This window comes from Streptomyces sp. NPDC006174 (genome assembly GCF_040614075.1).
In the GTDB taxonomy this organism is placed as follows: domain Bacteria; phylum Actinomycetota; class Actinomycetes; order Streptomycetales; family Streptomycetaceae; genus Streptomyces.
In genome coordinates this window covers 333,597-389,648 of the sequence record NZ_JBEXTJ010000007.1, presented here as the reverse complement: position 1 = coordinate 389,648, position 56,052 = coordinate 333,597, and the positions used below count along the sequence as shown (strand labels likewise).

62 protein-coding genes and 1 pseudogene (2 of these 63 running past the window's edge) are annotated in these 56,052 nt (G+C 71.3%); 52 read left to right on the top strand and 11 right to left on the bottom strand.

Going from position 1 to position 56,052, the window contains the following annotated elements; genetic code table 11:
- The 4 genes from ABZ267_RS18930 to ABZ267_RS18915 all read left to right on the top strand — a co-directional run.
- On the top strand, positions 1-427 hold the 3' portion of the coding sequence (locus tag ABZ267_RS18930; protein WP_356746645.1) for an LLM class F420-dependent oxidoreductase. Its footprint begins 419 nt before the window's first position; 427 of the gene's 846 nt are visible here — the last part of the coding sequence; the start codon falls outside the window, past its left edge; the stop codon is at positions 425-427.
- Between the two features lie 136 nt (positions 428-563).
- Complete coding sequence (locus ABZ267_RS18925) at positions 564-2,048, top strand: penicillin-binding protein 2 (RefSeq protein ID WP_356746644.1); 1,485 nt, start codon at positions 564-566, stop codon at positions 2,046-2,048.
- A gap of 185 nt (positions 2,049-2,233) precedes the next feature.
- Complete coding sequence (locus tag ABZ267_RS18920) at positions 2,234-3,373, top strand: PQQ-dependent sugar dehydrogenase (RefSeq protein ID WP_356746643.1); 1,140 nt, start codon at positions 2,234-2,236, stop codon at positions 3,371-3,373.
- 336 nt (positions 3,374-3,709) lie between these two features.
- Positions 3,710-7,189 carry a hypothetical protein gene (locus ABZ267_RS18915; RefSeq protein ID WP_356746642.1) on the top strand — a complete coding sequence of 1,160 codons (3,480 nt, stop codon included), beginning with the start codon at positions 3,710-3,712 and terminating at the stop codon, positions 7,187-7,189.
- Positions 7,190-7,268: 79 nt separating this feature from the next.
- On the opposite strand, the gene ABZ267_RS18910 is transcribed toward ABZ267_RS18915, so the two are convergent.
- The gene (locus tag ABZ267_RS18910) at positions 7,269-7,982 is read right to left on the bottom strand and encodes an HAD family hydrolase (protein WP_356746641.1); all 714 of its coding nucleotides are present in this window, start codon (positions 7,980-7,982) and stop codon (positions 7,269-7,271) included.
- Between the two features lie 150 nt (positions 7,983-8,132).
- Here ABZ267_RS18910 and ABZ267_RS18905 point away from each other — a divergent pair, with 150 nt between their 5' ends.
- Entirely contained in the window at positions 8,133-10,727 is a 2,595-nt protein-coding gene (locus ABZ267_RS18905) for a bifunctional FO biosynthesis protein CofGH (RefSeq protein ID WP_356746640.1), read from the top strand.
- A gap of 44 nt (positions 10,728-10,771) precedes the next feature.
- Here the strand turns inward: ABZ267_RS18905 and ABZ267_RS18900 are convergent, their stop codons facing one another.
- Positions 10,772-10,936 carry a hypothetical protein gene (locus ABZ267_RS18900; protein ID WP_356746639.1) on the bottom strand — a complete coding sequence of 55 codons (165 nt, stop codon included), beginning with the start codon at positions 10,934-10,936 and terminating at the stop codon, positions 10,772-10,774.
- 168 nt (positions 10,937-11,104) lie between these two features.
- On the opposite strand from ABZ267_RS18900, the gene ABZ267_RS18895 reads away from it, so the two are divergent.
- The gene (locus ABZ267_RS18895) at positions 11,105-11,962 is read left to right on the top strand and encodes an NPP1 family protein (RefSeq protein WP_356746638.1); all 858 of its coding nucleotides are present in this window, start codon (positions 11,105-11,107) and stop codon (positions 11,960-11,962) included.
- A 15-nt stretch (positions 11,963-11,977) separates the two neighbouring features.
- On the opposite strand, the pseudogene ABZ267_RS18890 reads toward ABZ267_RS18895, so the two are convergent.
- Positions 11,978-12,211, bottom strand: a pseudogene (locus ABZ267_RS18890) (helix-turn-helix domain-containing protein); the annotation flags it as partial.
- Positions 12,212-12,344: 133 nt separating this feature from the next.
- Between ABZ267_RS18890 and ABZ267_RS18885 the strand changes: the two are divergent.
- Complete coding sequence (locus tag ABZ267_RS18885; protein WP_356746637.1) at positions 12,345-14,204, top strand: tetratricopeptide repeat protein; 1,860 nt, start codon at positions 12,345-12,347, stop codon at positions 14,202-14,204.
- A 94-nt stretch (positions 14,205-14,298) separates the two neighbouring features.
- Here ABZ267_RS18885 and ABZ267_RS18880 read toward each other — a convergent pair whose 3' ends face one another.
- Positions 14,299-15,429: a helix-turn-helix transcriptional regulator gene (locus ABZ267_RS18880; RefSeq protein WP_356746636.1), complete on the bottom strand. Its 1,131-nt coding sequence runs from the start codon at positions 15,427-15,429 to the stop codon at positions 14,299-14,301.
- A gap of 194 nt (positions 15,430-15,623) precedes the next feature.
- Here ABZ267_RS18880 and ABZ267_RS18875 point away from each other — a divergent pair, with 194 nt between their 5' ends.
- The 3 genes from ABZ267_RS18875 (at position 15,624) to ABZ267_RS18865 (ending at position 19,754) form a co-directional block, all read left to right on the top strand.
- Entirely contained in the window at positions 15,624-17,006 is a 1,383-nt protein-coding gene (locus ABZ267_RS18875) for an FAD-binding oxidoreductase (protein WP_356746635.1), read from the top strand.
- A gap of 63 nt (positions 17,007-17,069) precedes the next feature.
- Complete coding sequence (locus ABZ267_RS18870; RefSeq protein WP_356746634.1) at positions 17,070-18,422, top strand: MFS transporter; 1,353 nt, start codon at positions 17,070-17,072, stop codon at positions 18,420-18,422.
- A 213-nt stretch (positions 18,423-18,635) separates the two neighbouring features.
- A complete protein-coding gene (locus tag ABZ267_RS18865) occupies positions 18,636-19,754 on the top strand; it encodes an ADP-ribosylglycohydrolase family protein (protein ID WP_356746633.1) in 1,119 nt (372 codons plus the stop codon).
- A gap of 9 nt (positions 19,755-19,763) precedes the next feature.
- On the opposite strand, the gene ABZ267_RS18860 is transcribed toward ABZ267_RS18865, so the two are convergent.
- Positions 19,764-20,546, bottom strand: coding sequence for an SDR family oxidoreductase (locus tag ABZ267_RS18860; RefSeq protein WP_356746632.1), 783 nt, complete (start codon positions 20,544-20,546; stop codon positions 19,764-19,766).
- A 90-nt stretch (positions 20,547-20,636) separates the two neighbouring features.
- On the opposite strand from ABZ267_RS18860, the gene ABZ267_RS18855 reads away from it, so the two are divergent.
- On the top strand, positions 20,637-21,485 hold the full coding sequence (locus tag ABZ267_RS18855; RefSeq protein ID WP_356746631.1) for a hypothetical protein: 849 nt from the start codon (positions 20,637-20,639) through the stop codon (positions 21,483-21,485).
- A 199-nt stretch (positions 21,486-21,684) separates the two neighbouring features.
- Here the strand turns inward: ABZ267_RS18855 and ABZ267_RS18850 are convergent, their stop codons facing one another.
- From ABZ267_RS18850 to ABZ267_RS18840, 3 genes are all read right to left on the bottom strand, one after another.
- Positions 21,685-21,891, bottom strand: a complete 207-nt coding sequence (locus ABZ267_RS18850; RefSeq protein ID WP_093692008.1) for a DUF397 domain-containing protein — start codon at positions 21,889-21,891, stop codon at positions 21,685-21,687.
- A 249-nt stretch (positions 21,892-22,140) separates the two neighbouring features.
- Positions 22,141-22,998, bottom strand: coding sequence for a helix-turn-helix transcriptional regulator (locus ABZ267_RS18845; protein WP_356746630.1), 858 nt, complete (start codon positions 22,996-22,998; stop codon positions 22,141-22,143).
- Between the two features lie 307 nt (positions 22,999-23,305).
- Positions 23,306-24,025, bottom strand: coding sequence for a GPP34 family phosphoprotein (locus tag ABZ267_RS18840; protein WP_356746629.1), 720 nt, complete (start codon positions 24,023-24,025; stop codon positions 23,306-23,308).
- 193 nt (positions 24,026-24,218) lie between these two features.
- On the opposite strand from ABZ267_RS18840, the gene ABZ267_RS18835 reads away from it, so the two are divergent.
- The 6 genes from ABZ267_RS18835 (at position 24,219) to ABZ267_RS18810 (ending at position 33,546) form a co-directional block, all read left to right on the top strand.
- Positions 24,219-26,807: a serine hydrolase gene (locus ABZ267_RS18835; protein ID WP_356746628.1), complete on the top strand. Its 2,589-nt coding sequence runs from the start codon at positions 24,219-24,221 to the stop codon at positions 26,805-26,807.
- Between the two features lie 227 nt (positions 26,808-27,034).
- Positions 27,035-28,933, top strand: a complete 1,899-nt coding sequence (locus ABZ267_RS18830) for an MFS transporter (RefSeq protein ID WP_356746627.1) — start codon at positions 27,035-27,037, stop codon at positions 28,931-28,933.
- A gap of 165 nt (positions 28,934-29,098) precedes the next feature.
- Entirely contained in the window at positions 29,099-30,082 is a 984-nt protein-coding gene (locus ABZ267_RS18825) for an adhesin (protein ID WP_356746626.1), read from the top strand.
- A 73-nt stretch (positions 30,083-30,155) separates the two neighbouring features.
- On the top strand, positions 30,156-31,115 hold the full coding sequence (locus ABZ267_RS18820) for an aminoglycoside phosphotransferase family protein (RefSeq protein WP_356746625.1): 960 nt from the start codon (positions 30,156-30,158) through the stop codon (positions 31,113-31,115).
- Positions 31,116-31,215: 100 nt separating this feature from the next.
- Positions 31,216-32,799 (top strand): alpha/beta hydrolase, encoded by a 1,584-nt coding sequence (locus tag ABZ267_RS18815; RefSeq protein ID WP_356746624.1) that lies wholly within the window; start codon positions 31,216-31,218, stop codon positions 32,797-32,799.
- Between the two features lie 72 nt (positions 32,800-32,871).
- The gene (locus ABZ267_RS18810) at positions 32,872-33,546 is read left to right on the top strand and encodes a hypothetical protein (protein ID WP_356746623.1); all 675 of its coding nucleotides are present in this window, start codon (positions 32,872-32,874) and stop codon (positions 33,544-33,546) included.
- An 80-nt stretch (positions 33,547-33,626) separates the two neighbouring features.
- On the opposite strand, the gene ABZ267_RS18805 is transcribed toward ABZ267_RS18810, so the two are convergent.
- From ABZ267_RS18805 to ABZ267_RS18795, 3 genes are all read right to left on the bottom strand, one after another.
- A complete protein-coding gene (locus tag ABZ267_RS18805; protein WP_356746622.1) occupies positions 33,627-33,833 on the bottom strand; it encodes a hypothetical protein in 207 nt (68 codons plus the stop codon).
- A 321-nt stretch (positions 33,834-34,154) separates the two neighbouring features.
- Complete coding sequence (locus tag ABZ267_RS18800) at positions 34,155-35,396, bottom strand: site-specific integrase (RefSeq protein ID WP_356363269.1); 1,242 nt, start codon at positions 35,394-35,396, stop codon at positions 34,155-34,157.
- Between the two features lie 395 nt (positions 35,397-35,791).
- Positions 35,792-36,172, bottom strand: a complete 381-nt coding sequence (locus ABZ267_RS18795) for a helix-turn-helix domain-containing protein (protein ID WP_356746621.1) — start codon at positions 36,170-36,172, stop codon at positions 35,792-35,794.
- Positions 36,173-36,441: 269 nt separating this feature from the next.
- Between ABZ267_RS18795 and ABZ267_RS18790 the strand changes: the two genes are divergently transcribed.
- From ABZ267_RS18790 to ABZ267_RS18620, 35 genes are all read left to right on the top strand, one after another.
- Positions 36,442-36,744, top strand: coding sequence for a helix-turn-helix transcriptional regulator (locus ABZ267_RS18790; protein ID WP_356746620.1), 303 nt, complete (start codon positions 36,442-36,444; stop codon positions 36,742-36,744).
- Positions 36,728-36,958, top strand: a complete 231-nt coding sequence (locus tag ABZ267_RS18785; protein ID WP_356363329.1) for a hypothetical protein — start codon at positions 36,728-36,730, stop codon at positions 36,956-36,958. Before ABZ267_RS18790 ends, ABZ267_RS18785 begins: the two co-directional genes overlap by 17 nt.
- Before the next feature lie 141 nt (positions 36,959-37,099).
- Complete coding sequence (locus ABZ267_RS18780; protein ID WP_356363326.1) at positions 37,100-37,315, top strand: hypothetical protein; 216 nt, start codon at positions 37,100-37,102, stop codon at positions 37,313-37,315.
- Positions 37,312-38,001, top strand: a complete 690-nt coding sequence (locus tag ABZ267_RS18775; RefSeq protein ID WP_356363323.1) for a hypothetical protein — start codon at positions 37,312-37,314, stop codon at positions 37,999-38,001. Before ABZ267_RS18780 ends, ABZ267_RS18775 begins: the two co-directional genes overlap by 4 nt.
- Positions 37,998-38,135 carry a hypothetical protein gene (locus tag ABZ267_RS18770; protein ID WP_356363321.1) on the top strand — a complete coding sequence of 46 codons (138 nt, stop codon included), beginning with the start codon at positions 37,998-38,000 and terminating at the stop codon, positions 38,133-38,135. Before ABZ267_RS18775 ends, ABZ267_RS18770 begins: the two co-directional genes overlap by 4 nt.
- Positions 38,135-38,497, top strand: a complete 363-nt coding sequence (locus ABZ267_RS18765; protein ID WP_356363318.1) for a hypothetical protein — start codon at positions 38,135-38,137, stop codon at positions 38,495-38,497. The genes ABZ267_RS18770 and ABZ267_RS18765 overlap by 1 nt, the downstream gene beginning before the upstream one ends.
- 61 nt (positions 38,498-38,558) lie before the next feature.
- Complete coding sequence (locus ABZ267_RS18760; protein WP_356363315.1) at positions 38,559-38,945, top strand: hypothetical protein; 387 nt, start codon at positions 38,559-38,561, stop codon at positions 38,943-38,945.
- On the top strand, positions 38,938-39,138 hold the full coding sequence (locus ABZ267_RS18755; protein ID WP_356746619.1) for a hypothetical protein: 201 nt from the start codon (positions 38,938-38,940) through the stop codon (positions 39,136-39,138). The genes ABZ267_RS18760 and ABZ267_RS18755 overlap by 8 nt, the downstream gene beginning before the upstream one ends.
- Positions 39,135-39,941: a hypothetical protein gene (locus ABZ267_RS18750; RefSeq protein WP_356746618.1), complete on the top strand. Its 807-nt coding sequence runs from the start codon at positions 39,135-39,137 to the stop codon at positions 39,939-39,941. Before ABZ267_RS18755 ends, ABZ267_RS18750 begins: the two co-directional genes overlap by 4 nt.
- A 71-nt stretch (positions 39,942-40,012) precedes the next feature.
- The gene (locus ABZ267_RS18745; RefSeq protein ID WP_356746617.1) at positions 40,013-40,663 is read left to right on the top strand and encodes a hypothetical protein; all 651 of its coding nucleotides are present in this window, start codon (positions 40,013-40,015) and stop codon (positions 40,661-40,663) included.
- A gap of 151 nt (positions 40,664-40,814) precedes the next feature.
- A complete protein-coding gene (locus ABZ267_RS18740) occupies positions 40,815-43,340 on the top strand; it encodes a phage/plasmid primase, P4 family (RefSeq protein ID WP_356746616.1) in 2,526 nt (841 codons plus the stop codon).
- A complete protein-coding gene (locus ABZ267_RS18735) occupies positions 43,337-43,600 on the top strand; it encodes a hypothetical protein (RefSeq protein ID WP_356746615.1) in 264 nt (87 codons plus the stop codon). Before ABZ267_RS18740 ends, ABZ267_RS18735 begins: the two co-directional genes overlap by 4 nt.
- Positions 43,601-43,749: 149 nt before the next feature.
- Entirely contained in the window at positions 43,750-43,932 is a 183-nt protein-coding gene (locus ABZ267_RS18730; protein ID WP_356746614.1) for a hypothetical protein, read from the top strand.
- The gene (locus ABZ267_RS18725; RefSeq protein WP_356746613.1) at positions 43,929-44,381 is read left to right on the top strand and encodes a hypothetical protein; all 453 of its coding nucleotides are present in this window, start codon (positions 43,929-43,931) and stop codon (positions 44,379-44,381) included. Before ABZ267_RS18730 ends, ABZ267_RS18725 begins: the two co-directional genes overlap by 4 nt.
- Positions 44,378-44,623, top strand: a complete 246-nt coding sequence (locus ABZ267_RS18720; RefSeq protein WP_356746612.1) for a WhiB family transcriptional regulator — start codon at positions 44,378-44,380, stop codon at positions 44,621-44,623. Before ABZ267_RS18725 ends, ABZ267_RS18720 begins: the two co-directional genes overlap by 4 nt.
- On the top strand, positions 44,620-45,981 hold the full coding sequence (locus ABZ267_RS18715; RefSeq protein WP_356746611.1) for a hypothetical protein: 1,362 nt from the start codon (positions 44,620-44,622) through the stop codon (positions 45,979-45,981). Before ABZ267_RS18720 ends, ABZ267_RS18715 begins: the two co-directional genes overlap by 4 nt.
- The gene (locus ABZ267_RS18710; protein WP_356746610.1) at positions 45,978-46,565 is read left to right on the top strand and encodes an MT-A70 family methyltransferase; all 588 of its coding nucleotides are present in this window, start codon (positions 45,978-45,980) and stop codon (positions 46,563-46,565) included. Before ABZ267_RS18715 ends, ABZ267_RS18710 begins: the two co-directional genes overlap by 4 nt.
- A 25-nt stretch (positions 46,566-46,590) precedes the next feature.
- On the top strand, positions 46,591-47,067 hold the full coding sequence (locus ABZ267_RS18705) for a hypothetical protein (protein WP_356363706.1): 477 nt from the start codon (positions 46,591-46,593) through the stop codon (positions 47,065-47,067).
- Between the two features lie 66 nt (positions 47,068-47,133).
- Entirely contained in the window at positions 47,134-47,382 is a 249-nt protein-coding gene (locus tag ABZ267_RS18700; RefSeq protein ID WP_356363709.1) for a DUF6085 family protein, read from the top strand.
- Positions 47,379-47,975 carry a hypothetical protein gene (locus ABZ267_RS18695; RefSeq protein ID WP_356746609.1) on the top strand — a complete coding sequence of 199 codons (597 nt, stop codon included), beginning with the start codon at positions 47,379-47,381 and terminating at the stop codon, positions 47,973-47,975. Before ABZ267_RS18700 ends, ABZ267_RS18695 begins: the two co-directional genes overlap by 4 nt.
- A gap of 46 nt (positions 47,976-48,021) precedes the next feature.
- On the top strand, positions 48,022-48,648 hold the full coding sequence (locus ABZ267_RS18690; RefSeq protein WP_356746608.1) for a hypothetical protein: 627 nt from the start codon (positions 48,022-48,024) through the stop codon (positions 48,646-48,648).
- Between the two features lie 40 nt (positions 48,649-48,688).
- A complete protein-coding gene (locus ABZ267_RS18685) occupies positions 48,689-48,907 on the top strand; it encodes a hypothetical protein (protein ID WP_356746607.1) in 219 nt (72 codons plus the stop codon).
- Between the two features lie 213 nt (positions 48,908-49,120).
- Positions 49,121-49,981 carry a protein transporter Sec31 gene (locus ABZ267_RS18680; protein WP_356746606.1) on the top strand — a complete coding sequence of 287 codons (861 nt, stop codon included), beginning with the start codon at positions 49,121-49,123 and terminating at the stop codon, positions 49,979-49,981.
- A complete protein-coding gene (locus ABZ267_RS18675; protein ID WP_356363785.1) occupies positions 49,978-50,127 on the top strand; it encodes a hypothetical protein in 150 nt (49 codons plus the stop codon). The genes ABZ267_RS18680 and ABZ267_RS18675 overlap by 4 nt, the downstream gene beginning before the upstream one ends.
- An 8-nt stretch (positions 50,128-50,135) precedes the next feature.
- The gene (locus ABZ267_RS18670; protein ID WP_356363788.1) at positions 50,136-50,645 is read left to right on the top strand and encodes a hypothetical protein; all 510 of its coding nucleotides are present in this window, start codon (positions 50,136-50,138) and stop codon (positions 50,643-50,645) included.
- Positions 50,642-50,962 (top strand): hypothetical protein, encoded by a 321-nt coding sequence (locus tag ABZ267_RS18665; RefSeq protein ID WP_356363791.1) that lies wholly within the window; start codon positions 50,642-50,644, stop codon positions 50,960-50,962. Before ABZ267_RS18670 ends, ABZ267_RS18665 begins: the two co-directional genes overlap by 4 nt.
- Before the next feature lie 190 nt (positions 50,963-51,152).
- Complete coding sequence (locus ABZ267_RS18660; protein WP_356364162.1) at positions 51,153-51,335, top strand: hypothetical protein; 183 nt, start codon at positions 51,153-51,155, stop codon at positions 51,333-51,335.
- A gap of 107 nt (positions 51,336-51,442) precedes the next feature.
- Entirely contained in the window at positions 51,443-52,324 is an 882-nt protein-coding gene (locus ABZ267_RS18655; protein ID WP_356746605.1) for a hypothetical protein, read from the top strand.
- Between the two features lie 57 nt (positions 52,325-52,381).
- The gene (locus tag ABZ267_RS18650; protein WP_356746604.1) at positions 52,382-52,603 is read left to right on the top strand and encodes a hypothetical protein; all 222 of its coding nucleotides are present in this window, start codon (positions 52,382-52,384) and stop codon (positions 52,601-52,603) included.
- Positions 52,604-52,623: 20 nt separating this feature from the next.
- Positions 52,624-52,911 carry an HNH endonuclease gene (locus ABZ267_RS18645; protein WP_356746603.1) on the top strand — a complete coding sequence of 96 codons (288 nt, stop codon included), beginning with the start codon at positions 52,624-52,626 and terminating at the stop codon, positions 52,909-52,911.
- Between the two features lie 216 nt (positions 52,912-53,127).
- Entirely contained in the window at positions 53,128-53,568 is a 441-nt protein-coding gene (locus tag ABZ267_RS18640) for an AAA family ATPase (RefSeq protein WP_356746602.1), read from the top strand.
- A 199-nt stretch (positions 53,569-53,767) separates the two neighbouring features.
- Entirely contained in the window at positions 53,768-54,025 is a 258-nt protein-coding gene (locus ABZ267_RS18635) for a hypothetical protein (protein ID WP_356363347.1), read from the top strand.
- Between the two features lie 37 nt (positions 54,026-54,062).
- Complete coding sequence (locus ABZ267_RS18630) at positions 54,063-55,523, top strand: terminase (RefSeq protein ID WP_356746601.1); 1,461 nt, start codon at positions 54,063-54,065, stop codon at positions 55,521-55,523.
- Positions 55,517-55,675 carry a hypothetical protein gene (locus ABZ267_RS18625; RefSeq protein WP_356746600.1) on the top strand — a complete coding sequence of 53 codons (159 nt, stop codon included), beginning with the start codon at positions 55,517-55,519 and terminating at the stop codon, positions 55,673-55,675. Before ABZ267_RS18630 ends, ABZ267_RS18625 begins: the two co-directional genes overlap by 7 nt.
- On the top strand, positions 55,672-56,052 hold the 5' end (the start) of the coding sequence (locus tag ABZ267_RS18620; protein ID WP_356746599.1) for a phage portal protein. It continues 951 nt past the right edge of the window; only the first 381 of its 1,332 coding nucleotides appear in the window; its start codon is at positions 55,672-55,674; the stop codon falls past the right edge of the window. Before ABZ267_RS18625 ends, ABZ267_RS18620 begins: the two co-directional genes overlap by 4 nt.

Genomic DNA, 56,052 nt, shown 5'->3' with positions numbered 1-56,052 from the left:
GGCGCTGATGCGGGCGCTGTGGTCGGCGGAACCGACGGCGTACGACGGCGAGTTCGGGTCGGTCCAGGCGAGCTTCGCGTTCCCGAAGCCGGTGCGGGCGCCGCGCGGTCCGGTGGTCGGCCCGCGCACGCTGATCGGCGGCGGAGCGGGCCCGAAGCTGTTCGCGGCGATCGCGGAGCACGCGGACGGCTGGCTGCCGATCGGCGGCCGCGGCCTGACGGAGTCCGTCCCGAAGCTGCGGGCGGCCTGGGAGGAGGCCGGGCGCGATCCGAAGGACCTCCAGGTGGTGCCGTACGCCGTCCTCCCGGACGCCGGGAAGCTCGCCCACTACGCGGAGCTGGGCATCGAGGAGGTCGTGCTCCAGCTGCCTCCGGCCGGTGAGCGGGAGGTGCTGCGGGTCCTGGACGGGTACGCGGCGTACCTCTGACGGCGCTCGTGGATACTGCCCCTGCAACCGGGGGCGCCGACAAGGCATCCTTACCCTCGGGGGATCGAAGACGTGGGCACGGCCCGTACACGCTTTCGTGCGTGCGGGCGGTCGGCCCGCCTGGGTGGGGAGTGGAATGAACAGGCCGTTGCGGCACATAGCCATCTTCTGCGGGCTCCTGATGCTGGGGCTGCTGCTGCGGGCGAACTGGCTGCAGCAGGTCGACCGCGTGGAGCTGTCCCAGCACGAGAACAACCACCGGGTCCGGTACGAGCGGTTCGCCACGCCGCGCGGCGACATCATCGTCGGCGGCAAGGCGATCACCGGCTCGAAGGAGACGGAGAGCAGGGACTACACCTTCCGGCGCACCTGGAAGGAGGGCCCGATGTACGCGCCCGTCACCGGTTACGCCTCGCAGGCACAGGGCACCTCGCTGCTGGAGCGGACGTACGACAGCGTCCTCAGCGGCCAGGACGACCGCTTCGCCTTCCGCCACGCCAAGGACGTCCTCACCGGTCAGCCGAGGCGCGGCGGCAGCGTGATCACCACGATCGACCCGAAGGCGCAGAAGGCCGGCTACAAGGGCCTGACCGACCTGGGCGCGCGCGGCGCGGTCGTCGCCCTGGAGCCGAGCACCGGCAAGGTGCTGGCGCTGGTCTCGACGCCTTCGTACGACCCCGGGGTCTTCGCCGGGATCTCGTTCAAGGAGAGCGACCGGTTCAAGGCGCTCCTCGACGACAAGGCCAAGCCGCTGGCCAACCGCCCGCTGCGCGAGACCTTCCCGCCCGGCTCGACCTTCAAGATCCTGACCGCCGCGGCGGCGCTGGAGCACGGCGTGGTCTCGGACGTGGACGCGCCGACGAAGGCGGTCTCGCCGTATCCGCTGCCGCTGTCCCAGAGCAAGATCGGCAGCGAGGCCGGCGACGCGCTCTGCAACAAGGCGTCCATGAAGACCGCCATGCAGTACTCCTGCAACAACGTCTTCCTCGACGCGGCGGCCGAGCTCGGCGAGGACCGGATGCGGGAGACGGCGGAGAAGTTCGGCTTCAACGAGGACGTGTACGCGGAGGAGTTCGGCGACATGCTCGCCACGAAGAGCCTCTACCCGCCGAAGCTCGACAAGCCCGGCACGGCGCTCACCGGCATGGGCCAGGGCAGCCTGACGAGCACGCCGATGCAGATGGCGATGGTGACGGCGGCGCTCGCCAACGACGGCAAGCTGATGCAGCCGTACATCGTGGAGGAGCTGAGGGGCCCGGATCTGTCCACGCTGGAGACGAACAATCCGGCGGAGATACGCCAGGCCGTCTCGCCGGAGACGGCGAAGAAGGTCCAGGAGATGATGGAGCACACGGCGAAGGAGGGCAGCGCGCAGCGTGCGCTGATCGACGGTGTGAGGGTCGGCGGCAAGACGGGCACGGCTCAGCGTGGTGTGAATGTGCGCGACGAGGTGCCGTACGGCTGGTTCGTCAGCTACGGCAAGACGGACGACGGCCGCTCGGTCGCCGTCGCCGTCTTCATCGACCCGACGGACATGGACATCTCGCGCTCGGACATCTCCGGTGGCCGCCTCGGCGCTCCGATCGCGAAGAAGGTGATGGAGGCGGTGCTGGGCAAGTAGCCTGCCTGGCACCGGAATTGGTCGGTGCATTGGCCTAGGCCAATGCGCTCCCGTCCCCGTACCCTCATCCGTAGCCAGTAGCACACGCCCCCACCCCGGTTGCATGCTGGCGCGGGCACCCCCACCGAACTCTGCCCCGAGCAGCCAGGGTGAACTCCCCCACTCGCCGCCTCCAGGAGGCCACGGTGAAAGTTCACACCAGAAGCTCGGCGATCATCGGCGCTCTGTTCCTCGCCGCATCCCTGACGTTGACCACGGCATCGACGTCGGCCTCGGCGTCGGCCGACGGGCCTTCGGCGCAGGTCGTGCTGACGGAAGTGGCCCGCGCACAGGGCCCGTCGGCCGGCGCGGCCGGACCGGACGGCAAGGTCTGGATAGCCGAACGGGCCGGAACAGTGCGCGTATTGGGCGACTACGGCCTCGGTGACCCGGTCCTCGACATCTCCGCCGAGACCACGACCGACGGCGAACGCGGCCTGCTGGGCGTGGCGTTCGACCCGGAGTTCGCGCACTTCTACATCTCGTACACGGATCTCGAAGGCACCAGCACCATCGACGAGTTCGCGGTGGAGGACGGCCAACTCCAGCCGGACACCCGGCGTACGGTCCTCACGCAGGAGCAGCCGTACCCGAACCACAACGGCGGCGACATCAAGTTCGGCCCCGACGGCTACCTCTACATCGCGTTCGGCGACGGCGGCTCCGGCGGCGACCCGCACGGCAACGGCCAGAACCTCGACACGCTGCTCGGCAAGATCCTCCGGATCGACCCGACCGGCGGTGAGCCGTACGCGATCCCGGCGGACAACCCGTTCGTGGCGGAGGAAGGCGCGAAGGACGAGATCTGGGCGTACGGGCTCCGCAACCCGTGGCGGTTCTCGTTCGACGCGGACACCGGCGACCTGCTCATCGGTGACGTCGGCCAGAGCGAGTGGGAGGAGATCGACTGGGCCCCCGCGAGCAGCAGGGGCGGCGAGAACTACGGCTGGTCCTCGATGGAGGGCAACCACCCGTTCCGCGGCGGCACGGAACCGGCCAACCATGTGCCGCCGGTCCACGAGTACGACCGCAGCGGCCTGGGCTGCTCGGTGACGGGCGGCTTCGTCTACCGGGGCGAGGCGATCGCGGACCTGGCCGGCCGCTATGTCTTCAGCGACTACTGCGACGGCACGCTGCGTACGTTGCGCATCGAGGACGGCGCGGTGACGGAGGAGGGTGACCTGGGGGTGCAGGGCGGCGAGGTGATCTCGTTCGTGGAGGCGGGTGACGGGGAGCTGTACGTGCTGGCGATAGGCGGCGCGGTGTCGCGGCTGGACCCGGCGTAGGGACGCGGGCCCACCCCTTCAGCCCGTCCGGCGTTTGAGGACGGAAGCCTTGCTGGGGTGGGCCCGGTACTGCTCCAGGCTCCTCGTGCGCGAGACCCTCGTGGGTGTCCGGCCCCCCTACGGTCACGGTTCCGTCCTCAAACGCCGGACGGGCTGGGTGGGGCGGCCTGGAATTGTCATGACCCCGGCCCCCCGCCTTGTGCGATCATCATGTGCGCCCTTCACGCGGCGCCCACAACTCACCGCACAACTCGCCGTGCCCACCGCCCCGCTGCCCGCAAAGGGCCCGCGGAGCCCACGCGCACACCTGCTCACCGCTCCGGGGGGAACGGACCCATGCCACGCCACCTCTGTACGGCCGCGAGATCCGCGACGTACACCGCGCTCCTGCTCGCGCTCACTGTCCTGCTCTCACTCCTCGCCCCCATGGGAACGGCCCAGGCGGACACCCCGGCCGCGCCCGCACCCGCCGCCGAGGACTGCCCCTCCTTCCCGCTCTCCGCGTTCGGCGAGGCCGCGCCCGCAGGCAACACGCTCACCCTCCCCGCCGAAGGCACCGCCTGCTTCACCTTCACGGTCGAGACGCCCGGCATGCACCGGCTCCTGGAGTCCGGCCCCGGAACCGGCAACGTCCACCTGACCATCCGCGACGGCGAGGAGCAGGTCGACTGCTACGAGGGGACCTGGGGCGGCGGCTGGTGCCGACTGGACCGTACGGGCGAGTTCAGGCTGGATGTGCTGAACCGCTGGGCGGACACCAGCACCCTCACCTTCGCCCTCACCCCGCTCGCCACGGACGAGGGCTGCACGACGCAGGTCTCCACCGACTGGACCAGCCCGCCCTCGGTCGCCCAGGCCGCCGGCCCGACGGCCGTGCAGTGCGCGCGGCTGGACGCGCAGCCGGGCGAGCGGTACACCGACCGCGTCACGACCACCCGGTACGGCCACGGCATCTCCTGGATCACCGACGGGACCGGCGCCCGGATCTGCCCGCGCTTCAACGAGGACGACAGCGACGGCTGCGTACTTCCCGGTGACGGCCCCTACCGCGTACTGACCAGCATCATCGAGGCGGAAGGCGGCTTCCCGGCCGAGTACACGCTGAAGGTCCGCCGGACCTCCGACCCGGTCGGCTGCGCCCGCGTTCCGCTCAACACCTACAACTCCGCACCCGTCAAGGCGACTCCGGCGACCGGCTGCAAGACCTTCACCGCCCCGCACGCGGGCCAGTACGAGGTGTACGGCGTCCACTCCTCCCGTACGAAGCTCACCGTGTACGACCGCGCCGGCAAGACGGTCTGCGTCCCCTGGAACGGCTGCGAACTCCCCGCCGCCGGTGACTACACGGTCCACACCGACGACGCCACGCTGATCCTCGACCGCTCCTCGACCGCCGGCTGCGAGAGCGCCGAGCTCGGAATGTACCGGTCCGCCTTCGCCTCGGCCGGTGAGATCGACTGCGTCCTGCTGCCGCTCCCCGCCGGAGCCCGGCTGGCCGCGCTGACGCCGCTCTCCGGCCCCGGATCGCGCGCTGATCTGACGCTGTTCGACGCCCGAGGCGCGTACGTGTGCGGCAGCAGCGGCCTGTCGGCCGGCACCTGCGCGCTGACCGGCACCGCGCCGTTCCGGCTCCAGGTCTCCACCGACGACACCGACCCGGCCACCGGCCCCTACGCCATCGCACTGCACCGCACCGACGCCGCGAGCGGCTGCCCGGCCCTCCCGGCCGGCGACTTCACCGAGCAGAGCGCGTCGGCCCGGATCGCCACCGGCGGCGGTGTCTTCTCGCAGTGCCTGAGCATCCCGGCCGACGAGCACAGCGCGGCGGAGCTCCTCCAGCTCAAGGCGGCTCCCGGTACGACGGCCATGGCCGGGTTCTCCGTGCTGGACAAGGCCGGCCAGCAGGTCTGCTCCGTCCACCCCTCGCTCAACACCTGGACGGGCTGCGATCTGGCCCCCGGAGTCGCCCACACGGTGCTCGTCACCGGCCGCGACGCCACCGCCACGTACTCCCTGACCCGCCGCGACGTCACCGCCACGGCGAAGGGCTGCACACCGAACCCCGCCACCAAGGTCGGCGGCCCGTCCTCGGGCGGCGCCACCGGCGCTCCGGGCGAGGTGCGGTGCCGCCAGGTGACCACGGCCGACACCAAGGACACCCTGCACATCGACGTCCGCGATGCCCTGGGCACGGCGAACATCGTGCCCTTCGGCGCGGACGGCACCGCCCTGTGCCAGTCCAACCAGGCCTGCGCGGTCACCGGCTCCACCCGCTACCAGGTCCTGGTCACCGTACCGAGCGGGCTGAAGGCGGCCCCCGACCACCGCTTCGACGCCGTACGCGTCGGCACCGCGACCGGCCCGGCCGAGGGCTGCGTGCGGGTCCCGAACGTGAGTTACGGATACGGTCCCGTCACCGGCACGCTCGACGAGACCCGCAGCACCTTCTGCGCGGTGCTGCCCACCGCCTACCGCGACCGCTTCGACATGGAGATCAGCGACACGACGGGCGCCGGGACGACCGCCGTGCCCGCGCTGTACGACGCGAGCCTCGGCAACGGCTGTATGAGGTTCATCCCCAGCGGCTACCAGTGCGCCGTGAACGAGCCCTCCACGAAGGAGGTCACGCCGAGCACCCTGGTCCTCTCGCTGCCGGAGACCGCGCCGAAGACCTCGTACCGGGCCAAGGCCGTCTGCACCTTCTTCCGCTGCGGCACCGAGCAGATCACCGTCGGCACGGTGGGCCCGGAGACCGGCGCGACCGGCAGCAAGGCCACGGTCACGGTGACGGGCACGGCGCTGCACGAGGAGGACTACGTCCGCCTCTACGCCGACGGCCGGCAGATCGAGTCGAAGGCCACCGCCGTCTCCGCCGACCGCAGGACGCTCACGGCGGTCCTCGACCTGACCGGCGTCCCGACGGGCACCTGGTCCCTCAGCGTCATGACCCACAACGGCTGGGAGCACCAGCGGAGTCCGTTCACGGTCACCGCCGCCCGGCTGACGAACACCGAGCCGCCGGTGATCAGCGGCTCGGCGAAGGTCGGCGCGAAGCTGACGGCCGGCACCGGGTCCTGGTCGGCGGTGCCGACGTCGTACGCGTACCAGTGGAAGGCGGACGGTACGGCGATCGCGGGCGCGACGGGTTCGACGTACACCGTTCCGGCGAAGCTGCTCGCCAAGAAGGTCACGGTCACCGTCACCGCCCGCCGCGCCGGTCACCTGGACGGCCAGAGCACGTCGGCGGCGGTCACGGTCGCCAAGGGCGACGCACCGAAGGCGTCGGCGAGGCCGGTGATCTCGGGCAAGGCGAAGGTGGGCGCCAGGCTCACGGCCGGTACGGGGACGTGGTCGCCGAAGCCGACGTCGTACACGTACCAGTGGAAGGCGAACGGTACGGCGATCGCGGGCGCGAGGGGTGCGACGTACACGGTCCCGGCGCAGCTGCTCGGCAAGACGGTGACGGTCACCGTCACGGCCGCGCTGACCGGCCACAGCAGCGCGAGCGCCACCAGCGCGGCGGTGAAGGTCGCGAAGGGCGACGCACCGAAGGCGACGGCGAGGCCGGTGATCTCGGGCAAGGCGAAGGTGGGCGCCAAGCTGACGGCCGGTGCGGGCAAGTGGTCGCTGAAGCCGACGTCGTACAGCTATCAGTGGTACGCGAACGGCAAGGCGATCTCGAAGGCGACGGGCGTGACGCTGACGCTGAAGGCGGCGCAGCGGGGCAAGAAGATCACGGTGAAGGTCACGGCCCACCGCACGGGCCACACGAGCGGCGCGTCGACGAGCACCGCGACCAAGGCGGTCGCCCGCTGACGTAAAGCCGACCCGGGCCCACCCTTGCAGCCCGTCCGGCGTTTGAGGACGGAACCCTTGCTGGGGTGGGGCCCGGCGCTCAGAGGCCCCTCAGGTACGAGACCCTCGCAGCCCGCCCGGCCCCCACCGCCCCGCTTCCGTCCTCGAACGCCGGACGGGCTGAGTGGAGCCCCACCAGCTCCGTCAACGCGTTGACCCGGAAGTCCGCCACGCCGACCACATCCGGATGCTCCGCCCACCAGTACCCGCACACCCCCCGCCGCAGATGCGCCGTCCGCAACCCCGCCGCGGCGGCGGGAAACAGGTCGTCCGCCGGATGATCGCCCACGTACAGCGTCGCCGACGGATCGGCCTCCGCCACCTCCACCACCCGCGCGAAGAAGGCCGGATCCGGCTTCCGTACGCCCCACTCGTCCGACGTCACCACCAGATCGGCCGGCAGGTCCAGCGCCCGCAGCAACTCACCGGCCCGCACCGACCCGTTCCCCGCCACCACCACCCGTACGCCCGCCGCCCGCAGCTCCGCGAGCGCCGGCCGGACGTCCGGGTAGAGGTCCGACTCGTCGAGGTGCTCACCGCGCCCGGCCGCAGCCCGCGCGAGGTACGCCTCGTCGATGTCCATGTCCGGCCGCAGCACCCGCAGCGCGTCCGTCGCGTCGCGGCCCTGCGCGACCGCCGCGCCGACCAGCGCGCCGAGCGTGTGCGCGGGCACGCCGAGCCAGTTGGCCCAGGAGGCCCAGTGGCGGTCGTCGCGTACGAGGGTTTCACCGATGCCGAGGACGATCGTTTCCATCACCGTCCCGACCTTAGGCGTGCGGACGCCGTCAACGGGCGCTTGGCCGGGTGAGTCGGCCCGCACGAGTGACCAGGAGCACCCCGCGGCCTGCGCATACAGGCCCCAGGCCCTGGTCCGGTGCGAGTGCCTCGCTCGTATGCTCGGTTCATGACCGATCCCGATGCCGATCCCCAGAGCGGACGTCCCACCTCCAACGCCATGCGGCGCGCGCTCAAACGGGCCCGTGACGGCGTCGCCCTCGATGTCACCGAGGCCGCCGTCCTGCTCCAGGCGCGCGGCGACGACCTGAAGGATCTGGCCGCGTCCGCCGCCCGTGTCCGGAACGCGGGCCTGGAAGCGGCGGGCCGGCCGGGCGTGATCACGTACTCGCGCAAGGTCTTCATCCCGCTCACCCGCCTCTGCCGTGACAAGTGCCACTACTGCACCTTCGTCACCGTCCCCGGCAAGCTCCGCCGCGCCGGCCACGGCATGTTCCTGTCGCCGGACGAGGTGCTGACGATCGCCCGCGAAGGCGCGGCGATGGGCTGCAAGGAAGCGCTCTTCACGCTCGGCGACCGCCCGGAGGACCGCTGGCCCGAGGCGCGGGAGTGGCTGGAGGCGGAGGGGTACGACGACACGCTCGCGTACGTACGCGCCATGGCGATCCGGGTCCTGGAGGAGACGGGCCTGCTGCCGCACCTCAACCCGGGCGTGATGACCTGGACCGACCTCCAGCGGCTCAAGCCCGTGGCGCCGTCCATGGGCATGATGCTGGAGACGACGGCGACCCGCCTCTGGTCCGAGCCCGGCGGCCCGCACCACGGTTCGCCGGACAAGGAACCGGCACTGCGGCTGCGCGTCCTTGAAGACGCCGGACGCTCCAACGTGCCGTTCACCACCGGCATCCTGATCGGCATCGGCGAGTCGTACGAGGAGCGCGCCGACTCCCTCTTCGAGCTGCGCAAGACGGCCCGCGCCTACCACGGCATCCAGGAAGTCATCGTGCAGAACTTCCGCGCCAAGCCGGACACGGCGATGCGCGGGATGCCGGACGCGGAGCTGGAGGAGCTGGCCGCCGCCATCGCCGTGGCCCGGCACATCCTCGGCCCGTCGGCCCGGATCCAGGCGCCGCCGAACCTGGTGGACGCCGAGTACGCGCTGCTCATCGGCGCGGGCATCGACGACTGGGGCGGGGTCTCACCGCTGACTCCGGACCATGTGAACCCGGAACGTCCGTGGCCGCACATCGACGAACTGGCGCAGAAGACAGCGGACTCGGGCTTCACGCTCCGCGAACGCCTCACCATCTACCCGGAGTTCATCCAGCGCGGCGAACCCTGGCTCGACCCGCGCCTCCTCCCGCACGTCCGCGCCCTGGCCGACCCGGAGACGGGCCTGGCCCGCGAGGACGTGCTCCCGGTCGGCCTGCCGTGGCAGGAGCCGGACGAGGGCTTCACCTCCTCCGGCCGCACCGACCTGCACGCCACCATCGACACCGAGGGCCGCACCGGCGACCGCCGTGACGACTTCGACGAGGTGTACGGGGACTGGGAGGCGCTCCGTGAGGCGGCGGCGCCCGGCATGGTCCCGTCCCGGATCGACGCCGACGTACGCCAGGCGCTCGGCCAGGCCGCCGACGACCCGACGAAGCTCACCGACGACCAGGCCCTCGCGCTGCTCCACGCGGACGGCCCGGCGCTGGACGAGCTGTGCCGGATCGCGGACGCGCTGCGCCGGGACGTGGTCGGCGACGAGGTCACGTACATCGTCACGCGGAACATCAACTTCACCAACGTCTGCTACACCGGCTGCCGCTTCTGCGCCTTCGCCCAGCGCCGCACGGACGCCGACGCGTACACGCTCTCGCTGGACCAGGTCGCGGACCGCGCGGCGCAGGCGTGGGACGTCGGTGCGGTGGAGGTCTGCATGCAGGGCGGCATCCATCCGGACCTGCCGGGCACGGCGTACTTCGACATCGCACGCGCGGTGAAGGAGCGCGTGCCCGGCATGCACGTCCACGCCTTCTCACCCATGGAGGTCGTCAACGGCGCGACCCGCACCGGGATGTCGATCCGCGACTGGCTGACGGCCGCGAAGGAAGCGGGACTCGACTCGATCCCCGGTACGGCGGCGGAGATCCTGGACGACGAGGTCCGCTGGGTCCTCACGAAGGGCAAGCTGCCTACGGCCACCTGGCTGGAGGTCATCAGGACGGCGCACGAGGTGGGCCTGCGCTCGTCCTCGACGATGATGTACGGCCACGTCGACCAGCCCCGCCACTGGCTGGGCCATTTCCGCACGCTGGCCCAACTCCAGCAGGAGACAGGAGGCTTGACGGAGTTCGTCACGCTCCCGTTCATCCACACCAACGCTCCGGTCTACCTGGCCGGCATCGCGCGTCCCGGCCCGACGGACCGCGACAACCGCGCGGTGACGGCGATGGCGCGCCTGCTCCTGCACCCGCACATCACCAACATCCAGACGAGCTGGGTGAAGCTGGGCACGGAGGGTGCGGCGGAGATGCTCCGCTCGGGCGCGAACGACCTGGGCGGCACGCTGATGGAGGAGACCATCTCCCGTATGGCGGGCTCCAGTTACGGTTCGTACCGCTCGATCCAGGACCTGAAGGCCATCGCCGACCTCGCGGGCCGTCCGTCCCGTCCGCGTACGACGCTGTACGGAGAGGTCCCGGCCGAGCGGGTCGCGGCGGCCACGGCCTCGGACGGCCACCTGCCGGAGCTGCTGCCGGTGGTGCCGGGGTAAGGGGACGCCGGGGGGAGGGGGCGTGCCCCCTGCCCCCGGAAGGCCTATGGACGGCAGCCTTCGGCCGCCGTGGCGACGGGCAGTTGGGAGCGCAGGAACTTCTCCAGCAGGCGACGGCGTTCCGCGGTGTCCTCGGGGTTCTCCACACCGTCCATGGCCAGGACGTATTGCATCTTCTCGCCCTTGTACGTGCACGCCTGCACGGCCATCCCCCCGTGGTCCGCGATGGTGGCGCCGTCGCGCTCCTTGATCGTTTGCTGAAGGGGTGTCGGCGGGCACCTGAGGGCTGGTCTTCCGTTTCTTTCTGTCATGACCCGGGCAACTCTTGCGAGGGTCACCCCTGCCGTCACGTGCTGCTGAGACAGGAGCGAGAAATCATGCCAACCCTGCCGACACCGGTATTCGCCCGCAAAGTCCGCCGCCAGGCGCATACGGCCACGGGCGCCTGCCTTTTCGTACGCAACCGTCGCGCCACCCGCACCGCCGCCGTCCTGGCCGCCGCCGGCCTCCTCGTGCTCGGCACCGCGACGGCCGCGCACGCCGATCCGCCGCAGCACCTTCCCCAGAGCGCCGGAGGCTACGAGCAGACCTTCTCGCCCGCCTTCGACTACGACGGTGACGGCTGCTACGCCACCCCCGCCATCGGCCCCGACGGCACTCTCGCGCCCGGCCTCAAGACGACCGGCGCCATCAACGGGAGCTGCCGGGACAAGTGGGACCTGGACAACTCCCAGACGTACGCCCGCTCCAAGTGCAACAACGGCTGGTGCGGCATCGTCTACGCGAGCTACTTCGAGAAGGACCAGGCCGTCCACGGCAGCGGGCTCGGCGGGCACCGTCACGACTTCGAGCACGTCATCTCCTGGGTCAACCAGGCGTCGAACCAGGTGGATTACGTCTCGACCACCCAGCACAGCACCGTCAGGACCTACCCGCGCTCCCAGGTGCGGTTCGACGGTTCGCACCCCAAGGCCGTCTACCACAAGGACGGCCCCAGCACGCACTTCTTCCGCCTCGCCAACAACAACGACGAGCCGCCCGAGAACCACTACGGCACCTGGCGCTACCCGCCGATCGTCGACTGGAACGGCTTCCCCAGCACCGCCCTGCGCGACAAGCTCATGAACGCCGACTTCGGGTCCGCCACCATCAAGGTGACTGACAGGGACGACCGCTTCCGCAGCCTCCTCAACAACTCCAAGCCCGCGGGCATCCCCTTCGACCCCTGGGCCTGAAGGGCTCCCAGGCCTTCACGCCGGAGGGAAGGCGCGCCGGTAGTCGCTCGGCGACACCCCGAGCTGCTTGAGGAAGTGGTGGCGGAGGTTGTTCGCCGTGCCGAGGCCGCTCAGCTCCCCGATCCTGGCGATCGGCAGGTCCGTCGATTCCAGCAGGCTCTGGGCGAGCCGCAGGCGCTGGTTGAGCAGCCACTGCAGCGGGGTCACGCCGGTGGTGGCCTGGAGCCGCCGGTAGAGGGTGCGCGGACTCGGTACGTCCCCGACGAGTGACGGCCGCGCCGGTTCCGGTGGTCAGTCCGGAGTGAGCTGGGAAGTGGGCGGGTTCCCGGTAGCCGGAGAGGAGCCGATGCCGGGCGCGGACGCCTGCTGACAGACTGTGGACATGCCTCCGCCGTCCCCGCCCCGCCGCCTCTCCCTCCAGCAGATCGTCGAAGGCCGGCGGCGCGCCGCGTTCGTCGGGCGGGAGGTCGAACTCGACCTGTTCCGCGACAACTTCGCCACTCCGCCCGAGGACCCACGCCACCGGTTCGTCCTTCATGTGCGGGGCAACGCCGGGGTAGGCAAGACCTCGCTCGTACGGGAATGGCAGCAGGCGGCACGGGAGTTCGGGGCGCTCACCGCGTCCGTCGACGAAGGCGCTGACTCCGTGCCGGAGCTTCTGGCCTCCGTCGCGCGGCAGTTCGCCGAGCAGGGGCACCCGCTGCGGGCGCTGGACCGGATGCTGGCCACGTACCGGCGCGCTCTCCACGACGCGGCCGGCCGGCTCGCGGCCGACGGGGACGAGCCCTCGCCCGCCGCTCTCGTCGCCGCGCAGGCCGGGCTGGTCGCGGCCGGGGCGATACCTGTGGTCGGGGCGCTCGCCGGCGGCATCGATCCGGCGGTCGTGGCGCGGGGTGCCGGCGGGCTGCGGGCGGTGTTCGGCGGGCGGGCGCGGCAGCAGGAGGAGACGTTCCTGCTGGCCGAGCCGGTACGGGCGCTGACGCCGGTGTTCGTCGCCGAGCTCGGCCGGGTCGCGGACGCCGTGCCGTGGGTCGTGCTGTTCCTGGACACGTACGAACGCACCGCACCCCTGCTGGACCGGTGGCTGGCGGACCTGCTGCTGCGCGGCCGGTACGGAGAGCTGCCCGCCAACCTGGTCCTGACCCTGGCCGGGCAGCGGCGCCTGGATCCCGCGCACTGGGGCGATCGGGGCCGCCTGGTGGCCGACGTACCGCTGGGACCGTTCACGGAGGCCGAGTCGCGCCAACTCCTGCACGGACGCGGCGTGGTGGAGGAGCCGGTGGTACGGGAGGTACTGCGGCTCTCCGGCGGGCTGCCGGTCCTGGTGTCGACGCTCGCCGCCAATCCCGGCGCGGCCGGCGAGGCGAACGCGACCGCCGTCGAGCGCTTCCTGGCCGGCGAGAGCGACCCGGACCGCCGGGCGGCGGCCCTCGCCTGTGCGCTGCCCCGGCGGTTCGACGAGGACCTGGTGGCCGTCGCCGCGCCCGCCGCCGTCCCCGGGCTCTACGGCTGGCTGCACGAGCTGCCGTTCGTCGTCGAGCCGCACTCGGGCCGCTCCCGCTACCACGGTGTCGTCCGGGCCCCGATGCTCCGGCTCCAGCGCACCGGCTCACCGCGGCGGTGGAAGGAGACGCACGACCGGCTGGCCGAGGCATTCGCCGTACGCCGGGACGCGGCGGCGGAGGGGATCGACCCGGACCGGCTCTGGGCCGAGGAGCCGTGGCGCCGGGCCGCTCTCGACGTGCTCTACCACCGCCTCTGCGCCCGCCCGCGCACCGCGCTGCCCGACGCCTTGCGTGCCGGGATCGCGGTGTGCGGCCAGCAGCCGTCCGCCGCCCGCCACTGGGCCCGGACCCTGGTGGAGGCCGGTGAGGACGCCGACAGCGCCGTACTCCGCGACTGGGGCCGGGACTTCCTCATCGCCTGCACCGACCACGGCCCCCGGCCCACCGCCGTCCTCGGACTCCTGCTGACCCGCGTGGAGCTGACCGATACGGAGCGGGCGGCCGCTCTCGTGGCGCGCGGCTGGGACCGCTTCCGGGCCCGGGAGTTCGACGCGGCCCTCTCCGACCACGGCCGGGCCATCGCGGTCGACCCGCGCCATGAACGGGCCTACCAGGGACGGGCGGTGGTGCTGCGGGCGCTTCGCCGGCACGAGGAGGCCCGCGCGGACCTGGACCGCGCGCTGGAGCTGGACCCGGAGTACGGCTGGGCCCGGGCGCAGCGGGAGCGGCTGGGGTGAGGGGAGCGTAGGGCCGGAGGGAAGGCGTGCGGTCTGTGGGCGCTGCTTCGGTGGGCTGTCGTCAGTTCGGTCAGCCGCTCAGCAGCTCAGCCGCTCAGTCGGCTTGGACGCGCGTCATGTTCTTCTGCGCGAGCGGCGCGTAGTACTCGGTGAACAGCTTGCCGACCAGCTCGCCGCGGCTGGAGACGCCGACCTTCTCGAAGACCGCCTTGACGTGGTCGCGGACCGTGTGCGGCGACAGGTGCAGCCGCGCGGCGATCTCGCCGGTCGGCAGGCCGCGCGCGATGTACTGGGTGACCTCGGTCTCGCGGTCGGTGAGCTCGTAGGCGTCCACGACCAGCGGCACGATCTCCGAGGTCTTCGCCGGCTCGATCACCACCGCCGACGCGCCGAGTCGGCCGTTCGCCTCGCGCAGACAGGAGGCGTGGCAGACCAGCCAGCGGCCCGCACGGTTCCGTACGCGTGCGCGCGCCTGGCCGCCGTCCCGCTCCCGCGCGACGGCGCGCGCCTTCATCGCCGTCGCCTGGACCCAGGCCGGTACGCGGATGCCGAGCGGCGACGGCACGGCGGGGCCTTCGGGAAGCGTGTCGAGGTAGGCCGACGCGTCGTCGTTCACCGACATCAGCGCACCGCTCGCGTCGAACAGGAGGAGTCCGGGACCGTGCGGAGCGTCCGACAGCGGCTGCGGTGACGGCTCCGCGAACGAGCGCAGCCGCTTGGCGAGCGGAGTGAGGACGGAGGCGATCAGCCGCGTCTCGGCGTCGTCGAAGGCCGCCCGGCCCTCGGCCCGGAACAGGCTGATGTGGCCCTGCGGACGGCCTCCGACGCGCAGGACCGCGCGCAGCTCGTCCTGGAGTCCGCGCGGCCGCATGAAGGTCCGGTACAGCGTGCTGCGCGCCGGCAGGTCGCCGGTGGTCCGGCGGAGTCCGGCGACCGGCACCGAGGCCTGTGCCAGATCGCGGAAGAGGTTGACGTTCTCGGTGAACAGCTCGGATTCCCAGTAGACCGCGCAGCCGCCCTCGTCCAGATTCTCCGCCCGGACCGGCGCGGTCATCATGCCGGTCACCGGGTCGGTGACGCGCCAGACCGCCGCGTCGTACGGCAGGAGCCGGCGCAGCTGCGTCGAGGCCTCGGCGAACATGCTGAGCGCGTCGGTGGCCTTCGCCGACCGGGAGAGCAGTTCCGCCCGGCCGACCGAGGTGCGCGAGATCGTCGAACTCGTCATCCCTTGAAGGTGCCAGTTCCGGCGGAACCCTCCAACCCCTCACCTGAGGGAGGCGGTCCTTTCACGCCGCTCCTCCGCCGCGCCCGGCCCCCTTGATCGCGGGATGGGAACCGTGTCGTGCCGGCCGAACACTGCTCCTCATCGCCGCCGCGTCCGGCGGGACAGCCGCGCGGCACGGGAGGAAGGACAGGATCATGGTTGGAAAATCGGGGCGGTCCAAACAAGCGGACATCGCCGAGAGCGCTGTGGACGGGCTCGTCGCGCGGCTCGAAGGTGAGGTCTTCACTCCGGAGGACGCCGGTTACGCGCGGGAGTTGGCGGGCTTCAACCGGATCGGGCTCCACCGGCCGGACGTGGTGGTCGCCGCGCTGTCGGCCGAGGACGTGTCCGCCGCGGTGTCCTTCGCCGCCCGGCAGGGCCTCCCGATCGCCGTGCAGGCGACCGGCCACGGCATCGCCGCTCCGGCGGTCGGCGGCGTCCTGGTCTCCACGCGCCGGATGAACGCGGTCGCCGTCGATCCGCTCACGCGTACGGCGCACGTCGAGGCCGGGGCGCAGTGGCACCAGGTGATCGCCGCCGCCGCGCCGCACGGCCTGGCACCGCTCAACGGCTCGTCGCCGCTGGTCGGCGTCGTCGGCTACACGCTCGGCGGCGGCCTCGGTCCGCTCGGCCGGCAGTACGGCTTCGCGGCGGACCATGTGACCTGCATCGAGGTGGTCACCGCCGACGGCGGTGTCCGGCAGGTCACGCGCGACCGGCATCCGGACCTGTTCTGGGCGCTGCGCGGCGGCAAGGGCAACTTCGGCGTCGTCACCGGTCTCTGGTTCGGCCTGATGCCGGTGCGCCGGCTCTACGGCGGCGGCCTCCACTTCCCGGGTGAGCAGGCCGCGCAGGTCCTGCACACCTGGCGGCAGTGGACCGCGACCGTGCCGGAGGAGATGACCTCCTCCGTCGCGCTGCTGCGGCTGCCGGACGTCCCGGACGTGCCGGAGTTCCTGCGCGGGACGTTCGCCGCGCATGTGCGGATCGCCTTCACCGGCCGCGCCGAGGAGGGTGAGCGGCTCGTCCGTCCGCTGCGCGCGTGCGGGACGCCGCTGGCGGATTCGGTCGCCGAGATGCCGTACACCGCGGTGGCCGGCATCCACCAGGATCCGGCGCATCCGCTCCCGTACCACGAACGCAACATCGTGTTACGGGAGTTGGGCCCGGATGCCGTGGAGGCGCTGCTGCGGGTGGCCGGAGCCGGGTCGTCCTGCGGTGACCTGATGGTCGAGGTGCGCCAGCTCGGCGGCGCGCTCGCACGGCCCGCCGAGGTGCCGAACGCGGTCGGCGTCCGCGAAGGCGCGTACACGCTCTCCACGCTCTCGCCTCCCGGCTCGCCGGACGTGGTCCTCGAGCCGATGGCGGAGTGGAGCACGGGCCGCCGCTATCTGAACTTCCTCGCCGGTACGGACACGGCCGGATCGGCGGCGGAGTGCTTCACGCCGGAGACCTGGAGCCGGCTGGCGCGCGTGAAGGCCGCGGTCGACCCGGACAACCTCTTCCGGCTCAACCACAACATCGCGCCGCTGCCGTAAGCCGGCCGCCGCCCTGAACGGCCTCGCGATCCGCCAGGCCCTCGTCACTACTGGGAGTCCATCATGACCACGCACGAGGCCGCGTCCACCGCGGCCGCCGGTACCGTCCCCGCTCCTGGCGCCCGCTCGGACGGGCTGCGCTACGGCGCTCTGTTCGGCCCGGTCGTCTTCGGCGTCACCGCCGCCGGTGTGGCGCTGCCGGACGTGGCGTCCTCGCTCGACGCCTCGGCCACCGCCACCGCTTGGGTCCTGACCGCGCACGCGCTGGCGCTCGGCGTCGGCACGGCGCTCTTCGGCCGGCTCGCCGACACGCGAGGCGTGCGCGCGGCGCTGCTGCTCGGCTCGTCGGCGCTCGCCGTCGGCGCGGTGGTCTGCCTCCTCGCGCCGAACCTCGGCGTCCTGGTGGCCGGACGCTTCGTCCAGGCCGCCGGTTCCGGTGCCATGGCGGCCTGCGCCATGGCGCTCACCGCCTCCGTACCGCCGGAGCGAAGGCCGCAGGTCTTCGCCGGATTCGGTGCGACGATGGCCATCTTCTCGGCCGGCGCCACCTTGGCCGGCGGCGTCTTCACCGCATGGGTGACCTGGCGCATCGCGCTGGTCCTGCCGGCGCTCTCCTTGCTCGTCGTGCCACTCTGCCTGGCCGGAGCACCGACGCGGAAGGACTCCGGCCGGTCGACGGACCTGCCGGGAGCGGCTCTGCTGACGCTCACCGCCATTTCGTTCCTCGTCCTGATCCAGTCCTCCGCGCTCGCGCTGACCACACCGCTGGTGGTCGCCACCGCCGCCGTGCTGCTCCTGTCGGCCGCCGGCCTCACCTGGCGCACACGCGGCAGCGAGACGTCCTTCGTGCCGCGCGCACTCGTCACCGACCGCGTCTTCCTGAAGGCCGCCGTCATCGGTATCGGCGTGTACGGCGGTCTGTTCGCCGCGATGTACGCCGTACCGCAGCTCCTCGTCCGCGACCACGGCTGGAGCGTCCTGTCCGTCGGCGTCCTGCTCCTGCCCGGAGCCGTCGTCGGTGCGGCCCTGTCCCGGCTGGCCGGCCGGCTCACCGCGGGCGACCGCGGCAACCGGCTGCTCGGCGCGGTCTCGCTCGCCTTCGCTGCGGCGCTCGCCGGCGCGCTGACCGGCTCCGGCGCGGTGCTGCTGATCCTCGGCGCCTCGCTCGGCTTCTCCGCGTTCTCCGTCACCCAGGTCTTCACCACCGCGCTGATGTCCGGACACATCGAACCGGCGCGGCGCGGCGGTGCGATGGGACTGCTCAACCTCACCTTCTTCTTCGGTGGCGGCGTCGGCAGCGCCACGGCCGGCGCCCTGGCGAAGTCGATGCCGCTCTCGACGGCACTCGGCGTGGTCGCGCTCTTTCCGCTGATCGCCGCAGTGGCCGCCTTCACGCCGGCCCGGCGCACGTCCTAGACGCCATGTGCCATGAGGCCCGCTTCCAGGAGCGGGATAGCGACGCGGTGTCTCCGTCGCACCGCCGGGCTATTGCACGTGTATCGGGACAGTGCGGACGGCCGCGCTCCGGTCGCCCTCTCTACCGCCCGTTCCCGTTCGATTACAGTGCTGGGGCGGTCGCCCGCAGAGGCCCGCACTGGCGGCGGACCATGTGGTGGCGGGAGGCGGCGGGTGAGCACAGGGACCACGGCGGTCTGGGGACGGGCCGAGCAGCAGGACTTCCGCAGCCGGGTCCGCGGGGCGCTGCTCGGCGGGGCCATCGGGGACGCGCTCGGGGCCGGGGTCAGCGGGCTCACGCTGGAGGAGATCCGGGCGGCGCACGGCGCCGAAGGCGTCGTCGACTACGTACCCGCGCACGGCAGACGCGGCACCGTCACCGCGCTGACCCAGCTCACGCTCTTCACCGTGGACGGTCTGATCCGCGCCCAGGTCCGCCGCGACACCGGCGCCTGGCACCCGCCCACCGACGTCCACCGCGCCCACCTGCGCTGGGCCGCCACCCAGCACGACTGGGGCCCCGACGAGCGGCGCAAGGACAACGGCTGGCTGGCCGCCGAGGAGTGGCTCTACGCGCGCCGCGAGCCTGCCCGCGAGTGTCTCGGCGGCTTCGGCGACACCGTCATGGGCACGCTGGAGCGGCCCAAGAACCCCGCCGCCCGGGACGCCGGCGCGCTCACCCGGTCCGCGCCGTTCGGGCTGCTCGTGGGATGGGAGCCGCAGCTCGTGCTCCAGCTGGCCGTCGAGTGCGCGGCCCAGACCCACGGCCATCCCGCCGCTCAACTGGCCGCCGGAGCCTTCGCCGTACTGGTGCACGGACTGGCGCGCGGCGAGACCCTGGACGGCTCGGTGCAGCACGCGATGGCGCTGCTCGGCGAGCGTCCCGGCCACGAGCCGGTGACCGAGGCGCTGCAACAGGCCCTCGGCTCGGTGCGGCAGGGCATCCCGGGGCCGGCGCTCATCGAGGCGCTGGGCGCGAGCGACGCGGCCGACGAGGTGCTCGCCGTCGCCGTGTACTGCGCGCTGGTCAGCGAGGACGTACGCCACGGGCTGCGCCTCGCCGTGAACCACGGCGGGCCGTCCCGCGCCACCGGGTCCGTCTGCGGAGCGCTGCTCGGCGCGCTGCACGGCGAGACCGCGCTGCCGCCGGCCTGGCTCGCGGAGCTGGAGGGCCGGCCGACGCTCCTCGAACTGGCCGACGACTTCGCGATGGAGATGACCCAGGGCCCGGCCCTGCACAGCCCGACCGCCGCCGCGCCGGGCTGGCTGGCCCGCTACCCGCGCGGCGCGTGACACCGCAGGTCAGCGCATCAGCTCACCGGCATTGACCAGCAGCGACTGACCGGTGATCGCGCGCGCCCGGTCGGAGGCCAGGAAGGCGACGGCGTCCGCCACATCGCCGTCGGTGGCCAGCTCCGGCAGCGCCATCCGCTCGGTGAGCCGGGCCAGCACCTCGGACTCCGGTACGCCTTCGGAATCGGCGGTGAACCGGACGTACGCCTGCACCGGCGGCCCCCACATCCACCCCGGCAGCACGGTGTTGACCCGGATCCGGTGCGGCCCCAACTCCCGCGCCAGCGAGTACATCGCCGAGGTGAGCGCTCCTTTGGACGCCGCGTACGCCGCCTGCCGCACCTGCGACGGCGCGGCCACCGCGGACTGCGTGCCGATCACCACCACCGAGCCGCCGCGCTCCTTGAGCGCGGGCAGACAGGCCCGGGTCATCCGCAGCGTACCGAGCAGGTTCACGTCCAGGACCGACTGCCAGGTGGCGAAGTCCGCGTCCTCCAGGCCGCCGAAGTAGCTGTCCCAGGCGGCGACATGGACCACCGCGTCGATCCCGCCGAACCGCTCGACCGCCAGCGCTGCCAGCGCCTCGCACTGTGCCTCGTCGGTGATGTCGGTCGGCAGGTGGGCGGTGTGGCGGCCCTCCGGGTCGATCTCCGCCGCGCTCTTCGCCAGGTTCGCCGCCGTCCGCGCCCCGAGCACCGCGCGTCCTCCGTCCCGTACGACGGTCTCCGCGACCCGGTGACCGAGCCCGGCGCCGACGCCCGACACGATGACGGTCTTTCCCGCGAGCAGCATCTCGGTGCCTCCCGGCCCTGGACGTTTTTCTGACGGATCGTCAGAGTAGGTGGCGGCGGGGGCCGATGGAAGAGGAAGGGGGCGCGGGAGATGGCAGACGAGCGCGAAGGGGCACGCGGTGCGGGCTATGCCGAGCTGGCGGCGGTGGGGCCGTACGGAGTGCGCCCGGGGCACGCTCTGATCACCATGGTCGAACCACATCCGGGCCATGAGTACGCGTACAACCGCTGGTACGAGGACGACCACTACTACGCCGGTGCGACGGCCATGCCGTGGATGTTCGCCGGGCGGCGCTGGGTGGCCACCAAGGTCCTCCAGGAGCTGCGCTATCCGGAGGATTCGGCGGTCGCGCAGCCGGTCGGCGCCGGGTGCTACCTGTCGACGTACTGGGTGACCGAGGGCCGCTACGACGAGCACATGAAGTGGACCGTCGCCATCAACAAACGGCTCAACCGGGACGGCCGGGTCTACCAGGACCGCACCCACGTCTTCACGGCCTTCCAGGACCACGAGGCGACCGTCTACCGCGACGGAGCGGCCGGGCCACGGGACTGCCACGCGCTGGACCATCCGTACGAGGGACTCGTCCTCCAGGTCGTCGACGCGGAGGGGCCCGAGCAGCGGGCGGAGCTGCTGGAGTGGCTGAGGTCCCGGCATCTGCCGCAGCGGCTGAGCGGTTCGCCGGCGGCCATGGTGACCGTCTTCCGGCCGACGCCGCTGCCCGGTGACCGCATGACGTACGTGAAGCAGGTCGAGGGGGTGGAGACCCGGCTGACGCTGCTGTGGTTCCTCCAGGAGGATCCCCGTACCTGCTGGGACACGCACTTCACGGGGCTCGACGCTGCGGTCGCGGAGGCGGGGCTGGGGCGGGTCGAGCTGGTCGCGCCGTTCATCCCGACCGTGCCGGGGACCGATCGGTACGTCGACCGGTTGAGGTGAGCGCCGCCGGGCGGGCCGGCTGGCGTGCCGAGCCCCCTCGGCCAGGACGGCGAACCGGTCGAGAGGGCTCCATCAGGTGGTGCGGTGATGCGGTAGTGCTGGTGCTGGTGCTGGTGCTGCTGTGGTGCTGGTGACGCTGCCTGCGTTGCGGACAGGCGGTTGTCGGACGTCGGGCGAGCGCCCTCGGCCGGACGGTCGGTCAGGCGTCGACCGGGCTCGTGGCGACATCGCGCACGAACGCGTTCCACGCACCGGGGACGAAAGTGAGCGAAGGGCCCTCGGGCGCCTTCGAGTCACGCACGGCGATGGACAGAGCGACCGGGGACTTGACCTCGACGCATGCGCCGTTGCCCCCGGAGTACGACGACTTCGTCCACATGTCCGTAGCACCCTGAAGAATTGCCATGTTCACTCCGGTTCAGAGAGTTGGGTGAGTCGCACCAACCTGATTCCGGTTGGCGTGATCGACGCTACTCGCCAAGCCCCGTCCATGAGATGGCCGTTCACTCGACCGGGTGTCATTTGGCCAGGAGCCCTTACGCTGTGAGTCGGCGGCGGTGTATTGTGCCGCCGCCGCTCACTCAGCGCCCTTGGAAGTGTCCTGAATCAACTGGTGCCGGCTGGGTCAGCCGGTGTCGGCCGGTGTCAGCTGACGTCAGCTGGTGTACGACTTGGCGATCTTGGTGATGAACTCCCGCGTCTGCTCCACGTTCAGAGCCTGCGCCCGCAGGTGCTCGTACATCACGCTGTAGCGCTGGACGTCGTTCGCCTTCTCCAGGTAGAGATCGCTCGTGACGCCTTCGATGTAGACGACGCTGGAGTCCGCGGCGTCCGGGAACTCCAGGATCGCGTACTGCCCGTTGATCCCGGGGTGCGCTCCCATCTCGAACGGCAGCACCTGCACGGTCACATGCGGCAGGTGTGACTGCTCGACGAGGTGCTCCAGCTGGTCGATCATGATCTGGTTGTCACCGACCCGCCGGCGCAGCGCCGACTCGTCGATCACGGCCCAGAGCCGCAGCGGGTTCTCCGGCGCGTTGACCCGGTCCTGGCGCCGCGACCGTACGTTGACGCGCTTCTCGATGTCCGACGGCGGCGCCTCCGGAAGCGCGCCGCTGATCAGCGCCTCCGCGTAGGCCCGGGTCTGGAGCAGGCCCGGAACCATCTGGGGCTCGTAAACCCGCAGGGACTCCGCGTCGGTCTCCAGACCGATGTAGACGCTGTACGGGATGTCGCCGAAGGCGTGCCACCAGCCCTGCTGGCGCGAGTCCTTGGCCATCTGCATGAGCGAGTCGACGATGCGGACGTCCTCGACCTCGTAGACCCCGCAGAGGTCGCGCACATCGCGCTGGCTGATGGAGCGGCGGCCGTTCTCCAGGCGGCTGATCTTCGACTGCGAGACGAGCAGACGCTCCGCCACCTCCTCGGCCGTCATGCCTTTGAGTTCGCGCAGGCGGCGCAGTTCCTGGCCCAACCTGCGTCGCCTGACTGTGGGATTGACGTTGGACGGCACGGAAAGTGCACCTCCGGCTATGTAGCTGTGCGTATCTACTGCTCAGCAGATTGCCACCCCTGGCCCCGGCCGCGCTGGGAAACGGCCACACGCAGGTGCGTGCGGTATAAGCCCCCGGCCGCGCACCGGAGCACGCACCGGCGCGCGAAAGAGCGGGCGCTACGGCGCGCAAGCGCGCGGGGCAGCCGGTCGAAACCGGCTGCCCCGCGCGTGGTGCGGCTCCCGAACCGGGTCCGATGACGACGGTTACGGCGGTGTGCGGTTGTCCACGCGGTCCTCTGCGCGGGTCCTGCTCGGGCTCTCCGGGTCAGCTCGCGGCGGTGTGCGCCATGCTGCCCGGGCGTGCCTGTGCTTGCGGCTGCAACGGAACGCCCGCTGCCTGCTGCGTACGGCGTGGCTGGACCGCCACTCCGTTCTGGACGTCCATCACGGCGTGCGCCACGAGGCCGCCCATGGGGTCGTGCCTGATCAGGTCCCGGAGCCGGGAGCGCGATGAACGCCCCTCGTTCCCGGGGTACAGGTGCTTGCCGAGTCCGACCGCGTGGGCCAGTGCGGCGAGCGCCGCGGTCCGCGGGTCCGGCGGTACGCCGGTGCGGATCGCACTGTCCAGCCGGGCTCTGATGTCCCGGCTGATCGCTGTCTCCGTCGCCTGGTAGCGAGTCGTCGGCAGCACTCCGCACATCTGGCCCGCCACGGCATGAACCATGCCGCACCGCTCCAGATGAGCGAGATAGATCTGGCGCAGCCCCAGCCGGGGTCCGCCGATCCAGTGGACCGCCCGGACCGGGCTGCCACGACGGCGCAGCAGCTCCAGTGCGGAGTCCAGTGTCGGATCTCCTGTCGGCCGTGGCATCACCACGGCGATACGATCCCCGTCAGGGGCTATCCGTCCTGCCAGAGCCAGCTCCACTAGCTGTGCCCCGGCCAGGCCGAGGTCGAGCGACTGCGGCTGCGCTGTGGTACCCGTGGTCGGGTCCAGAGCGAGCAACAGAAGCTCCTCCGGGATTGTTCTGCGGCTCCTGCCCATCCATGCCTCCCCGCGTGGATGTCTGACAGGGTGACCCCTCTCACATTCATCTGTCGAGAGCGCCTGACTGCTTTGTACGGGAACCAGTAGGTATGTCGTTCTCGTCTAGCAGCTCGGCCAGGGGTTCACACAGGACACTGGTAGATGGTTCGGACAGCGCGGGGGTTGCCCCGCGGCGCATGAGGAGGCATCGGTGGCGGGCGAGTCCCCCGACAAAACGGAGCAGCGGAAGTCGTCGGGGACGGCTGCGGAGGAACGCGACCCGCGCTTCGCGGTGTTCCGCGAACCCGGTGCGGACGTGGATGAGTCCGTGGATACGGCTACGGATACGGATACGGATGCGGCTGCCGACGAGGTGAAGCCGGATACGGCCACGGCTGTCTTCCGGCCGCGGCTTCCGGAGGACGAGGCGGGGCGCGGGACGGCCGGTTCCCGCGAGGAGGCTCCTGAGGGCGCTGTAACGGCCCAGAAGCCCGCACAGGACTCTGCGGGGCCCTCGGGCGGCGCCAAGGACTCCAAGGGCCCTGACGCGGCCGCGGAGGCCTCTGAGAGCGATGCGGACGGTACGGACGACGCCGCTGCGGAGAAGCCGGAGGCCGGTGACGTACGGCTGCGCGCTGCTGTGGCGGCGTGGGTCGACGTGGCGGCCGAGGACGAGGCCGAGGGGCCGTCGAAGGATGAGGCGAGGGGTGCGACGGAGGACGAGGTGAAGAGCCAGTCGGCAGCGGATGCCGAGGCTGCCGCCGACGCCGGGCCCGTCGCTGAAGCCGCTCCTGATCCCGAGGCCGCCGCCGAACCCGAACCCGAGGCCGATCGCGAGCCCGAGGCAGCCGCCGACTCGAAGTCCGAGGCCGAGGCCGAGATCGAGCCCACGTCCGGAGCCGAGGCCAGGCCTGCCGACGAGCCCGATTCCGTCGAGGAGCCGGAGGCCGCAGCCGGGACCGCGAGCGAAGCCGACAAGCCGGAACCCGCGGCCGACCCGGAGCCCGACGCCGACGACTCCGGCACCGGCCCCGACGACACCGGCTCCGACCTGCGAGGAATCGATCAGCCCACGGCCGTCTTCAAGGCCGTCGCGCCCCCCAAGCGGGTCGACCAGCCGACGACCGCGCTGAAGCTCTCGCCGCAGGAGCTCCAGGCGCTGAAGGCCGCGGGCGACAAGGCCCGGGACGGCTCCGGCACCGCCGCTGAGCCGAAGCCGGACGATCCGGAAAAGGCTCAGGACAAGCCCGAGCAGGGCAAGGCCGGGCAGGACAAGGCCGGGCAGGACAAGCCCGAGACCGCCGCCGAGCGCACCAGCACCTTCGTGCCCCTGCGCTCCGACGACGTACGGCCGACCCCCGCGCCCCGCGCGCCGAAGCCCGAGTCGGAGACCGAGACGCCGGCAGGCAGGCAAGAAGCCGCACCAGCCACCCAGGCCCAGACCCCGGCCTCCACTCCCGCCGTCCCCGCCTGGGCCGCCGCCGAGCGGACCCGGCAGCAGCCGCTGCCGCCCAAGCCGCCGCTCGACCTGCTCGCCGAGCTGACGAACACGCCGCCGCCGGCCGAGACCCCGGTCCGTACGGCGGTCCGGCGGGTCAAGATCTGGACCCCGCTGCTTCTCCTCCTGCTGATCGTCTTTGCGATCGTGCAGGTGATGCGCCCGCTGCCGGACCCGGCCCTGGAGCTCACGGCGAAGCCGACGTACACCTTCGAAGGCGGCGAGACCGAGCTGTCCTGGCCCGGCCAGGGCCAGTCGGCGGTGATGGTGGACGGCGTCGGGTCGCTCGGTTCGGAAGGGGCGCAGAAGCCGGCGCCCATCGCCAGCGTCGCCAAGGTCATGACCGCCTACGTGATCCTCAAGGAGCACCCGCTCAAGGGTGACGAGGTGGGCGAGACGATCACCGCCGACCAGAAGGCCGAGGACGAGTCCAAGAACGCGGACGAGTCGGTGGCCCCGCTCACCAACGGCCAGAAGCTCAGCCAGCGCGAGATGCTCCAGCTGCTGATGATCCCTTCCGGCAACAACGCGGCGCGGCTGCTCGCGCGCTGGGACGCCGGGAGCGAGGACGCGTTCGTCGACAAGATGAACGACGCGGCCAAGGACCTCGGGATGACCAATTCGACGTACACGGACCCGAGCGGGCTCGACAAGGCCACCGTCTCCACCGCGGCCGACCAGCTCGAGCTGGCCCAGGCGGTCATGAAGAACGACGTGTTCCGGAAGATCGTGGACATGCCCGAGGTCGAGATCAAGGGCATAGACGGCAAGATCTACAACAACAACAACCTGCTCCTGCAGCCCGGTGTGAGCGGCATCAAGACCGGTTCCTCCACGCCGGCGGGCGGCAACCTGCTCTGGTCCGCGAACACCGTGGTCGACGGCAGGATGCTGTGGATCTACGGAGCGGTCATGGGCCAGCAGGCCGGTACGGGCCGGGTCTACGACAGCCTGGAGCTGTCCCTGCAGAACAGCCTGAAGCTGATCAAGGGCGCGCAGAAGGCTCCTACCTCCGCCACGGTCGTGAAGAAGGGTGACGTGGTCGGATACGTGGACAACGGTTTCGGCGCACAGACTCCGGTCATAGCGACGAAGAACCTCAAGGCGGTCGGCTGGCCCGGACTGAAGGTCGAGCTCAAGGTGACCGACAACGGCAAGGGCATCGCGCACTCCGCGAAGGCCGGCAGCGAGGTCGGCATGGTCACCGTGGGCACGGGCACCGGAAAGGTGACGGCACCGGTGGTGCTGCAGGGCGACCTGACCGAGCCGGCCTTCGGCGACAAGCTGACCAGGATCGGCTGAACGGAGTCGGCTGACCGGGACCGGCTGAGCAGGATCGGCTGACCGGGACCGGCTGAGCGGACAGCGGTAGGGGAGCAGGCGCGGGACGGGGTGAGCGGCGTCGCTCACCCCGTCCCGGTGTCAGGGGTATGTGTCGGAGGTACGTGTTAGCGTCCCCGGACAACTGAAGGACGCCGGGATGCGTCCTGAAAGGCGTACGGGGCCGCCGGAGGACGGGGAGAGCCGTAGTGACCACCGCGGAGCCGAGACCCGGCCGCGAGGCGGACAGCGCCACCGAGAAGACCGTGGACAGCACCAGCGGAAAGATCGCGGACGGCGACAGCGCCGCGCCGCGCGTCCTGCTGCCCTCACCTCGTACGCCGGAGCCTCCGTCCGCCTCCGAGCGGAACGCCACTCCTGAGCCGTCCACCACCCCGCCCAGGCGGCTGCTGCGCCACCCCGTCACCATCGCCACGGCGGCCGCGGCGATCACCCACGTCCTGTGGTTCCTCTTCTTCGCCAACAGCGGCGGCGACATCGCGGCGCAGGACGCCTGGGCCGAGTTCGTGGGCCGGCATCCGGGCACGGCGTACAACCTGGCCTGGTACGGCGGCATGCACCCCGTCTCGTACAGCGTGGTCTCGCCGTATCTGATGTCGGTGCTCGGCGTCCGCTCCACGATGATGATCGTCGGCACGGTCTCGGCGGGGCTGACCGCGCTGATCCTGGTCCGGGTGCGGGCCGTGCGCAATCCGCTGGCCTGCTCGCTCGCCGGCGTCTTCGCCTATCTGTGCAACGCGCTGTCGGGCCGGGTGACGTTCGGGCTCGGCATGATGTTCGCGGTCGGCGCCGTCGCCGCCGTCTTCTGCTGGCCGCACCGCTGGCGGTACAAGCGGTGGGCCAAGGCGGCCGTCGCCGCGCCGCTCGCCGCTCTGGCCACCGCGTCCAGCCCGGTCGCCGGGCTCTTCCTCGGCGTGGTCGCGGCCGCGCTCTTCCTCCACAAGCGGCGCCCCGGCGCGTACGCGATCGGGCTCGCGCCGGTCGCCGTGGTGGCGCTGTCCTCGCTGCTCTTCCCGTTCTCCGGGACGCAGCCGATGTCGCTGGGAACGGTGTCGCTGCCGTTCGTCTTCTCGGTCCTGATCTTCGTCCTCGTACCGCGCGACTGGTCCACCGTCCGCACCGCGGCCGCCGTCTACGGCCTCGGCACGGTGCTCACCTACTTCGTCGACTCGCAGATCGGGTCGAACGTGACCCGCATGGCGATGCTGTTCGCCGGGATCGTGCTGCTCGCCGCGCTGCCGTACACGAGGCCGCGCAGCCGCCGCTGGTACGCGCTGGTGCTGGCGTTCGCCGGGCTCAACTTCTGGATCGGCTTCAAGGGCGTCGACGACATCGTCCGCACCACGCCGGACGCCTCCTGGGCCCGTTCGCTGGCTCCGCTGGTCAACCAGCTCCAGCAGGTCGGGGCCGAGCGGGGCCGGGTCGAGGTGATCCCCGCGAGCAGCCACCGGGAGGCATCGGCGCTGGCCACGTACAACCTGGCCCGCGGCTGGAACCGGCAGGCCGACATGAAGCGCAACCCGCTCTTCTACGACGACACCCTGGACGCGGTCAACTACCGCCAGTGGCTGGACCGCTGGGCCGTCCACTACGTGGTGCTGCCCACCGGCAGGCCGGACGGCGGGGCCGAGCGGGAGACGGAGCTCGTCGGGAAGGGGCTCTCCTACCTCCGCGAGATCTGGAGCGACGAGAACTGGAAGCTCTACCGGGTCCTGGAGCCGACTCCGCTCGCCGATCCGCCGGCCACGGTGGAGAAGGCGGGCGCGAACGAGCTGACGATCCGGGTCGAGTCGGCGGGCCGGGTGCTGATCCGGATCCCGTACTCGCGCTGGCTCGGCCTCGTCGACGAGCAGGGCAAGAGCCTGGAGCGGCCGCAGGAGACCGAGGAGTCCAAGCTGCGGACGGCGGAGGACGAGACGGCACCCAAGACCTTCGACAACCTCCACGGCTGTCTGAACAAGATCGAGGACGAGGGCCCGTACGGCGACGAATGGACCGAACTCCTCGCTCCGAAGCCGGGCGTGTACCGGCTGGCGGCCCCGTACCAGCTGCAGCCGGGAACACCGTGCCCGGAGGAGCTCAGCTGAGCCGGACCGGGCTCGTGTGCACGGCCTGAACGGGCCTGTTGTGCAAGGACGTTGCGGAACTGACCCCTGTACGGCGCTCTGCGCTGGCCCTCGCAAGGATCTTTGTACGGGCCATCATTCGTGGAACCTCCCTCTGGAGGCGCGGCCCTGGCAAGGTGTCCTGGCATGAGGTGCGAACACTGCGGCGGTCAGCGCGGCGCGCTCCCGGGGATGGTCTGTCCCGGCTGCGGAGCGGCCCGTTCCCGGACGGCGGCCGGCGACGGTTCCTGGGTCGCGCACGAGACCCTGGCAGGCCGCGTCTCCACTCTGCCCCGGCGACGTAAGGCCTTGCTGGCGGCGGGAGTTGTGGTGGCTGCCGGAGGCCTGGCGGCGGTGGCCGCGCTGCTGCTGTCGGGCGGCGGGAGCATGGGCGGCGGCACGAGCCGTGCGGACGCGGCGGGCCGCGCGGGCGCCTTGCCGGGCCCGCCGGACCGGATCGACGGCGGGGCTCCGACGCGGATCGGACCGGGTCAGGAGGCGACCGATACGCCACCGTCCGATCCTTCCAGCCCGGCGGAACCGTCGAGTCCGGCGGATCCTTCGGGAGCTCCGGACCCTTCGGACGGGTCGGACCTCTCGGACGGGTCGGACGGGCGCCGCTTCACGGGATGGGCCGGGCCGGGCTGCACGGCGGGGGAGTACCGGGAGTACGGGCGCTTCGAGCGCGGCGAGGCGGGCTGGTACGCGGTCGCCTCCGGCGGTTTCACCGGTGGCGGCTGCGACGGCCGGTTCAGCGCCGTCCCGATGTCCGGCAGCCCGACCGAGGACCGGGGCTCCAGCGCCACCTGGTCCTGGCACCTCGGCGAGGGCTTCCGCGCGTGCGCGTTGACGGTGTTCGTGCCGTCGGCGCCGGAGGGCCGCGCCCAGGACGTGGCGGGCGACCCGACGGTGTACCGGGTGCTCTCCGACCCGACCGACGCGTACTCCGCGTACACCGGGTTCGCGGTACGCCAGACCCAGCACCGGGGCCGCCCGGTCGAGGTGGGCAACTATCCGGTCAAGGGCGACACGTTCGCGGTGCTGCTCGTCGACCGGGGCCGGGACTGGGGCGCGGCGGACCGGGTGGGGGCGCATCACGCGGCGGCGCAGATGAGGGTGGTGTGCCGCTGAGGCGGTGTCGCCGCGGATGCGGTCGGCGTACGCCGGTCGGAGTGGTGGGCGCCCGACGGGGCACAGTGCGGGAATGACCTTGTACGGCCTGGACGCCACCACAGACGACGCCACGACCCGGGAGTCCGCGACCCCGGAGTCCACCACTCCGGAAGGCACCACGCCGGGCTCCACCACGCTCGACTCGACCACGCTCGTCCGCACGCTGATCGCCGCACAGTTCCCGCACTGGGCGGACCTGCCGGTGCGGGCGGTGGACGCGAGCGGAACAGCCAACTCCGTCTACCGCCTGGGTGAGGACAAGGCGGTACGGCTGCCGCGTACGGAGAGCAGCGCGGCGGACGTGGCGACGGAGCACCACTGGCTGCCCCGGCTGGCACCGCAGCTGCCGGTGCCCGTTCCGACGCCGCTGGCCCAAGGAGCTCCGGCCGAGGGCCTCCCGTGGGCCTGGTCGGTGTGCACCTGGCTGGAGGGCGACAACCCCACGCCGGGTGACGGCACGTGGGCGCCGGAGCTGTTCGCCGCCGACCTGGCGGAGTTCGTCCTGGCGGTGCGCCGGGTGGACACGGCGGACGGCCCGCCGGCCTACCGCGCCGAGCCTCTGGCCTCCCGGGACGAGCGGACGCGCAAGGTGATCGCCGGGCTGGACGGCGTCCTGGACGCGGCAGCGGCCACCGCCGCCTGGGAGGACGCGCTGGCGGCGCCGGGTTTCACCGGGGCGCCGGTGTGGGTGCACGGGGACCTCCAACCGGGCAACGTGCTGGTCGCGGAGGGCCGGCTCACCGGGGTGATCGACTTCGCCTGCATGGGCCTGGCGGACCCGGCGGTCGACCTGATCGCCGCGTGGTACCTGCTGCCCGCGGCCGCGAGGCAGACGTTCCGTACGGCGGTCGAGGCCGATGACGCGAGCTGGCGGCGGGGGCGCGGCTGGGCCCTGTCCATCGCGGTGATGGAGCTCGCCGCCTACCGGGAGTCGAACCCGGCGATGGCGCGGAACGCGTGGTGGGTGATCGGAGAGCTGCTGGCCGGCTGACCCGGGGTCACGTCCGTGCGTCCAGGGGGAGCTGGCCCCACTGCAAACGGGGGTGCCAGCCGTAGTGAGTGCGAACGCCTGAACTTCTAGCGTCTGTTGCATGAGATACGCAGAGAAGATCAGGGTCCCGCACAGCCCGGCGGCCCGCGGCGCCGCTGCCGCGGGCCTGGCAATGGCCGTAGGTTTCACCGCGTCACCGGCCCTGGCCGCACCCGCGAAGACGCCGACGGCTCAGTCGCAGGCGGGGCTCGGCCGCTACTACGACCAGCGCCTGTCCTGGGGCATGTGTATGCAGTCCCCGGACGACACGACGGGCCGCGACCTGGACAAGGCGGGCGTGCAGTGCGCGAACGTCACGGTCCCGCTGGACTACGCCGTTCCCCGGGGCCGCACGATCACGGTCGCGATATCCCGGCTCAAGGCCACCGACACCCGTCACCGCATCGGCGCGATCCTCCTCAACAACGGCGGCCCCGGCGGCACGGCGGTGGACTCGCCGCCGGTCATCCGCAAGGCGATGAAGAAGGTGGGCGCCCGCTACGACATCATCGGCTTCGACCCTCGCTTCGTCGGCCGCAGCACCCCGCTGGACTGCGGCTGGCCGGTCAGCTTCCCGTGGTTCTCGGCCGGCGCGGGCCGGGCGGGCTTCGACCGCCATGTGGCCCTGAGCAAGAGCCTGGCCGCCAAGTGCCGCGCCACCAACGGCTCGGTGCTCCCGCACGTCACGACACGCAACACCGCCCGGGACATGGACGTGATCCGGGGCGCGCTGGGCGAGCGGAAGATCTCCTACCTCGGCTATTCGTACGGCACGTATCTGGGCACGGTCTACACCCAGCTGTTTCCCGGCCGCTACGACCGGATGGTCCTGGACGGAGCGATCGACCCGCGCGCCTACGAGCCGCGGCTGATGAAGAACGCGGTACCGGAGAACGAGCAGGCACTCTCCGCCTGGGCCGCCTGGGCGGCCGGCCACCACACGACGTACCACTTGGGCCGCACCCGTACCGCCGTGCTCGCCACCATCGACGGAGTCATGGCAGAGGCGGCAAGGAGCCCCCTCACACTCGGCACCGAGCCGGAGGCCTTCCAGCTCGACGAGGGCCACATACCGACGCTCCTCTTCATGGGTCTGGCCGACGACACCGACGCGTCGCGGGCGTTCCTGGCCGAGCAGGTCTCCGCCCTGTCCAAGGCGGCGAAGGACGAACGGGTCGTCCCGTCACCGGGGTTCACCGAGATCCTCCGCCTCGCGACCACCGGCGCGGACTCGGCCTCCGGCAGCGTCCAGATGGCGATCATCTGCGGCGACGTACCGGCCCCACGGAACCCCGAGCTCTACTGGCGCGACATAGAACGCTCCCGCGCCGCCCACCCCCTGTTCGGCCCGCTCACCGAGAACATCGGCCCGTGCGCGTTCTGGAACGCCCCACGCGAGCAACCCACCCGCATCCGCCACGACGCCCCGTCCCTGATAGTCGCCGCCACCGGCGACCCCCGCACCACCTACGGAGGCAGCGTCGCCCTCCACAACCAGCTCCCCAGCTCCAGGCTCCTCACCCTCAAGAACGCCAACCGTCACGCGGTGTACGGGGAGTACGGGAACGCGTGCGTGGACGGAAAGGTCAACGACTACCTGGCGACGGGCACGCTGCCGAGGAAGGATGAGGTCTGCGGGAGGTAGGGCGGGCGGCCCGCAGGTCACCAACTCATAGACTGAGGAGCCAGCTTGACGTAGCCGTTGGAGGGAATCCCGTTGGAACAGCTGCGAAGACTCGTCGGCGCCAACGCCCGGCACAGCCAGGCCGCAGTGCGCTTCCGCCCCAACACCTGGCGTCCCTGGCTGGAGCCTTTCGGAGCAGGGCACGTCCTCGACATCGGCAGGGAGAGCACGAGCGGACGACGCGGAGACCGGGAACTCGGCCGGGACGACGTGACAGCACTGCGGTCGCACGTCGGAGACGATCCCTCTGGCCTCCGCGACCTCTTCGTGGCCGTCATGATCTGGGGCTCGGGCACGACCAACGGCCGTGGCCCGCGCTACACGTCCGCCGCCCTCGCGGACGCGCGCCTTGCGGACGTCCTGCGGGACACACGCGCGTCGGTCCGAAGCGGAAGCTTGGAGGCGGCCTACACCCGGTTCGCCCTCAACGGTGTCGGGCGGTCCTTCTTCACCAAGTGGTTCGCGGCCGTTGACGACCGGGGCCGCGATGCCGACCGGGCTCTGATCCTCGACGTCCGCGTCTTCCGCTCACTGAACGCGCTGGGCTGGTCGAGCCGAGAGGCGGCGGGAGTGAGCCATTGGCCGACCAGGTACGCGGTGTACGTGAGCACGATGCACGCCTGGGCGAGAGAGCTCGGGGTGACGGCCGAGTGGCTGGAGTGGCTCCTCTTCGACCGGAACGGCCGAGTGTCCGTGGAGGCGGCCTGAGGGTGCCGCTCGGGGGCCACGACGTGTGGTGCGGGGCGGGGTGAGGCTGCGCTGCGTACACCGTGCGCCTGCTCCCGCTACTACTCCTGGAGCGCCCGGATGCTCGTGTCGCGCCGCTGGGGCAGTCCGCGATAGACCACCCAGAGACTGACGACCAGCAGGAAGGCGGCACCGATCGGCCAGGCGATGGACCCGCCGTCGCGGTAGTCCCTGATGCCGGTCGCCAGGAGCAGTGAGGACGGGATCAGCCCGACCCGGTCGAGGACTCTGCTCAACTTCGAGGACACCGAAGGCGCATTCACAGCCGGATCCTGGCAGGCCCCGCTGCCGTCCGTCCAGAGCCGAACGCACGGCCGAAAGGGCCAGTTCATGAGGATCAAACCTCTGAACTGGCCCTTGGCGCGTTGTGCCCCCGGCAGGATTCGAACCTGCGACACCCGCTTTAGGAGAAACAGTGCACGCTCTGCGCGTCTCAGTGAGTCTCAGTGAGGGGCCGTGAGTGTGGCGGTGGAGCCGAATCGGGCTGACGAGTGAGCCTCAGTGAGGCTCGTGCGGTCTCAGTGAGGGGGTCGTGTGGCCTACGCGTGGCCCACCCGTGGCCTAGCAGGTCACGACACCGCACGCAGCGGCCGACCCCGCACCAGAGCAGCACGGACTTCCTCAACCAGCTCAGGCCCGGCGTGCTGGTACAGCCACGTCACCTTGCCCCCGCGCTCGTGGCCCATGATGACCTGGACGTCCTTCTCCGGTACGCCCGCGTCCTTCAGCCGGGTGGCGAATGTGTGCCGCAAATCGTGCACCCGCGGCCACCACTCCAGCCGGCCGGTCTCCGGGTTCTTCACCTTGCGCGCGATCCCCGCAGCTTGGATGGCCGGGATCCAGTTCCGCCGGAAGTTGTGCCGGGAGAGCAGCCCGCCCTGCGGTCCGCGGAAGACGAGTTCCTCGGGGTGCATCTCGCCGTCCTCGATGTCCGACTCCGTGGCCACCGGTTCCCACAGATGGATCATCACCTGCGCGGCCGCGATGGCTGTCGGGGTGAGGGGGACGGTACGGAAGCCGGCCGCCGTCTTTGGCGCCATCTTGCGCCGGAGCTTCCCGTTGTCCTCGGTGAGCACTTCCTTCACCTTCACCGTGCCGAACGGCAGGCTCAGGTTGCAGAGCCTCAGCGCGGTGTATTCGCCCCAGCGCATCCCAGTCTCTTCCGCGAAATCTACCAGCGGTCGGTAGTAGTCGGGCATGTGCTGGCGGATGAGGTTGCACTGCTCATGGGTGGGCGGCATGAGGTCATCGGGGTGCTTCCCGGGTGCGGCGGACACCTCGATGTCGACGGTCGGGTTCACCTGGATTCGGCGGTCGCGCATCGCGGCGGCCATCATGTGGCGCAGCAGCTCCAGGGCCTTTCGCTGGGTAGCGTGGCCCTTCACCTCGTTGGTGATCCAGTCCTGTACCTGGATCCACGTGATGCTGTTGAGCTTGCGCCGGCCCCACTTCGGTTCGACGTGAACGTTCCACGCTGACACTTTTCGGTTGCGGGTCGTCACTGCCTTGACCTTCACCGTGGGCCACCAGATGGCGTACCACTCGGCCACGGTGATCGCACCGCGCTTGGGGTCCTGGTACGTCCCCTCGCGGACCTGGGTGCGGACCTTGTCCAGGTGGGCCTTGGCCTCCTTGTAGGAGGGGAAGGTGGGGCCGCACTGCTTTCCTTCGAGGTCGCGGTAGCGGGCCTGCCAGGGGCCGGTGCAGTCGCGTCGGGGGGTGCGGTCGCCGGGGTAGTCGGCGAGACATAGGACGCAGCCGCAGGTGCGGCTGCGCTTCTGTCGGGGGTTGGTGGCTGGCTTACGCGCCACGGGACATCACCTCGCTGCTCGTTCTCTGCTCGGGCACGCGGGGCAGGAGCTGCGCCCCGCAGAAGCAGACTGCCCCGTCGGGGGGCTGCTCGACGGCGAGTTCCGTGAGAACCGCCCGTACGACTACGGCAGTTCCGGCGGCGGGCAGGGTGGCAGGGAGTGTGATGGTGCGCGCGGCGGTATCCCATGGATCGGCCGGGCAGTGAGCGGAGAACTGAATGCGGACGCACATGTGAACCCCCGGATACGCAGGCGAAGTGATGACCCGCGGCCGTTGGGGGAGGGCAGCGGCCGTGCGAACGACCGTACCCCTCTGCTGTTGAGAATGCGACCATTGTTACGCAAGATGACGCCCCGTCAGGCACAGGGAGTGACGAAGTCCATTTAGTGGAGACTCACGAGGGCAGCGAACGGTTGCGCTCGACGAGGGCGCGGATCTGTACCTCGGTCATCTCCTGCTGATCTTCGGTGAGTTCCTCGATCAGGGCCAGGATGCGTTCGCGTGCGTCAGTGGAGAGCGGGCCGGGGGTTGCGCGGCCGGCGGCGGCGAAGATCTCGGCCTCGGTGAAGCTGGGGAACTCTCGGTGGAGTGCGCGCAAGGTGTCCTTGCGGGGGCCGCGGCCGGTGCCGCGCTTGCGGTGGACCCAGCTGTTGACGGTGGCAGGGGCGACGCCGACGCGGCGCGCGATCTCCGAGTCGCTGACACCGTAGGTGTCTTTGAGGCGGGCGATCAGCTGCGCGAGATCCTCGGCCGGCGGCTGCTCATGGGTGTCCACGGCCCTAAGAGTGCCCGTTGATCTTCTACTTTTGCAAGTGAAAGTAGAGGCATGGCGGGATCTCGCTGCGGCGCGTGACCTCCCCGTCGCGCGCCGTGGCCGCTGGCATATGCAGCTATTAGAACACGCGTTCGTTAGCCAGTCATCTCGGTAAGAAACTCACTGAAACTCACGCTGACTCACTTGACCTCACTGACACTCACACAGTAGAAATGTGTCAACGGCGGCGCACACCGGGCCGCAGAGACACCACCTGGCGTGAGGCACACATGACCAACCTGATCCGCAAGGGCGCGGGCAAGCCACTACGGGACGCAATGAAGCGGACCGGGCTCACCCAAGCCGACCTCGCCGCCCGCACCAAGGCGGTCGACGTACGCGGACAGGGCGTCAGCCTCGGCACGGTCATCAAGGTGACCGGCCAAGGCAAGAGCGCCACCGACAGCTGTCGACTCCGCACCGCGTGGCTCGTTGCCACCGCGCTGGGGGACCCGCTCCAGCAGCACTTCGACATGCCCACAGTTTCAACCGACACAGTTGAAAGGTCTACCCCCCATGGCGACCCTGGCTGATCGCACCAAGACGCTCCGCCCCGTCGGCGTGGCTCCCCTCCTGAAGACCGACGAGCTCATGGCCCTCTACGGAGTCTCGAACTGGACGGTCAACGAGTGGGTCAAGGACGGCTGCCCCGTCGAGCCGACGAAGTTCCGGGGCCGGCGCTTCGACCTGGACAAGGTCCGCGCCTGGATGGCGGCCGACGAGCAGCAGCTCGCCGCGTCCGCCTGATCCACCTCATGAAACCGGGGCCGCCGGGTGCATCCGGTCGACCCCGACGACACCCTCACCACTCAGAGAGACGAGGACATCGTGTCCGTACAGAGTATCCAACCCACGGATCTGCCTGCCGGTCACCGGCGCACGGTCCACGTGGACGTGCCGATCCCGACGCCGACGGCGCCGCAGTTGTTCGTGGCGGCCGAGCAGGGGTCGCGGTGGAAGCTGGCCGGGACCGACGCCGACGGTGGCCGGCTGTTCGTGCCGGAGCTGGTCGACCCGGCGGTGACGCCGCGCTGGGTGTGGGCGCGGGAAGCCGAGCTGATCGAGGTCGTCGGCGCGCTGGTCCCGTTCGGCGGTGCGGCATGAGCGCCCCGCAGGATGACGCGCTGGCGCAGGCGGTTGCCGAGCACGGCCCGTTCCCGATGCCGGTGGGCACGAAGCCCGTCCCGATGACGCCGGACCGTGAGCAGGAGATCCGGGCCCGCGAGCAGGCGGCGACGCCCGGCCCGTGGCAGAGCGACGGGGCGGAGATTTACGGGACGCTCGGTGGCGTTCTGATGATCGATCTGTGGGTCGGCGAGACCCTCGACATCGAGAACCAGGCGCGGTCGGACGCTGACGCGGCGTTCATGGCGGACGCGCGGTCGGCGGTACCGGAGCTGCTGGCCGAGGTCGCCCGGCTGCGGGCTCGGGTCGCCGAGCTGGAGGCGCAGCCGTCCCGTGCCGTGACCCTGCGCGAGGCGTCCGAGTCCGTGGCGTCGATGGCGTACTCCCGTTACAGCGAGGGCGCGAAGACCACGCTGCTCGAAGCGTCCCAGATGTTGGCGGACAACGCCGCTGAGGCCGAGGGTCCGACCCCGGTCGAGGACCCGCACGACGGGCCGTTGCACCACTCGTACGCGCTGGGCCGCGACCTCCCCGAGGAGCCCGAGCCGTCGCGCGGACCGTGCGGCTACGACGACTACCACGACGGGCACCCGTGGGCTGACCGGCCGCACGTCTGGTGCCCCGGCCACAGCTACGCCGACGACGACGAGGCGGTGTCCTCGTGAACGGCTGGCAGATCGTCGCCGGGTCGACCGCCGCGTACGCCCTGTGCGCCATCGCCCTCGTCCTCGTCCTCAACGGACACCACCCGCTGGCTCACCTCGCCGAGCTGCTGCACCGCCACCTCGGAGGCCACTGATGTCTGACGACCAGACGCACACCACCGGCCCCATCCCCGTGTACGTGGAGGTCATCCCGACCGCCGTCGTCCTCGGCCTGGACGCCCTCACCCGCCTCGCCGCCGGGGACTTCGTGGACGCGCTCCTCGACCCGGCCGACACCACCCTGTGGGACCGGCTCCACGAGCTGGCCGACCCGGAGCTGACCAGCCCGCACGACTTCGTGCTCCCGCGCGAGGAGCTGGTGGCCGCGCTGGCGGACCGGTGCTCCTCCCGGGTGCCGCTGACGCCGGGCCGCGCCCGGGACCTGGCGACCACTCTGCGGATGCTCGCCGACCGGTTGACCATCCCCCGCCAGCAGGACGGCAGGTGGGCCGCGTGACCGGCACCTGCCCGACCTGCCGCCTGATCTTCGAAGCCTGCACCTGCACCGGAGGCACCCGATGACGCAGCACGAGACGTACGAGACCCGCACCGAGATCACCATCGTGATCCCCGCGTCCGGGGCCACCGACCTCACCGACCCGTTCACCGGACGGATCGTCATCCCGCACCGCGTGGAGCTGAGGTTGTGCCACATCGCCACGCCCGATGAGGACCGCCGGTGGGCGCACGTCGCGGTCTACGGGCCGCGCCGCCTGAAGTCCGGTCAGCCGGGCCACGAGATCAGCACGCACGGCTGGCACGCGGCCAACCCTTCGGCGAGCTACCGGCCGGACGCGGACCGCCCGAACTGGCTGACGCAGCTGGTCATCGACCACTGGCCCGACGGCTGGAGCCTGGTCCTCGTGGAGCTGAGCGCGGCCGCGCTGGAGCCCCGCCATGGCTGACACGTTCGGCGACAACCCCCGCCGCCCCGCCCGCACCGACGGTGTCGGCCGGTCGCAGCGCGAACTCCAGGACCGCGCCTCGTACGACCACCAGCCCAACCCCGGACGCGGCTGCGCCATCGCCATCCCCATCAGCGCCGCCATGTGGTGGGCCCTGTACGAAGCCGCGCAGGCCTGCGGGGTGATCGCGTGACCGCCACCGGGAACGACGAGTACTCCACCGTCCTGGCCGAGCGCATCGAGCAGTTCATCATCGACGCGGACGCCAACGCCGGCCGGTCGCAGCAGAAGGCCATCGGCCCCAGCGAAGTTGGGGAACCGTGCGAGCGGCAGCTCTCGTACAAGATGCTCGACTGGCCGGAGACCAACACCAACCGCGACCCGATCGCGGCGATCATCGGCACCGGGTTCCACATGTGGATGGCCGAGAAGTTCGAAGCCCGACAGACGGTCATGGCCGACGGGACACCCCGGTACCGCATCGAAGAACGCGTCACCGTACGCGACAGCCCGATCGCCACGGCCGCGCTCACCGGCAGCTCGGATCTGTACGACCGGCTCGCCCAGCTGAACAACGACTGGAAGCTCGTCGGCAAGTCCAGCCACGACAAGTACCGGCGCCAGGGCCCTGGCGAGAAGTACCGCATCCAGGCCCACCTGTACGGGCTCGGCCAGGAAAACGCCGGCCACCCGCCGGCCCGGGTCGCCGTCACCTTCATCGCCCGGCACCACGAACTCATGGTCCACGTGTGGTCCGAGCCGTACGACCGGACCGTCGCCGAGCAGGCACTCGCCCGGCTGGACCGCATCCGCGCGCGCGCCATGGATCTGGAACCCGACCTCCACCCGGAGAACTGGGCCGCCATCCCCATCCCCGACAAGCCCAACTGCCGGTTCTGCCCCTGGCTCAAGCCGGGGTCCACCGACCTCAGCCAGGGCTGCCCCGGGGCGCAGAACACCAACGCGGGCGCCTCCCTCGAAGCGCTCATCGCCTGACCCCTCAGGCCCCACAAACTCGCCACTCAACCGCAGTCGGCGTACACCACAAACAGCAGGAGCAGAAGCAAATGACTACCCCGCAGCAGCACCAGGTCCCCTCCGCCGACGACTTCTTGATGGGCGGGGGCGGCGCGCCCACCGCGAAGTTCCCCGTGCCGCAGACCACCGTCGGCGGGCGGATCACCGAGCGGCCCACCGTCGAGCAGCAGCGCGACATCTCCACCGGGGACAAAAAGTTCTGGTCCGACGGCAACCCCATGATGCAGCTCGTCGTCACCGTCCAGACCGACGACCGCGACCCCCAGCTCGAAGAGGACGACGGGCGCCGCCGCCTCTTCGTCAAGGGCCAGATGAAGAACGCCATCGCCGACGCGGTCCGTACCGCCGGGGCCCGCGGCCTGGAGGTCGGGGGCACCCTCGCCGTCACCTACTCCCACGACGGGACCGCGTCCCAGCGCGGCTTCAACCCGCCGAAGCAGTACACCGCGCGCTACACCCCGGCGGCCACCGTCGCCCTGAACACCCCGGACCCCGGTGTCCCGCAGGCGGCACCCGCACCGCAGTACGCCGCCCCGGTCCCGGCCGTGCCGGCCACGGCGACCGCCGCCATCCCTGGGCTCACCCCGGAGCAGCTCCAGGCGGCCATGGCCAACCCGGCCACCGCGGCGCTCATCGCCCAGCAGCAGGCGGCCGCGGCCACCACCCCGCCGCCGTTCTAGGCGGCCCACCAGGCGCCGCCCGCCACGGCTGACCTCCCCGCATCGCCGTGGCGGGCGGACCACCAGCACACAGCCCCGGCATCCACGCCGTGAGGGCGCGGGATCGACTCCCGCCCGGGGCACTCCTCGAGCACCACAGCTAGGAGCGACATTGAACGCCACACCGGACACCCAGGCCGCGGCCCTCGCGCTGCACGCGGCCGGTTGCTCCGTCGTTGCTGTCGAGGCCGACGGGAAGAAGCGGCCCAAGGGCCAGTGGCGGGCGTTCCAGACGGAACGCGCCACCGAAGACCAGGTCCGTACCTGGTTTGCCAACCAGCACCCCGGGGTCGGTGTCATCTGCGGAACCGTCTCCGGCGGGCTGGAAATGCTGGAGCTGGAAGGGCGGGCAGTCGACGAGGGGGTCCTCGATGCCCTCGTCGAAATCCTCCTCGGCCACAACATGGCCGACGTGTGGCAGCGCATCGCCACCGGGTGGCTGGAGCGCTCCCCCAGCGGCGGGCTCCACATCCACTACCGGGTCGAAGGCGGCGCCCCGGGCAACACGAAGCTCGCGAACCGCCTGGCCCGCGAAGACGAACTGACCGACGCCGAGCGGGAGCTCGTCGCCCGCCACCCGCAGAAGAAGATCCTCCGCGGGCTCATCGAGACCCGCGGCGAAGGCGGCTTCGTCGTCACCGCACCCTCACACGGCACAGTCCACCCGTCCGGCAAGCCGTACGAACTCCTCGCCGGCGGACCCGCCACCATGGCGACGATTACCGCCGAGGAGCACAAGGCGCTCCACACCCTGTGCCGCATGCTCGACACCGTCCCCTCCGATGATGTTGTAAAAGGGGAACCCGCCCATGTAGGCGCAGGTCAGCCGCTTGACGAGGCCGCAGCGTTCCTCTTCTCCAACAGCGGGGACCGCGCCGAAGGTGGGCTCACCCCGGGGGACGACTTCGAGCAGAAGGCCACCTGGGCCGACATCCTCGCCCCGCACGGATGGAAGCTCCTCTTCACCAGCGGCCAGACCTGCTACTGGCAGCGCCCCGGGAAAGACGGCCGCGAACCCAGCGCCACCACCGGCCGGGCCATGGACCGCGACCGCCTGTACGTCTTCACCACGTCCACCGAGTTCATCGCCGAGAAGCCCTACACCAAGTTCGGTGCGTACGCGCTCCTCAATCACGGCGGGGACCACTCGGCCACCGCGTCCGCGCTGCGCCGCCAGGGCTATGGGGCGCCCGCGCCCGAGCCGGTCCGACACCTGACCGCGGTGCCCAGCCCGCGGCCGGCCATCGACGGAACCGCCGCGCTCGCCACCGTGGTCGAGCACCCGGCGCCCGCCGCCGACCACGGGCCGGAGACGTACTCCCGGACCGACGACGGGAACGCGCTGCGCCTCGTCGACCAGCACGAGCACGAGGTGCGCTACGTCCCCCAGCGCGGCAGGTGGCTGCGCTGGGACGGGCACCGCTGGGCGTGGGACGAAGCCGGGGCCGTACGGGAGATGTCCCGGGCCATCGCCCGCGCCTTGCCCAACGGGGAGGGTGAGGCGAAGCACCGGGCACGCAGCCTCTCCGCAGCCGGGATCTCCGCCATGGTCGCCATGGCCCAGACCGACCCGCGGATCGTCGCCCACGCGGCGCAGCTCGACGCGCACCGCATGCTGCTCAACACCCCGAGCGGGGCCGTCGACCTGACCACCGGGGGCATGATCCCCCCGGAGCCGAGCCAGATGCACACCCGATCCACCGCGGTCGCCCCGGACCCGGACGCCCCAACGCCCCTGTGGGATGCGTTCCTCGCGCAGACCTTCGGCGGTGACGACGAACTCCTGCGGTACGTGCAGCGCATGGCCGGGTACTCCTCCTCCGGCAGCGTGAAGTGGCACGTGCTGCCCTTCCTCCACGGCGGCGGCGGCAACGGCAAAGGCGTGTTCCTCAACGTGCTGCGGAACCTCCTCGGGGACTACGCGGCGACCGCACCGAACTCCTTCCTCATGGCCGGCGCCCAGCGGCACGAGACCGAGATCGCGCGCCTCCACGGGCTGCGCCTCGTCATCGCCTCCGAGGTCAACCAGGAAGCGAAGTTCGACGAAGCCAAGGTCAAGGAACTCACCGGGGGTGACGGACTCACCGCGAGGTTCATGCGGCAGGACCACTTCACGTTCGAGCCGACGCACAAGCTGTGGCTGATGGGCAACCACCAGCCCCGGGTGTCCGCCGGCGGGAAGTCGTTCTGGCGGCGCCTGCGCCTCATGCCGTTCATCCGCACCCCCGAGAAGGTCATCGAGGATCTCGACCTCCTCCTCATCTCCGAGGAGGGCCCGGGGATTCTCGCCTGGGTCGTCGCCGGGGCGGTCGACGTGTTCGCCAAGGGGCTCCGTGATCCGGAGTCCGTGAAGGCCGCGACCGCCCAGTACGCGGCCGAGGAGGACGCGCTGGCCCGGTTCCTCGAAGAGGGGTGCCACGTCGGCGGTGGCGTCCAAGTTCGTACCACCACCGAGGTGTTCCGCAGCGCCTATGAGAAGTGGTGCCGGGCCGAGGGCGAGGATCCGATGCCGAGCAGGCAGCTCGGGCGTGAGCTGAAGGACCGGTTCCAGATCATCCGGAAGCCGTCGAACGGTACCTACTCGTACATCAACGTCGCACTGAACGCGCCCAGTGATGATCGATGGGACGACAAGTGACCATGATCAAAGTGCCGTTGCAGTGCCATCAAAGTGCCGTTAAAAGTGCCGTTGAAAACCAGTATTACCCCAGGTCAAAGGCCATCAGTGCCGTCAGTGCCGTTGAAATCCACAATCCAGCTCCGTGCGCAGGCAAGAGCTTCAATGCTCAGAAACTGGCACTGACGGCACTGATGGCACTGCCACCCCGGGTGACCTGCAAAAACAGCAGTGCCGTCAACGGCACTGCAACGGCACTGCCCCTTGGCGGCCGGCGATGACCATGAATCCAGGCATCGCCGCGAAGCTCGCCCTATCCGCGGACCACGCGCGCGCGGGCGCCTGCCCCGGATGCGGCGCTGACGTACTACGCGCTCGTGCCGGCCGAGTCGCAGCCCTCGACGTGGTCGCCGACCCGGAGCCCGTTGACGTGACGGCGGAGATCCTGGCCCGCCTCGCCGGGCGGCTCACCTGGTACCTCGTCACCAGCCCGCTCGGCCAGCAGCGCATCGTCTGGCGCCACCCGATCCACGCCGGCCCCGGGCCGCCGCCGCACCCGGTCATCGCCGACCACGAGTGTCCGAGCCGATCAGTACAGGAGCGCCTGTTGTGAACCAACTCCTCCGCCGCTTCACCATCGCCCTCCCGCCAGGGCTGAAGCTGCTCAACGCGAACCAGCGCATCCACTACCGGGTCCGCGCCGAAACCACCGCAGCGATCCGCGGCGCCGCAATGGCCCAGTGCTCCGAGGACACGGCCATGCGCGCCGCGCTCCTCGCCGCCGGCGCCGCCCCGGTCATGCAGCACGCGTACATCCTCGGAGTGCTCCACCCTCCGTCCAAGCGCCGCGCCGACCCGGCCAACTGGTACCCCAGCTTCAAGGCCGCGGTCGACGGGATCGTCGAAGCCGGGGTGTTGGAGGACGACGACCACACCCGTGTCGTCGGCCCCGACATGCGCATCGGCCCTGTCTTCAAGGGCGGCCGGCTCGTGCTCCACATCCAGGAACTCAACGCCGAGCAGCACGCCGCGTTCCAGTGGGGGATGCAGGTGGCCTCATGAACCCGGCCATCGCCCTCGAAGGGATCTGCGCTCAAGTCGACCCGGGCCTGTTCTTTCCCAGGCCTGGGGACCACGCGTCATCCCGCGCGGCCAAGACGATCTGCTTCGACTGCCCCGTGCAGCGCGCCTGCCTGACCGAGGCGCTCGCCCTCGAAGGCGGCGCGGACAAGACCCACCGCTACGGCATCCGCGGCGGCACCACCCCGCGTGAGCGCGCCAACCTCGCACGGGGTGCCGCGTGACTGCCGCCCTGGACCGGGCCCGCGCCCTCCTTAACACCCCACCACCCGACCCCGTCCCCGGGCAGACCGAATTCCCCGCCGCCACCGACCACCTGGAGCCCCTGATGCCCGACACCACCCCTGACCGCCCCGCCGAGGTGCTGCGCGCCGCTGTGGCCGCCGCCATCCGCGCCGAGTCGTCCCGCGTTGACGACCTCGTCCTGACCGACGCGGTCCTGTCCGTGCTGCCCGCGCCTGCCCTGGCGGTGGCCCGGCAGCTCCTCGGCACCACGACGTGCCCTGAGTGCGGGAACACCGGGGCGTGCAACGGCGGCCCGTGCCCGCTCCTCACCGCCGACGAGGCCCGCGAGATGGCCGACGACCTCAACACCGACCTGTACAAGGCACAGGACGCGTTGGCGTTCGTCGGGGAGTGCTGCGACATCGCCGACCGGAACCAGCGCCCGATCACGACCGGGGATGTCCGGAAGTGGCTGAAGGGGGCACGCTGCGGACGGCAACTCCTCGGCACCAGCACGGGCGAGGACACGGCCGACGAGGAGTGCGGCGACCAGCTCACCGAGTGGACATGCACCCTCCCGCCTGGCCCCCACCCGAACTGGCGGCACGTCGACAGCAACGCCGGGGCGTGGTGGGACCAGTCCCGCATCGCACCGCACAGCAACCGCCCCGCCGCCGCCCCGCCCGCCGACCGCCGCGAGCGGTACGCCGCAGCGATGGCCCTGCGTGATGGCCACCCCGAGTGGCCCGTCCGGTACGAGGACGACGAGCGGGACTACCGGCGGCGCGCCGATGCCGTCATGGCCGTCGCGGACGCCGAGCAGGCCTCCCTGCGGGCTGAGGCCGAGGGGCTGGACGAAGCGCTGCGGGGAGCGATCTCGGCGTCCGAGAAGGACGGGGCCCGGCTGCGAGCCGAGATGGCGACCGCCGCCCCGCCCGCGCCTGCCGACCGGGCCGCCACCCGGGACCGCCTCCGCCAGGCGATCTGCGAGGCGTCCGGGTTCGACTGGGACCCCGACGTGCTGGAGCCCGACGAGTACGGGGAGCACGCCGACGCAGTCCTCGCCGTACTGGCCGGTGAAGCTGCCGCCGGGGCACACCAGACCACCGAGGGCGAGGCTCGCCCGGCCGAGCACTCCTGGGCCGCCGAGCTCCACGACCCGCTCGCCGACGAGTGGGTCCCCTTCGGCAGCTCCAACGTCCGCGCCACAGCGGTGCACTCCCTGGAGCGCGGACGGAGGCTCGCCCCGGTGTGGGCGGACGGCACCCCGACCGAGCGGCGTCTCGTCCGCGCGACGACCACGTACACCGTCGAGCCGACCCCCGCTGTCCCTGCCGCGCCCGAGGAGACCCGGTGACCACACCCGAGACCACCGTCCCGCCGCTGCCCACTGGTCCATTCACCACGATCGTCGCCGACCCCCCGTGGGCGAGCATGCACCAGCGCAGCACCTACCACCGGGGCAAGCCGGAGCGCCACTATCCGACCATGCCCACCAGGGACATCTGCGCCCTCCCCATCAGCGACATCGCCGCCAAGGACGCCCATCTGTGGGTGTGGGGCGTGAACCGGCTCATGGAGGACGCCTACGCCGTGGTGCGCGCCTGGGGGTTCACCCCGATGTCGCTCCTCACCTGGTGCAAACGCGGCCCCGGCATGGGCTACTACCTCCGCACCAACACCGAGCACTGCATTTTCGCCACCCGCGGCCGACCCATGGTGCCCGACGTGAAGCTCCTGTCGTCCTGGTACGAGTGGCCACGGGCCAGACACTCCCAGAAGCCCGCCCAGTTCTTCGAGGCCGTCGAGACAGTCAGCCCCGGCCCGTACCTGGAACTCTTCGCCCGCCAGCAGCGCCCCGGATGGGCGGCATGGGGCAACCAGGTGCAGCCCGCCCCGCTCGACCTGTTCAGCGTTCAGGACACCCCTGCTGCCGGGTGATCCCGGCCCAACCACGGAGACCCACATGACCACGCCGCTACCTGACGGACTCGTCGACTACCTGATCAAGCGGGACGCGCAGCGCGCCGACGCCGTCACCGAGTTCCTCGGCCGCCTCACCGACCGCGAGCACACCCTCATGCGCGACGCCGCCGTCATGGGCTACGTCCAGGGCCGCCGCCACCCGGACGACGAAGACCACCCGAAGGACTCCGCCGTCCTCCGCCTCGTCATCGACGCCGCCCTCGCCATCCCCGATCTCTACCCGGCCATCGCCGCCGTCGAGGAGCAGGTCACCACCACGAAGCTGGAGCACTTCGTCGTCGTCCGCCAGCCCGACGGGACGTGGGAGCAGGCCAGCAGCTCCTCGACCGACACCGCGTACATCCAGCGGCAGCTCGCCCGGATGCAGGCCAACCACCCCGACTGGGAGTGCCGCATCAACTGGCTCGCCACCACCCTCACCACCGGGCCGATCCCGAGGATCGTCCCCGCCGCCTGACTGCCTGTCTGCTGTGTGGCCGCCCCACCACAGGCGGCCACCCCCAAACCCCGGAAGGACCACCCCGTGCGCCACTACCGATCGATGGGCGAAGCAGTCGGGGCCGCCATGGCTCACAACGCCCGCATGGCCGCACCCGTCACCCGCCCCGAGCAGATTGACTTCCCCACCGTCCAAGGCCACGGCCCCGCCTGCGGCAGCACCAGCCTCTTCCTCGGCTCCGGCGGTTACGTCACCTGCGCCCGGCTTGACTGCCCCGACCCCGACGCCGCCAGCACCGTCCTGGAGCAGCGCGCCACCGAGGGGGCCCGGTGACCACCCAGCCCGAGCCCCAGCCCCTGCGCGGCGAACTTCACCCCGCGCAACTCCTCGCCGCCGAACCCGACGCGCCGCCGTTCACCACCGAAACCGTTCGAGGCGGGCGACGGCTCGGCACCCAGCCCGAGCGCCTCCACCACCTCCTCGACCGGGCCCGGCGCGGCGTCATCCTCCCCGCCGAAGGGGAGCAACTCGCCGCGCTTGTGCGGGCCCGGGAGGAGCGCCTCGCCCTCCTGGAGAACGGCGCCCGCGAACGGTCCGCCCTACTGGAGGAAGCCCGCGACACCCTCGAAGCCGCCGGGATCAACGAGGCGCACGGCGGGGAGTCCTGGCCCCGGCTCGTCCCCGCTATCGAGGAACTCGCCGCTGAGCGCGACCGGGCGCAGCGCAGCGCCACCCTCCATACCGACGCCCACCGCACCGCAACCCGCCGCGCCGATGCACTGGAGGCCGAGGTGGTCCGGCTCACCGCCGGGCAGTGCACCCACGTGCTCGCCGTCTGCGAGCAGCACCACGCCGTACCCGTGGCCGGCTGCCCGCACCCCCGATGCCAGGCCGCGCGGGCCACCGGGCGCGCAGCCACCGTCTGACCCTGACCCACCGCACCCGCCCGACCCCGTACGCGAGGAGCCCGCCGTGACCACCTGCACCCACTGCCACGCACCCGACCCCACCGGCAGCACCCTCTGCATCCACTGCACCCAGCGGCTCACCACCCAGCTCCAGCAGCTCCCGCGCATGTACGCCGGGCTTGGCATCCTCCTCGCCCCGAGCATGGCCACCGGACAGGGACGCGGCGGCAAGGGCGGACCCGCGCCGCTCCCGCTCAACGGCGACATGTTCGACCACCGCCAGGAGTTCGACGTCGTGTACGCCTGGCTGAGCGCCGTACACGACGCCCGAGGACTCCGGGGCCCCCGGCTCACCGGAGACAGCCTCACGCGGCTCCACACGGCCGTCGCGGGGCTCCTCGCCCACATGCCGTGGATCGTCGCCACCTGGCCCGGCGCTGGTGACCTTGCCAGCGAGATCGGCGACCTCCACCGCTCGGCCGCCACCATCGTCGACCCCGACCCGAGGCCACGCGGCCGGCGCATCGGCCACTGCCAGAGCATCGACACATCGGGAGCGATCTGTGGCGCTGTCCTGCGGCTGGCCCCCGGAGAGCAGATCGTTCGGTGCGACTGGTGTGGGATGGCCTGGCCGCCCGCGACCTGGGTGCAGCTCAAGGCGTGGCAGACCGAAGAGGCCAACGTGGCCTGACCACTTGACCGTCTAAGCCAGGGTTAGATATGGTCGCCTCGTGAACACGATCCCCTGGCGGGAACGGGTCCGCGGAGAAGACGAGCTGCTGGAACAGCTCCAACTCCTCGTATCCGAGTCCGCCAAACGGAGAGCGCTCGCCCTGCTCGACGGCGTTGCCGAACTCGGAACCGTGGCCGAAGTGGCCAGGGAAGTCGGGAAGAGCTGGAACGCCATCGACGCGGCGATCAAGAAGAACGGGCCCAAGGCCCCGACATAGAGCGAGGCCGAGCGGCAGCTCCCAGGCGCTGGAACGCCTGAGGCGCGCGCGCCGCTCGACCTCCGACCGAACACCATCCTGACTAGACCAGGAGGCATCGGCCGTGGCCGATCATTTCACGCGCACCCTCGCGTGCGTACACCCGCACACCGGCGACCCCGACATGGGCGAGGCCCTCCGCCGCGCCCGCGCCGGCCGCGTGGCGGTGGCCCGGTGAAGACCCGCACCGTCGAACGCACCCGCCTCGTCCCCCACACCATCGACGGCCGCACCGAGATGGTCCTCGACCGCTACACGGTCGACGTACCCCTTCCGCCGCGCGACTGGGACCGCATCGTCCTCACCGGCGTCACTGCGGCGACCGCCGCCATCGGCACCGCATCGGTCATCTGGTCCACCGCGAGCATCGGCGACCTCCTCGCCCGCAGCGTCCCCGAGCCCGCCGCCTACGCCGCCGCCGCCGTGTTCGACCTCGTGTGGCTCTCCTGCATGGCCCTGGAGTGGCTCGCCCGCTACGACCAGGAGCGCGCCACTCTCCCGCGCCGCGCCGGATACGTGGCGCTCGCCATCGCCATGGCCGCCGTCGGCGCGCACGGCTGGATCAGCGGCGAGGTCGCCATCGGCTTCATCGGCGCCGCCGTGTCCGGCCTCGCCAAGGTCATGTGGACCGTCGTGCTGCGCCACCACGCGAAGCCGCTCGACCCGCTGACCCAGCAGTGGGTCGACCAGCAGCGCGCGAAGGCCGGCGGGCGTCTCGCGATGGTCGCCGTCCTCCGCGAGCTGACCCGCGCGGAGGCGGCCGTCTCCGCCGAGCACGCCGCGATCGGAACCGCCTCTCCGGAGAATCCGGAGACCCGTCCGGACGATCCGGAGACCCGCCTGGACTCTCCGGACGACGACGAGCAGCCGACCGCGTCCGGGCCGATGACCATTGCGGATGCCGTCCGGACAGCTGTCTCCAGCGGCATCACTGATCCGGACGCGGTCCTCCGCTACGTCCGGAAGGTCGCCGACGCCAACGCGAAGGCCACGAGCGTTGACCGGTATCTCCGGGGTCACAGGAAGCCGGCATGACTGCCATCCGGCTGCTCTTCCCGCTCGCCACCATCGGCGCCGGCTGCATCCTCGCCGCACTCGCCACCCGCGACATTCCCCGCATCACCGGGACCGTCGCCCTCGTACTCACCATCGCCGCGTTCGGCGCGGCCATCCTCCGCTGAGGACACCCATGAACCTCGTCACCATCGGCGGCGTCACCGTCGGCCTCGCCATCCTCGTCCACCACGTCGCCACCTGGTGGCCCGGCACCAAGCGCCTCCGCAAGGACCCCGCCGGACAGGTCGCCGCGCTCGCGCCGTTCCTCCTCGCCTGGTCGTACGGCGTCCTCGCCATCCTCACCGTCGGCGGCATCATCGGCTGGATCGCAGACACCACCCTGTGGATCAGCAACTGGCTCGGCGACGTCGCCCTCGTCTGGGGTGTCGGCGGCACCACCGGCACCGCCGCCGGCCGTACGACCTACCTCCCGCTCACCCAGACCGGGACCGCCGTCGTTCTCCTCCTCACCGTGCTCCTCCTCGCCGCGGCCAAGAAGTCCCAGTACGGCGGGTCACTCAAGGCCGGGGCGTGGTGCGGGATCTGCCTCGGCACCTCCGCAGGCGTCACCGGCCTCGCCGCCGTACCCCTCGCGCAGGCCGTCAACTGGCTCGGCGCCAACGCGTACGGGGTCTTCGCGTGAGCCGGAAGCGGATCGCCGAGGAGACGGAGGAGGCCGCGCCGGAGGCGTCGCGTACGGCCGGCGGGTGCGTCCTCCTCGCCCTCGCGATCGGTCTCACCGCAGCCCTGTTCGCCGTGCTCGGCACCCTCGCTGTCCTCGTCGTCTGGGCAGCGGGCGCGGTCGCCCTGAGACGGGCCGTACGCCGCCCGAACAAGATCAACAAACACTCCCCTCCCCCACCGTCGCCCCCCTCTCGAAACACAAACACGCAGTTCACCGTGGTGGAGGACCGCCCCGGCCACTGCAAGGTCACCTGGTCGAGCGGGGTGACCGAATGACCCTCCAAGCCCTTCTCGCAGCCCTCAGCTTCACCCAGCAGGAGCTGCCGTACTGCCCGCGCTGCGGCGGCCACTACCCCGCCCACAGCCACTGACCGACCCCACTGTCCGACCCGGGCCGTACGCTCGGCTCACGAGGCCCCACCGCCATCCCCCGTCGGTGGGGCCTCACCACGTACACACTGGGCCCATGACCCTCGTCGACCTCTACGCCGCCCGCATCGCCACCGGGAAGAGCTCCGCCACCCTCCGCACCTGGATCCACCGCGGCGAACTCACCCGCCACGGCTACGACGACCGCGGACGGGCCCTCATCGACCTCGACGACCTCCACGCCCTCATCGCCGCGAAGGCCGGACTCGTGTCGGCTTGACCCCCGCTCCGAGCTGCTGCAACACTGCCCCCAGCAGTTCACGCATGCCCACAAGCCCCCGCAGCGGCCACCGGCCCCGGGGGCTTCGTCGTACCCCGGGAGGTGACATGGCCCTCCCCGACGGCGCCGAGCGCATCACGATCACCGACAGCCGTACGCATCCCGACGGCGGCCCCATGCGCGGCCGCGTCATCCTCCGACCAGCACCCGCCGTCGTCACCAACCCCACGGCCGGCCACATCGCCCAAGGCGAGGCCGAAGGCCGCTGGATCGACGGCGAGCTGTCCCTGACCGTGCTGGCCGCCGACGCGACCGGGTACGAGCCCACCGGGTACACGCACATGGTGATGGAGCGGCCCGACGACGCGGCACCGCGCGACTACCCGGTGCTGCTGACGACCGCGCTCGGATCCACCATCGACCTCGCCGCTCTCGCGCCCGCCGAGCCGTACACCGGGGACTACGTCCTCGTACCCGGCCCCGCAGGCCCGGCAGGCGCCGACGGAGCGCAAGGCCCGCCCGGCACCCCACCCACCGGGGACCAGGTCGGCGTCACCCGGGTCGTGGACAAGCCGAGCGACGAGCAGGTGCAGAGCAGCATCGGCCTCCAGGACGACGACCACCTCACCCTCAGCGTCACCGCCGGAGGCCGGTACGCGATCTCCGCTGTGCTCTCTGTCGACGGGGACCCAGCTGCCGACCTCCTGCTGACCATCACCGCACCGCCCGGGTCGACAGGCTTCTGGACGCCTGGAGCGATCACGCTGGGCGTGTCCGATGGGACGGGCAGCATTCGGCTCACCCGGTACCTTCCGGGGCAGACCATCGGCGTGGGAGTCATCGCAGCCGGGCTCGTCGTCAGGCCGGACGGCAGCTTCACAGCTGGGGCGACCGGGTTCATCACCGTGCAGTGGGCGCAGGTCGCCCCCAGCGCCACACCGACGGTGGTGCGGACAGGCTCGCGCCTGGAGCTGACCCGAACCGCCTGACAGCGGCCCGCTGGTGCCCCGATGATGGCCCCTCACGCCACCATCCCTGGGGGGACCATGCGCACCCGCACCACCATCACCGCGCTCATCGCGGCCACCCTGCTCACCCTCACCGGGTGCAGCAGCGGCTACACCGCCGACGACTGCGCAGCCGCCATTGACGACACGTCGACCAAGACCAACCGCCCCGTCGAGTGCCAGGACATCTCGGACGAGGACTACGAGACGCTGCACCTGGGCTACATCATCCGGAACAGCGGGGTCGTGCCCCCGAGCTGACCCGCCAGGAGGTGGCGCCCGTGGCCGGTAACCCCCGCAACGGGCGCCCCTACCGGGCCCTGTGCGACTGGCTGCGGACCCAGCGTCTCCCGTGCTGGCTCTGCGGCCACAACATCGCCTACGAGATCACCGGGCCCGACGCGGGCAAACACCCGCTCGCCTTCACCCTGGACCACGAGCAGCCCGTGTCGAAGCGCCCGGACCTCCTCCTCGACCCGGCCAACGCGCGGGCGGCACACCGCCGCTGCAACAGCGCACGCGGCAACCGGACCACGATCCCGCAGCCCCGAGCCTCACGGAGATGGTGACCATGGCCAGTTGGCCCTTCCGGAAGCGCAGCAGAGCACTGTGGACAGTCAGGTGTAGCGCCTCAGGCGCAAGCCAGCCCCCTACCGCCATCATCACCGTGGCCCCTCCCCTCACCCTCGGCGAGTTCACCAGGTTGCGACACGCGCTCATGACCCACGGGCTCGGCGCCACCCAGATCGAGGCGCGGCTCGTTCCGCCTGCCGCACGGTAGCGCCGTGCTGTACGTGATCACCGGCCCGCCCGGCGCGGGCAAGTCCAGCTACATCCGCGCCCATGCCAAGCCGTGCGACATCGTCATCGACCTCGACCTCATCGCCCTCGCCATGGCCGGACCAGGCGCAGACCACCACAACCACAGCCCCGAACTCCTCCGGGTGGTGTACCGCGCCCGCCAGGCCGCCGTACACGAGGCCGAGCGACTGGTGGACAAGGTCGACGTCTATCTGATCCACACGATGCCGCAGGCCAAGGCCCGCGCGCACTACAAGCGCCTCAACGCGAAGGTCATCACCGTCGACCCGGGCGAAGCCATCGTCCGCCAGCGCGTCAAGGACATGCGGCAACCCGCCATGGACGCCGTCGTCACCCGCTGGTACCGCGACCGCCGGCGAGGCGGATCACGGCCCGTCACCACCCAGGCATCACGGTCCTGGTGATCACCAACGCGCGGCCGGACAAGCCCACGACGGGGAGAGAGTGGATCAAGACTTCAGCCGATGAAGGGGCGACCCAAACGCCCTTGTCGCCCTGTTTTTTGCGCGGCCATTTTCAAAGATCATTCCGCGAGATTGTGAAGCTGACCCAATTAGTGGCCGTCACTCTTGGTGACGTGACGGAGTGTGACGGGGGTGGCTCATGGTCGCTGACGAGATCTCGGCCGAGCTTGACAAACTGGGCGTGACCAGCCTCGCACCCGGTCGAGTCGCCGTTGCGCTGAAGCTCGCGCGGGCGCTTGACGGGATCGCCGATGGTGACTCTCCGACATCACAGGCCGTCGTGGCCGACAAGCTCGACACGATCATGGCCAAGCTGCGCGCCATCGCGCCGCCCGCGACGGAGGGGGACATCGTCGATGAGCTCGCTTCCCGCCGTCCGGGCCGACAGAGCGCCTGAGCTAGTCCCTGACGGGCGTGGCGTACAGCGCCCGAGGGTGTTCACCGCGCCGCCGTACACGTCCACCGCCGGGCAGGAGGCCGTGGAACTGGCGGCCCACGCCGGGTTGATGCTCGACAACTGGCAGCAGTTCGCCCTTCACGTCGGCCTGGGAGAGCGCCAGGGCGGCGCGTGGTCCGCCTTCGAGGTCGCGGTGAACGTCCCACGCCAGAACGGCAAGGGCGGGATCATCGAGGCGCGCGAACTCTGGGGCCTCTTCGTCGGCGGTGAGCGCCTCATCCTGCACAGCGCCCACGAGTTCAAGACCAGCATCGAGGCGTTCCGGCGCATCGTCGCGCTGGTCACGAACTGTGACAGCCTGCGGAAACGCGTCAAGGCGATCCGCCGGACGACCGGCGAGGAAGCGATCGAGCTGCTGAACGGGCAGCGCCTGCGGTTCCTGGCCCGCTCCGGCGGCTCCGGCCGTGGCTTCACGGGCAACTGCAACATCCTCGACGAGGACATGATCCTGGGCGATGACGCGATGGGCGCCCTGATGCCGACCATGGCGGCCGTGAAGGACCCGCAGGTCTGGTACTTCGGGTCCGCTGGGATCGGCTCTCCGTCACAGCAGCTGGCCCGCCTGCGGCGCCGTGCGCTTGCCGCGGTGGAGTTGGGCGTCCCTGACCCGTCGTTGGCGTACATGGAGTGGTCGATCGACCCGCACCTGCGGGAGTGCCCGCCCGGCTGCACGGACCACGATGACCCGCTGTCACCGCTCTCGGTGGCGAAGGCCAACCCGGCGCTGGGCTACCGGCTGACGCTGGAGCACACGGAGCGGGAGCGGTTGACCATGTCGGACGAGATCTTCGCGCGTGAGCGGCTCGGTGTCGGCGACTACCCCAGCGATGGGGAGGACGCGTGGCGGGTCATCGACGAGGACGTGTGGCGGGCCCTGGCGGACGGCACGTCGTCCATGTCGGACCCGGTGGCGTTCGCCCTGGACACGACGCCGGAGAGGTCGCACACGGCGATCTGCGCGGCCGGAGCGAACGGTGATGCCCGGCATGTGGAGGTCATCGACCACCGGCCCGGCACCGGGTGGGCGCCGGAGCGGCTGGCTGAGCTGGTCGTGAAGTGGTCACCGTGCGCGGTCGTCATCGACGAGGGCGGCCCGGCCGGCTCGCTGGTGCCCGCCGTACGCAAGGCGCTGCGGGACGCGGGGCTGTCCGAGGACGAGGTGGAGAACCTGCTCGTCATCCCGAAGACCCGGCAGGTCGCCGCGGCGGCCGGCCAGTTCTTCGACGGGGTGGCCGAGGGCGGCATCGTGCACCTGGACCAGACGCCGCTGGCGACCGCGCTGGCGGGTGCGGACAAGCGGCCGATCGGTGACGGGTGGGGCTGGGCGCGGCGCGGGGTGTCCGTGGACATCAGCCCGCTGGTGGGCTGCACGCTCGCCGCGTGGGGCCATGCCGAGCGCGCGGATGTGGAGCCGGAAGGGGCGCCGAACCTGTGGTGATCCTGCTGAGCGTCCTGGAGGTGCTGTTCGTCCTGGCCGTGGTGGTCGGGGTCGGGATGTGGTCGGTGCCGGCGGGGCTGGTCCTCGCCGGGGTGCTCGGTGTGGTGGCGACTGAGCGTGAGCAGGCGCGGCGAAAGGGGGTCAAGCGGTGAGCCTCTTCGGGTTGTTCGAGGGCAGGGCGTCGCTGGAGTCCCCTACGACGCCGCTGACGTCGTCGTCGCTGGCTGGCCTGCTGGGTGGTGGCGCGCCGGTGGAAGCGGGCGTTGTCGTCACTGAGACGGGCGCTTTGGCGATGCCTGCGGTGTACCGGGCTATCTCGGTGGTGGCCAACGTCAGCGCCGCCCTGCCGCTGCACACGTACACCGTAGGGACCAAGGACAAGACCACTGTCGATCTGTTGGACGATCCGCATCCCGAGCTGACTCCTGTCGAGCTGTGGCGGCTGGTGTTCGTGCACCGGCAGTTGTGGGGCAACGCCTACGTGCAGAAGATCCGCAACAACGCTGGTGCGATCGTGCAGTTGTGGCCC

Bases quoted from the DNA above. Each gene is read 5' to 3' on its own strand.
- ABZ267_RS18875 (WP_356746635.1), top strand. From the start codon at position 15,624: ATGGTTGGAAAATCGGGGCGGTCCAAACAAGCGGACATCGCCGAGAGC.
- ABZ267_RS18910 (WP_356746641.1), bottom strand. From the start codon at position 7,982: ATGGAAACGATCGTCCTCGGCATCGGTGAAACCCTCGTACGCGACGAC.
- ABZ267_RS18650 (WP_356746604.1), top strand. From the start codon at position 52,382: ATGCGCACCCGCACCACCATCACCGCGCTCATCGCGGCCACCCTGCTC.
- ABZ267_RS18860 (WP_356746632.1), bottom strand. From the start codon at position 20,546: ATGCTGCTCGCGGGAAAGACCGTCATCGTGTCGGGCGTCGGCGCCGGG.
- ABZ267_RS18815 (WP_356746624.1), top strand. From the start codon at position 31,216: ATGAGATACGCAGAGAAGATCAGGGTCCCGCACAGCCCGGCGGCCCGC.
- ABZ267_RS18900 (WP_356746639.1), bottom strand. From the start codon at position 10,936: ATGGCCGTGCAGGCGTGCACGTACAAGGGCGAGAAGATGCAATACGTC.
- ABZ267_RS18755 (WP_356746619.1), top strand. From the start codon at position 38,938: ATGGCTGACACGTTCGGCGACAACCCCCGCCGCCCCGCCCGCACCGAC.
- ABZ267_RS18745 (WP_356746617.1), top strand. From the start codon at position 40,013: ATGACTACCCCGCAGCAGCACCAGGTCCCCTCCGCCGACGACTTCTTG.
- ABZ267_RS18760 (WP_356363315.1), top strand. From the start codon at position 38,559: ATGACGCAGCACGAGACGTACGAGACCCGCACCGAGATCACCATCGTG.
- ABZ267_RS18775 (WP_356363323.1), top strand. From the start codon at position 37,312: ATGAGCGCCCCGCAGGATGACGCGCTGGCGCAGGCGGTTGCCGAGCAC.
- ABZ267_RS18880 (WP_356746636.1), bottom strand. From the start codon at position 15,429: ATGACGAGTTCGACGATCTCGCGCACCTCGGTCGGCCGGGCGGAACTG.
- ABZ267_RS18765 (WP_356363318.1), top strand. From the start codon at position 38,135: ATGTCTGACGACCAGACGCACACCACCGGCCCCATCCCCGTGTACGTG.
- ABZ267_RS18670 (WP_356363788.1), top strand. From the start codon at position 50,136: ATGAACCTCGTCACCATCGGCGGCGTCACCGTCGGCCTCGCCATCCTC.
- ABZ267_RS18675 (WP_356363785.1), top strand. From the start codon at position 49,978: ATGACTGCCATCCGGCTGCTCTTCCCGCTCGCCACCATCGGCGCCGGC.
- ABZ267_RS18825 (WP_356746626.1), top strand. From the start codon at position 29,099: ATGAGGTGCGAACACTGCGGCGGTCAGCGCGGCGCGCTCCCGGGGATG.
- ABZ267_RS18820 (WP_356746625.1), top strand. From the start codon at position 30,156: ATGACCTTGTACGGCCTGGACGCCACCACAGACGACGCCACGACCCGG.
- ABZ267_RS18660 (WP_356364162.1), top strand. From the start codon at position 51,153: ATGACCCTCGTCGACCTCTACGCCGCCCGCATCGCCACCGGGAAGAGC.
- ABZ267_RS18870 (WP_356746634.1), top strand. From the start codon at position 17,070: ATGACCACGCACGAGGCCGCGTCCACCGCGGCCGCCGGTACCGTCCCC.
- ABZ267_RS18705 (WP_356363706.1), top strand. From the start codon at position 46,591: ATGACCACGCCGCTACCTGACGGACTCGTCGACTACCTGATCAAGCGG.
- ABZ267_RS18635 (WP_356363347.1), top strand. From the start codon at position 53,768: ATGGTCGCTGACGAGATCTCGGCCGAGCTTGACAAACTGGGCGTGACC.
- ABZ267_RS18655 (WP_356746605.1), top strand. From the start codon at position 51,443: ATGGCCCTCCCCGACGGCGCCGAGCGCATCACGATCACCGACAGCCGT.
- ABZ267_RS18895 (WP_356746638.1), top strand. From the start codon at position 11,105: ATGCCAACCCTGCCGACACCGGTATTCGCCCGCAAAGTCCGCCGCCAG.
- ABZ267_RS18840 (WP_356746629.1), bottom strand. From the start codon at position 24,025: ATGGGCAGGAGCCGCAGAACAATCCCGGAGGAGCTTCTGTTGCTCGCT.
- ABZ267_RS18855 (WP_356746631.1), top strand. From the start codon at position 20,637: ATGGCAGACGAGCGCGAAGGGGCACGCGGTGCGGGCTATGCCGAGCTG.
- ABZ267_RS18885 (WP_356746637.1), top strand. From the start codon at position 12,345: ATGCCTCCGCCGTCCCCGCCCCGCCGCCTCTCCCTCCAGCAGATCGTC.
- ABZ267_RS18915 (WP_356746642.1), top strand. From the start codon at position 3,710: ATGCCACGCCACCTCTGTACGGCCGCGAGATCCGCGACGTACACCGCG.
- ABZ267_RS18790 (WP_356746620.1), top strand. From the start codon at position 36,442: ATGACCAACCTGATCCGCAAGGGCGCGGGCAAGCCACTACGGGACGCA.
- ABZ267_RS18905 (WP_356746640.1), top strand. From the start codon at position 8,133: ATGACCGATCCCGATGCCGATCCCCAGAGCGGACGTCCCACCTCCAAC.
- ABZ267_RS18925 (WP_356746644.1), top strand. From the start codon at position 564: ATGAACAGGCCGTTGCGGCACATAGCCATCTTCTGCGGGCTCCTGATG.
- ABZ267_RS18785 (WP_356363329.1), top strand. From the start codon at position 36,728: ATGGCGACCCTGGCTGATCGCACCAAGACGCTCCGCCCCGTCGGCGTG.
- ABZ267_RS18850 (WP_093692008.1), bottom strand. From the start codon at position 21,891: ATGGCAATTCTTCAGGGTGCTACGGACATGTGGACGAAGTCGTCGTAC.
- ABZ267_RS18720 (WP_356746612.1), top strand. From the start codon at position 44,378: ATGAACCCGGCCATCGCCCTCGAAGGGATCTGCGCTCAAGTCGACCCG.